Source organism: Alloyangia mangrovi (assembly GCF_002300555.2).
Classification (GTDB): domain Bacteria; phylum Pseudomonadota; class Alphaproteobacteria; order Rhodobacterales; family Rhodobacteraceae; genus Salipiger; species Salipiger mangrovi.
Genome location: NZ_NTHN02000045.1, coordinates 1 through 45,516, shown reverse-complemented (window position 1 = coordinate 45,516; position 45,516 = coordinate 1). Strand labels below are relative to the sequence as shown.

Annotated in this window: 38 protein-coding genes and 4 pseudogenes; 19 read left to right on the top strand and 23 right to left on the bottom strand. The window is 66.6% G+C overall.

Going from position 1 to position 45,516, the window contains the following annotated elements:
• The 5 genes and pseudogenes from CLG85_RS20175 to CLG85_RS20155 form a co-directional block, all read right to left on the bottom strand.
• Positions 1-251 (bottom strand): annotated as a pseudogene (locus tag CLG85_RS20175) (carboxypeptidase M32); the annotation flags it as partial.
• Positions 248-2,233, bottom strand: a complete 1,986-nt coding sequence (locus tag CLG85_RS20170; RefSeq protein ID WP_260349912.1) for a dipeptide ABC transporter ATP-binding protein — start codon at positions 2,231-2,233, stop codon at positions 248-250. The gene CLG85_RS20170 and the pseudogene CLG85_RS20175, both read right to left, overlap by 4 nt.
• Complete coding sequence (locus CLG85_RS20165) at positions 2,230-3,168, bottom strand: ABC transporter permease (protein WP_095882631.1); 939 nt, start codon at positions 3,166-3,168, stop codon at positions 2,230-2,232. The genes CLG85_RS20170 and CLG85_RS20165 overlap by 4 nt, the downstream gene beginning before the upstream one ends.
• Positions 3,168-4,142 carry an ABC transporter permease gene (locus CLG85_RS20160; protein ID WP_095882630.1) on the bottom strand — a complete coding sequence of 325 codons (975 nt, stop codon included), beginning with the start codon at positions 4,140-4,142 and terminating at the stop codon, positions 3,168-3,170. The genes CLG85_RS20165 and CLG85_RS20160 overlap by 1 nt, the downstream gene beginning before the upstream one ends.
• 104 nt (positions 4,143-4,246) lie before the next feature.
• A complete protein-coding gene (locus CLG85_RS20155) occupies positions 4,247-5,818 on the bottom strand; it encodes an ABC transporter substrate-binding protein (protein ID WP_095882629.1) in 1,572 nt (523 codons plus the stop codon).
• 168 nt (positions 5,819-5,986) lie between these two features.
• Between CLG85_RS20155 and CLG85_RS20150 the strand changes: the two genes are divergently transcribed.
• From CLG85_RS20150 to CLG85_RS20115, 8 genes and pseudogenes are all read left to right on the top strand, one after another.
• Positions 5,987-6,982, top strand: a complete 996-nt coding sequence (locus tag CLG85_RS20150) for a GntR family transcriptional regulator (protein ID WP_095882628.1) — start codon at positions 5,987-5,989, stop codon at positions 6,980-6,982.
• Position 6,983: 1 nt separating this feature from the next.
• Positions 6,984-7,685, top strand: coding sequence for a creatininase family protein (locus tag CLG85_RS20145; RefSeq protein ID WP_095882627.1), 702 nt, complete (start codon positions 6,984-6,986; stop codon positions 7,683-7,685).
• On the top strand, positions 7,682-8,701 hold the full coding sequence (locus CLG85_RS20140; protein ID WP_095882626.1) for a ketopantoate reductase family protein: 1,020 nt from the start codon (positions 7,682-7,684) through the stop codon (positions 8,699-8,701). Before CLG85_RS20145 ends, CLG85_RS20140 begins: the two co-directional genes overlap by 4 nt.
• Positions 8,692-8,763, top strand: a pseudogene (locus CLG85_RS20135) (hypothetical protein); the annotation flags it as partial. The gene CLG85_RS20140 and the pseudogene CLG85_RS20135, both read left to right, overlap by 10 nt.
• A 58-nt stretch (positions 8,764-8,821) precedes the next feature.
• Positions 8,822-9,031 (top strand): annotated as a pseudogene (locus tag CLG85_RS20130) (SDR family NAD(P)-dependent oxidoreductase); the annotation flags it as partial.
• A 64-nt stretch (positions 9,032-9,095) separates the two neighbouring features.
• On the top strand, positions 9,096-9,446 hold the full coding sequence (locus CLG85_RS20125; RefSeq protein ID WP_311735015.1) for an SDR family NAD(P)-dependent oxidoreductase: 351 nt from the start codon (positions 9,096-9,098) through the stop codon (positions 9,444-9,446).
• Positions 9,443-10,342 (top strand): polysaccharide deacetylase family protein, encoded by a 900-nt coding sequence (locus CLG85_RS20120; protein ID WP_095884083.1) that lies wholly within the window; start codon positions 9,443-9,445, stop codon positions 10,340-10,342. The genes CLG85_RS20125 and CLG85_RS20120 overlap by 4 nt, the downstream gene beginning before the upstream one ends.
• Positions 10,339-11,271 carry an isoaspartyl peptidase/L-asparaginase family protein gene (locus tag CLG85_RS20115; protein WP_260349911.1) on the top strand — a complete coding sequence of 311 codons (933 nt, stop codon included), beginning with the start codon at positions 10,339-10,341 and terminating at the stop codon, positions 11,269-11,271. The genes CLG85_RS20120 and CLG85_RS20115 overlap by 4 nt, the downstream gene beginning before the upstream one ends.
• Before the next feature lie 183 nt (positions 11,272-11,454).
• Here the strand turns inward: CLG85_RS20115 and CLG85_RS20110 are convergent, their stop codons facing one another.
• The 12 genes from CLG85_RS20110 to CLG85_RS20055 all read right to left on the bottom strand — a co-directional run bounded on the left by CLG85_RS20110 (position 11,455) and on the right by CLG85_RS20055 (position 27,363).
• Positions 11,455-13,536, bottom strand: coding sequence for a TRAP transporter permease (locus tag CLG85_RS20110; protein ID WP_095881053.1), 2,082 nt, complete (start codon positions 13,534-13,536; stop codon positions 11,455-11,457).
• Between the two features lie 120 nt (positions 13,537-13,656).
• Positions 13,657-14,664, bottom strand: coding sequence for a TAXI family TRAP transporter solute-binding subunit (locus tag CLG85_RS20105; RefSeq protein ID WP_095881052.1), 1,008 nt, complete (start codon positions 14,662-14,664; stop codon positions 13,657-13,659).
• Between the two features lie 265 nt (positions 14,665-14,929).
• Positions 14,930-16,540 carry a GMC family oxidoreductase gene (locus CLG85_RS20100; protein ID WP_095881051.1) on the bottom strand — a complete coding sequence of 537 codons (1,611 nt, stop codon included), beginning with the start codon at positions 16,538-16,540 and terminating at the stop codon, positions 14,930-14,932.
• Between the two features lie 19 nt (positions 16,541-16,559).
• Positions 16,560-18,056 carry an FGGY-family carbohydrate kinase gene (locus CLG85_RS20095; protein WP_095881050.1) on the bottom strand — a complete coding sequence of 499 codons (1,497 nt, stop codon included), beginning with the start codon at positions 18,054-18,056 and terminating at the stop codon, positions 16,560-16,562.
• Positions 18,049-18,891 (bottom strand): class I fructose-bisphosphate aldolase, encoded by an 843-nt coding sequence (locus tag CLG85_RS20090; protein ID WP_095881049.1) that lies wholly within the window; start codon positions 18,889-18,891, stop codon positions 18,049-18,051. Before CLG85_RS20090 ends, CLG85_RS20095 begins: the two co-directional genes overlap by 8 nt.
• Positions 18,864-20,552, bottom strand: a complete 1,689-nt coding sequence (locus CLG85_RS20085) for a glycerol-3-phosphate dehydrogenase/oxidase (protein ID WP_235865309.1) — start codon at positions 20,550-20,552, stop codon at positions 18,864-18,866. Before CLG85_RS20085 ends, CLG85_RS20090 begins: the two co-directional genes overlap by 28 nt.
• A 117-nt stretch (positions 20,553-20,669) precedes the next feature.
• Entirely contained in the window at positions 20,670-21,653 is a 984-nt protein-coding gene (locus CLG85_RS20080; RefSeq protein WP_235865308.1) for an aldo/keto reductase, read from the bottom strand.
• A gap of 1 nt (position 21,654) precedes the next feature.
• A complete protein-coding gene (locus CLG85_RS20075) occupies positions 21,655-22,635 on the bottom strand; it encodes a sugar-binding transcriptional regulator (protein ID WP_095881046.1) in 981 nt (326 codons plus the stop codon).
• Positions 22,632-23,639 carry an ABC transporter permease gene (locus CLG85_RS20070; RefSeq protein ID WP_095881045.1) on the bottom strand — a complete coding sequence of 336 codons (1,008 nt, stop codon included), beginning with the start codon at positions 23,637-23,639 and terminating at the stop codon, positions 22,632-22,634. Before CLG85_RS20070 ends, CLG85_RS20075 begins: the two co-directional genes overlap by 4 nt.
• 12 nt (positions 23,640-23,651) lie before the next feature.
• A complete protein-coding gene (locus CLG85_RS20065; RefSeq protein WP_095881044.1) occupies positions 23,652-25,181 on the bottom strand; it encodes a sugar ABC transporter ATP-binding protein in 1,530 nt (509 codons plus the stop codon).
• 54 nt (positions 25,182-25,235) lie between these two features.
• Positions 25,236-26,255 (bottom strand): substrate-binding domain-containing protein, encoded by a 1,020-nt coding sequence (locus CLG85_RS20060; RefSeq protein WP_095881043.1) that lies wholly within the window; start codon positions 26,253-26,255, stop codon positions 25,236-25,238.
• A gap of 349 nt (positions 26,256-26,604) precedes the next feature.
• Complete coding sequence (locus CLG85_RS20055; protein ID WP_235865307.1) at positions 26,605-27,363, bottom strand: DeoR/GlpR family DNA-binding transcription regulator; 759 nt, start codon at positions 27,361-27,363, stop codon at positions 26,605-26,607.
• 187 nt (positions 27,364-27,550) lie between these two features.
• On the opposite strand from CLG85_RS20055, the gene phnD reads away from it, so the two are divergent.
• The 7 genes and pseudogenes from phnD (at position 27,551) to CLG85_RS20025 (ending at position 34,230) form a co-directional block, all read left to right on the top strand.
• The gene (gene phnD / locus CLG85_RS20050) at positions 27,551-28,516 is read left to right on the top strand and encodes a phosphate/phosphite/phosphonate ABC transporter substrate-binding protein (protein WP_095881041.1); all 966 of its coding nucleotides are present in this window, start codon (positions 27,551-27,553) and stop codon (positions 28,514-28,516) included.
• Between the two features lie 54 nt (positions 28,517-28,570).
• A complete protein-coding gene (gene phnC / locus CLG85_RS20045) occupies positions 28,571-29,347 on the top strand; it encodes a phosphonate ABC transporter ATP-binding protein (protein ID WP_095881040.1) in 777 nt (258 codons plus the stop codon).
• Complete coding sequence (gene phnE, locus CLG85_RS20040) at positions 29,344-30,138, top strand: phosphonate ABC transporter, permease protein PhnE (protein ID WP_095881039.1); 795 nt, start codon at positions 29,344-29,346, stop codon at positions 30,136-30,138. Before phnC ends, phnE (CLG85_RS20040) begins: the two co-directional genes overlap by 4 nt.
• Positions 30,135-30,944: a phosphonate ABC transporter, permease protein PhnE gene (gene phnE, locus CLG85_RS20035; protein ID WP_095881038.1), complete on the top strand. Its 810-nt coding sequence runs from the start codon at positions 30,135-30,137 to the stop codon at positions 30,942-30,944. Before phnE (CLG85_RS20040) ends, phnE (CLG85_RS20035) begins: the two co-directional genes overlap by 4 nt.
• Positions 30,941-31,249: pseudogene (locus CLG85_RS27485) on the top strand (TIGR01459 family HAD-type hydrolase); the annotation flags it as partial. The gene phnE (CLG85_RS20035) and the pseudogene CLG85_RS27485, both read left to right, overlap by 4 nt.
• A gap of 85 nt (positions 31,250-31,334) precedes the next feature.
• A complete protein-coding gene (locus CLG85_RS27480) occupies positions 31,335-31,877 on the top strand; it encodes an HAD hydrolase-like protein (protein ID WP_311735014.1) in 543 nt (180 codons plus the stop codon).
• Positions 31,878-32,370: 493 nt separating this feature from the next.
• Positions 32,371-34,230, top strand: coding sequence for a SulP family inorganic anion transporter (locus tag CLG85_RS20025; protein ID WP_095881036.1), 1,860 nt, complete (start codon positions 32,371-32,373; stop codon positions 34,228-34,230).
• 61 nt (positions 34,231-34,291) lie between these two features.
• Here CLG85_RS20025 and CLG85_RS20020 read toward each other — a convergent pair whose 3' ends face one another.
• Positions 34,292-35,278: a formylglycine-generating enzyme family protein gene (locus tag CLG85_RS20020; RefSeq protein WP_260349910.1), complete on the bottom strand. Its 987-nt coding sequence runs from the start codon at positions 35,276-35,278 to the stop codon at positions 34,292-34,294.
• 290 nt (positions 35,279-35,568) lie between these two features.
• On the opposite strand from CLG85_RS20020, the gene CLG85_RS20015 reads away from it, so the two are divergent.
• Positions 35,569-37,317, top strand: coding sequence for a sulfatase family protein (locus tag CLG85_RS20015; RefSeq protein WP_260349909.1), 1,749 nt, complete (start codon positions 35,569-35,571; stop codon positions 37,315-37,317).
• A 159-nt stretch (positions 37,318-37,476) separates the two neighbouring features.
• Here the strand turns inward: CLG85_RS20015 and CLG85_RS20010 are convergent, their stop codons facing one another.
• From CLG85_RS20010 to CLG85_RS19990, 5 genes are all read right to left on the bottom strand, one after another.
• Entirely contained in the window at positions 37,477-38,976 is a 1,500-nt protein-coding gene (locus CLG85_RS20010; protein WP_224847977.1) for a tripartite tricarboxylate transporter permease, read from the bottom strand.
• A 14-nt stretch (positions 38,977-38,990) separates the two neighbouring features.
• Positions 38,991-39,446, bottom strand: a complete 456-nt coding sequence (locus CLG85_RS20005; protein WP_176476761.1) for a tripartite tricarboxylate transporter TctB family protein — start codon at positions 39,444-39,446, stop codon at positions 38,991-38,993.
• Between the two features lie 7 nt (positions 39,447-39,453).
• The gene (locus CLG85_RS20000; RefSeq protein ID WP_260349908.1) at positions 39,454-40,932 is read right to left on the bottom strand and encodes a sulfatase family protein; all 1,479 of its coding nucleotides are present in this window, start codon (positions 40,930-40,932) and stop codon (positions 39,454-39,456) included.
• A gap of 117 nt (positions 40,933-41,049) precedes the next feature.
• Entirely contained in the window at positions 41,050-42,021 is a 972-nt protein-coding gene (locus tag CLG85_RS19995; RefSeq protein WP_095884303.1) for a Bug family tripartite tricarboxylate transporter substrate binding protein, read from the bottom strand.
• Between the two features lie 119 nt (positions 42,022-42,140).
• On the bottom strand, positions 42,141-43,091 hold the full coding sequence (locus tag CLG85_RS19990) for a LysR family transcriptional regulator (protein WP_224847983.1): 951 nt from the start codon (positions 43,089-43,091) through the stop codon (positions 42,141-42,143).
• Between the two features lie 117 nt (positions 43,092-43,208).
• Here CLG85_RS19990 and CLG85_RS19985 point away from each other — a divergent pair, with 117 nt between their 5' ends.
• The 3 genes from CLG85_RS19985 to CLG85_RS19975 all read left to right on the top strand — a co-directional run.
• Complete coding sequence (locus CLG85_RS19985) at positions 43,209-43,673, top strand: sulfatase-like hydrolase/transferase (protein WP_095884302.1); 465 nt, start codon at positions 43,209-43,211, stop codon at positions 43,671-43,673.
• A 5-nt stretch (positions 43,674-43,678) separates the two neighbouring features.
• Entirely contained in the window at positions 43,679-44,737 is a 1,059-nt protein-coding gene (locus CLG85_RS19980) for a sulfatase-like hydrolase/transferase (protein ID WP_260349907.1), read from the top strand.
• A partial coding sequence (locus CLG85_RS19975; RefSeq protein ID WP_260349906.1) for a DUF4432 family protein occupies positions 44,734-45,516 on the top strand: 783 nt, incomplete at its 3' end. The genes CLG85_RS19980 and CLG85_RS19975, both read left to right, overlap by 4 nt.

Below are 45,516 nucleotides of genomic sequence, written 5' to 3'. Positions count from 1 at the left end.
TGCCAGCGGCGCGCGGCCAGAACCGCCTGCGCCGCGGCATCCTCGCCGGTGCCGAGCGCCGCCTCTGCCGCGGCTTCCATTGCCGGATCGAGGATCATCTCGCGGGCGATGCCCTTGAGCGTGGCAAGCTGGTGGCCGCGGGTTTCCGCCCCGCCGCGCGGCATCATCACCCGTGCGTCCCATTGCAGCGCGTTGACGCTGCAGAGGACGTCGTTGAGTCGGGCGACACGGGTCGAGAGCTCGCTGGTCATGCTGCCGCCTCCGCCGCGCCGGTGCCGCCATCATGCAGGTGGCAGGCGACGGAATGGCCGGTCTCGGGGGCCGCGAGCCGGGGAACCTCGATGCGGCAGCGCGGGCCGGCGAGGGGGCAGCGCGGATGGAAGGCGCAGCCCTTGGGCGGGTTCAGCGGCGAGGGGATCTCGCCCTTGATCGGGTGGAAGGCGGCGCGGCCGGTGCCGAGCGTGGGCACCGAGGCGAAGAGCGCCTCGGTATAGGGGTGCATCGGCCGCGCGTAGAGCCGCGCGGCACTGGTCAGCTCGACCACCCGGCCAAGGTACATGATCGCCACCCGGTCGCAGACGTGGCGCACCACGGAAAGGTCGTGGCTGATGAACAGCGCGGTGAGGTCCAGCTCGCGCCGCAGGTCGATGAAGAGGTTGAGCACCTGCGCCTGGATCGACACGTCGAGCGAGGCGACGGCCTCGTCGAGCACCAGAAGTTCGGGCTCCATGGCGAGGGCACGGGCGATGGCGATGCGCTGGCGCTGGCCGCCCGAGAATTGGTGCGGCAGGCGGTCTGCATAGGCGCCCTCGAGCCCGACCTGCTCCAGCAATTCCGCGACCCGGGCGCGCAGGCGGGCGGGCTCGACGATGCGGTGCACGCGCGGTCCCTCGGCGATGGTCTCGCCGACCTTCATGCGCGGGTTGAGACTGGCGAAGGGATCCTGGTGGATCATCTGCACACGGGTGGTCAGCTTCTCGATGCCGTGGTCCGAACCGCGGGCCACCGGAGTGCCGTCCAGCGTGACCGCGCCCTCGGTCGGGGCGTAGATGCCCGCGACGATCCGCCCGAGGGTGGACTTGCCACAGCCGGATTCGCCGACGATGCCCAGAACCTCGCCGCGCGTCACCTCGAGCGACACATCGGTCAGCGCGTGCACGGTGCTTTCCGAGCTGCGGCCGGTGATCCGGTCGATGCCGCGGCCCAGCAGGCCCGGCTTGCGGCTGAACCGCTTCGAGACGGTGTCGATCTTCAGCAAGGGGTCGGTCATATCGCCTCCAGCGGATGATGGCACAGGACGTGGCGCCCATGCGCCTCGTGCAGGGGAGGGGGGGCTGGCGCAGGCCTCGGTGGCGAAGGCGCAGCGCGGGCGGAACGGGCAGCCGGAGGGCAGGTTCGCCAGCTGCGGGGTCGCGCCGGGGATCTGCGGCAGCTTGGCGCCGGGTTCGTGCAGGCTTGGTACGCTGTCGATGAGCCCGCGGGTGTAGGGGTGACGCGGGCTGCCAATCACCTGCTCGGCGGTGCCGCTCTCGACGATGCGCCCGGCGTACATCACCGAGATGTCGTCGGCGAGCGAGGAGATCACGGCAAGGTCATGGGTGACCCAGACGATTGCCGTGCCGGTCTCGTCGGCTAGCCGGCGCACCTCGGCAAGGATCTGCCCTTGGATCGACACGTCGAGCGCGGTGGTCGGCTCGTCGGCGATGATCACCGCGGGACGGTGCAGCAGCGCCATGGCGATGGCGACGCGCTGGCGCATCCCTCCCGAAAGCTGGTGCGGATAGGCCTGCAGCCGCTCGGCGGGGGCGGGGATGCCCACGGTCTCGAGCGCCTGCCGGGCGCGGTCCCAGGCGGCGCGCTTGCTCATCTTCTCGTGCACCCGCACCGCCATGGCCATCTGGTCGCCGACGCGCAGCACCGGGTTCAGCGTCATCATCGGGTCCTGGAAGACCATCGAGACCTTGCTGCCGCGCATCCGGCGCAGCGCGTCGGGCGGCAGCGCGCGCAGGTCGGTCCCCTGCACCAGCACCTGCCCGCCAGTGACGCGCCCCGGCTCGTCGATCAGCCCGAGCACCGAAAAGCCGGTGACGCTCTTGCCCGAACCGCTTTCGCCGACCAGCCCCATGATGCGCCCCGGCTGCACCGAGAAGCTGACGTCGTTGACGGCGGTGACCGGGCCCTTGCGGGTCTCGAAGCGGGTGGTGAGACCGCGGACCTCGAGCGCGGCGGTCATCGTTGCCTCCGCGGGTCGAGCACGCTGCGCACCTGGTCCCCGACGAGATTGATCGCAACCACGGTGATCATCAGGAATATCCCCGGATAGATGGACAGCCAGTAGCGGTCCGAGTGGATGTACTTGAAGCCGTTCGAGATCAGCGAGCCGAGCGAGGGCTCGGTCAGCGGCAGGCCGACCCCGAGGAAGGAGAGCGTGGCCTCGAGCGCGATGGCGCTGGCGACCTGCACCGTGGCGACCACGATCAGCGGCGGCATGACGTTGGGCAGCAGGTGGCGGAACAGCACGCGGCGGGTCGGCAGCGGCGTCGAGCGCGCGGCCTCGATGTAGTCCTTGCTGCGCTCGACGGTGGCGGCGCCATGGGTGGTGCGGGCGAAATAGGCGTATTGCGCGACGACCAGCGCCAGGATGATCTGCCCGACGCCCTGTCCCAGCATCGCAACCAGCACCAGCGCCAGCAGGATCGCGGGCATCGACAGCTGCAGATCGACGATGCGCATCAGCAGGCTTTCCACCCGGCCGCCGAAATAGGCCGCGGTGAGCCCGACGCAAATGCCGGTGAAGAGCGCCAGCGCCCCGGCGGAGAGGCCGATCACGAAGCTGGTGCGCAGCCCGTAGAAGATCGCCGAGAGCATGTCGCGCCCGGCGTTGTCGGTGCCAAGAAGGTGGGTGTAGCCGCCCGAGCCGGTCTCGCCGGGGTGCAGGAAGGCGTCCATCCAGTCGAGCGCGGCCATGTCGTAGGGATCCTGCGGCGAGACCAGCGGCGCGCCGAAGGAGACGAAGGCCAGCAGCAGGATCACCACCAGCGAGGCCACGGCCACCGGCGAGCGGCGGTAGTCGGCCCAGAAGTTGCGCAACCGCTGCGCGCGGGTTTCGGTCTCGGGCGTGGGTGGCAGGGGCAGGGTGGCCTGCGCCATGGAAGCGGTGTCGGACATCAGGCTTTCCCCTTGAGGCGCACGCGCGGGTCGAGCCGAGCGTAGACAAGATCGACCACGAGGTTGATCAGCACGAAGAGGATCACCACCAGCACCAGGTAGGTGACCATCACCGGCCGGTCGAGCTGCAGGATCGAGTCGATGATCAGCTTGCCGACGCCGGGCCAGGTAAAGACGCTCTCGGTGACCACGGCGAAGGCGAGGGTCGAGCCGAGCTCGAGGCCAAAGACCGTGACGATCGGGATCGAGATATTGCGCAGCACGTGGTTGAACACGATCTGCCGGTCGGGCAGCCCCTGCGCGCGGGCGAATTTCACGTAGTCGGTCTGCATCGCCTCGACCATGCCGGCGCGGGTCAGGCGGATCAGCAGGCCCATCTTGAACAGCGACAGGTTCAGTGCGGGCATGATCACGTGGCTCCAGCCGTCGGCGGTGGCCAGCGAGGTGGGGATGCCGAAGAGACTGCCGACATCGCCGCGCCCGCCCGAGGGCAGCCAGCCGAGGTTCACCGCGAAGGCCATGATCAGCAGCATGCCGATCCAGAAGGTCGGCACCGAAAAGCCCAGCACCGAAAGCGCCATGATCGCGCGGGCGGCGAGGCTGCCCGGCTTGTAGCCGGCGTAGAGCCCAGCCGGTATGCCGATGAAGGTCGCGATGCAGACAGACACGAAGACCAGCTCCAGCGTCGCGGGAAGGCGCGAGAAGACCAGGTCGACCACCGGGATGTTGTAGACCATCGAGGTGCCGAGATCGCCCTGCGCGACATTGGCGAGGAAGGTGAAATACTGCCGCCAGAGCGGTTGGTCGAGCCCGTACTGGGCGATCAGCTTGGCGCGGATCTCCTGTGTCGCGCCGGGGTCGATCAGCACGTCGATCGGGTTGCCGATGGCGTAGACGCCGACGAAGACGATGATCGACATGGCAAAGACCACGACCACGGCCTGGGCGAGACGCCTGGCGAGATATCCTAGCATTGGGGCCCCTTGTCGGTGACGGCGCGCGGCGGAAGCGGCCCGCCGCGCGGTTGCAGGCAGGGGCGCCCGGGTGGGCGCCCCCCTTTATCAGTGGTGCGTCCGGATCACTTGGCCGGCCAGATCTCGTAGGCGCGGGTCTCCTGGTCGACGCGCGGCGCGAAGGTCAGCGAGGCGGCGTCCGCCGCCCAGACCGTCTGCAGGATGACCGTCGGGATCAGAGCCCGGTCTTCCATCGCGATATAGGAGGCTTCTTCATAGAGCTTGCGGCGCGCCTCGGGGTCGAGCGTCTGCGCGCCCTCGTCGAAGACCTTGTCGAACTCGGGGTTCGAATAGCCGGTGCGGTTGAAGTTGCCGAAGCCCTTTTCCTCGTCCGGGCTGTGGGCGAGCGCGCCGTAAGTGTAGGCCGCCTCGCCGGTCAGCGTGCCCCAGGCGGACATGGCCATGGTGTATTCCTTCCGCGCCGCGGCCGGGAAGAAAACGGTGCCATTGAGCGCCTGCGCCTTCACCTTCAGCCCGAGGCGCGACCACATCTGGGCCAGGGCCTCGCAGACCACGGCGTCACCGGGAACCCGGTTGTTGGTGCAGGTGAAGTCGATCTCGAACCCGTCGGGATAGCCGGCTTCGGCCAGCAGGGCCTTGGCCTGCTCGATGTCGTACTCGCGGGCGCCGATCTTGTCGGAGTAGCCGAAGAAGCCCTCGGGCATCAGCTGGTTGGCGGGGGTGCCGAGGCCTTCGAGGACGACATTGACCAGCACGTCGCGGTTGATCGCGAGGTCCAGCGCCTTGCGCACGCGCACATCCTGCAGCGGGTTGCCGTCGACCGGCTCGCCGTTGAGCGTGATCGGCTGCGGCTCTTCATCGACGACCGAGGGCTGCACGTTGAGGATGTAGACCGAGTCCGAGATGAAGGTCTCGAGACCGGAATCGTTCTTCATTGCCAGGTAGTCGGAGGCGGGCACGTAGTTGATCATGTCGACCTCGCCCGAGCGCAGCGCGGCGACGCGGGCGGCATCGTCGGGGATCTCCTTGCGGATGACCTTGTCCCATTCCGGCGTCTCGGCCCAGTAGCCGTCGAATTTCTCGAGCACGAGATCGCCCTTGGGCTGCCAGGAGACAAAGGTGTAGGGGCCGGTGCCGATCGCCTTGGCGCCAGAGTTGAACTCCTCGTTGCGCGCTTCCATGCCGGTCTCGGAGGGCACGACGAACAGGCGGGTGAAGTCGTTCGGCAGGGCCGGGGCGATGCCCTTGGTGTGAATTCGCAGCGTGTAGTCGTCCACCACTTCGACGCTGTCGACGTATTTGGTGTAGAGCGTCATCGACATCGGGCCGGTGACTTCGGGGATGCGCTCGATCGAGAATTTCACGTCCTCGGCGGTGAAGTCGCTGCCGTCGTGGAATTTCACGCCTTCGCGCAGCTTGAAGTCCCAGGTCGTGTCATCCACGGCTTCCCAGGACAGGGCGAGACCCGGCTTTAGCTGCAGGTTGTCATCCACGTCGACCAGCGTGTCGTAGATGTGGCGCAGGGCTTCGGCCTGGCTGCCGAGGGTGGACCAATGCGGGTCAATGGAATCGGGGCCGGCGCGCAGGCCGATCACCAGATCGTCCGCCATGGCCGTCGATGCTGTCCCCAGCAGGGCCAAAGCCGCGACGGCGGACTTGAGTGTCGCTCGTGTCATCTTGAAACTCCCTTATTGTGTTATTTGATGTTGTTACACTGTGGTCAGATATTGATACGGTCAAGGAAATGTTGATACGAGTGATTGGGTGAGGATGGTATGCACGAATAATGTGCAGGGAAAAACATAACACTTGGCAGTTAAAGTGTTTAAATGCATTGTGACGAAATGAGCAGGAAACAGGCCCAACTCGATCAATCCCTGAACCGCATCGCCGAGGCGATCGACCGCGATTCGTCGGTGCAGGTCTCTGTGCAGCTGCGCGGGGCGCTGGAATTCGGCATCGCCTCGGGCGAGCTTCCCGCCGGCGCGCGGCTTCCGTCTGTGCGGGTGATGGCGGCGCGGCTCGGCATTTCGCCGGTCACCGTCAGCACGGTTTACGCAACGCTGCAGGAGGCGGGGCACATCGAGGGGCGCGTCGGCTCGGGCACCTTCGTCGCCGCCGGGGCGGGGGTCACCTGCGCCTCGCAGTTGCGCAGACTCGACGAGTTGATCGCCGAGCTGATCCGGGTGGGGCAGCACTGCGGCTTCAGCGCCGACGATCTGGCCACGCGCGTCTCTACCGCGCAGTCCCGCAAGCGCCGGTCGCTGCGATTGCTGATGCTCGGCAATTTCCACGATGCGACCGAGGCCTATGCCGCCGCGCTGCGCCCGCGTCTGGCGGACGGCGATGAGATGATCTCGGGCGTGCTGTCGGAGCTGCGCGGCGCGCCGCCGCAGGGGATCGACGTCGTGGTCGCGCCCCGCACGCTGCTCGGCGCGGCGCGCGAGCTGTTTCCCGAGGCGGCGGTCTACGGTCTGACGCTGATCCCGGACGAGGCGACGCGGGTGGCGCTGGCTTCGCTGCCCACCGATGCGAGGGTCGTCGGCTATTCCTATTTCCCCGAGTTCGTCACCATCATGAAGGCGGGCATCCGGCGCTTTGCGCCGCATGTCTCCGATGTCTCCATGGCGGTGCGCGGCGAGCCGGGCGCCGAGGCGCTGATCGCCGAGGGTGACGTGCTCGTCTATGCCACCGGGACCGACTACCTGCGCGAAGGGCTGCGGCCCGGTCAGACCGCCTTTGAGTATCGCCACACCCCCGACAACAAGTCCGTCCGGTCCGAGCTTCTGCCGGCCATCGAGGACCATCGCCTGCGACTGACCAGCAAGAAGGAAGACTGACTTGAGGATTTCGGAAAGCAACTGGTTCGAGATCGAGACATACCTCGAGACCGACGACCGCTGCGTGCTGCCGCTCGGCAGCACCGAGCAACACGCCTACCTGAGCCTCTCGGTCGACTCGATCCTGTCGGAAAAGGTCGCTGCCGATGCCGCCGAGCCGCTCGGCGTGCCGGTCTTCCCAGCGCTGGCCTACGGGCTGACTCCCTACTTCATGGCATTCCCCGGCAGCGTGACGCTGAAGCTCGCGACCTATGCCGCCGTGGTGCGGGATATTCTCGACAGCCTTTACGCCACCGGCTTCCGCCGCATCCTCATCGTCAACGGTCACGGCGGCAACAGCCCGGTGCAGCCGGTCACCATGGAATGGATGCAAGCCAACCCGGGCGCCCGCTGCCGCTTCCATGACTGGTGGCGCGCGCCGAAGACCTGGGCCTGCGTGCAGGAGATCGACCCGGTGGCCAGCCACGCGAGCTGGATGGAGAACTTCCCCTGGACGCGGCTGCCGGGGCGGGAGCTGCCCGAGATGCAGAAGCCTTTCGTGCCCTTCGAGCGGCTGCGCGACCGCGACGCCGCCGGGGTGCGCGCGCTGATCGGCGATGGCAACTACGGCGGGGTCTACCAGAAACCCGACGCCGAGACCGACCGGCTCTGGACCGTGGCCGTGGAAGAGACCCGCGCGCTGCTCGATGGGGACTGGGCATGAGCGCGCGGCCGGTCCTGATTTGGGGCGCGGGGGCGATCGGGGGTATTCTCGGCGCCTATCTCGCCCGCGCCGGGCGGGCGGTGCACATGGTCGACATCGTGCCCGAGCACGTCAAGGCCATGCGCACCAGCGGGCTGCGCATCGAAGGGCCGGTCGAGGAGTTCACCCAGGTGCTGCCCGCCAGCACCCCGGAGGAGCTGACCGGCACTTATGAGATCATCATCCTTGCGGTGAAGGCGCATGTGACCGAGGCGGCGCTGGAGATGCTGCTGCCGCATCTGGCGCCGGGCGGGTACGTGGTCTCGGCGCAGAACGGGCTCAACGAGCGGGTCATCGCGGCGCGGATCGGTGCGGAAAATACCGTCGGCTGCTTCGTCAACTACGGCGCCGACTGGCTGGAGCCGGGGCGAATTCTCTTCGGCAACCGGGCCGCGGTGGCGGTGGGCGAGCTTGACGGGCAGATCACCGACCGCGCCCGAGAGGTCCACGCGCTGCTGTCGGTCCTCGAGCCCGAGGCGGTGCTGACCGACAACATCTGGGGCTATCTCTGGGGCAAGATGGGCTATGGCGCGCTGCTCTTCTGCACCGCGCTGACGCCCGACAGCATGTCCGACGCCATGGCCCGGCCCGAGCACCGCGAGGTCTACGCGCGGCTCGGCCACGAGGTGATGTCGCTGGCTGCCGCCGAGGGCGTCACGCCGCTCGGCTTCAACGGCTTCGACCCCGATGCCTTTCGTGCCGGGGACCGCGCCGCCATCGACGCTTCGATGGACAAGATGGTCGCGCACAACCGCAAGACCGCGAAGACCCATTCCGGCATCTGGCGCGACCTTGCGGTGCGCAAGCGCCGAACTGAGGTCGACGCGCAGATCGGGGTGATGGTCGGGCTGGGCCACACGCATGGCATCGAGGTGCCGGCGCTGGCGCGGATGGTCGAGCTGATCCATGACATCGAGGAAGGCCGGCGCACGCAGTCCGCCAATCTGGTGACGGAGATGCTGCCGCTATGCACCTGAGTTTCGAAGGCAAGGTCGTCGCCGTCACCGGCGCGGCGCAGGGCATCGGCGCCGCCATCGCACGGCGCTTCGCCGCCTCGGGCGCGCAGGTCGCGGCGCTCGACATCGATCTGGGGGGGCATGGCGCCGCTCGGCGCCGAGGGCATGAGCCTGCACGCCGCCGATTTGGGCAGCCGCGACAGTGCAGGGGCGGCGATCGCCGAGGTGCTGGCGCGGCATGGGCGGATCGACGTGCTGGTCACCTCGGCTGGCGGGGTGCGCGGCCAGGTGGGGCGCCCGATCGAGGAGATCGCCGAGGAGGATTGGCACGCCATCTTCCGTGCCAATGTCGACGCCGCCATGTGGTGCGCGCAGGCGGTGGCGCCGGGGATGAAGGCGCGGGGGGGCGGGGCGGATCGTCACCATCTCGTCGGGCGCCGGGCTGCGACCCAGCCTGACGGGCATCCAGGCCTATGCCTCGGCGAAACATGCGCTGGTCGGGCTGACCCGGCAGCTTGCGCTGGAACTGGGGCCGCAGGGGATCACCGTCAACTCGGTTGCGCCGGGCTTCGTGCTGTCGAACCCCTCGACCGAGAAACAGTGGGAGGCCTTTGGCCCCGAACGCCAGAAAGCCGTGCTGAACGGCATTCACACGCGGCGGCTTGGCCGGCCCGAGGATATCGCCGGTGCCGTGGCCTTCCTGGCCTCGGAGGCGGCGGAGTGGATCAGCGGGCAGGTGTTGTCCGTGGACGGAGGACACGCATGAGCGAGCCGCACGAATGGGACGAGGCGCAGTGGCGCGGGCTGGTGGGGCAGGTGCGCGCAGGGCGCAGCCTGCTGCCGGAGCGCTGGCCGGGCGGCGCGCGCTGCGCCGTGGCGCTCAGCTTCGACAGCGACCATGAAACCAACGAGCTGCGCGACGGCGGCACCTCGATCGCCCGGCTCGGCTGGGGCGAATACGGCGCGCGGCGCGGCATCCCGCGGATCAAGCAGGTGCTCGACCGGTTTGACGTGAAGGCGAGCTTCTTCGTTCCCGCCGTCGCGGCGCTGCTGCATCCCGAGGAACAGCGGATGCTGGCGCAGGAGGGCCACGAGATCGGCCTGCACGGCTGGATCCACGAGCGCAACACGCAGGTGCCGCCCGAGGTTGAGCGCGAGCTGATGCTGCGCTCCGCCGACACGCTGGAAAAGATCACCGGGACGCGCCCGGTTGGGATGCGCACGCCGTCCTGGGACTACTCGCAGGTCACGCTGAAGATCGCGCGTGAGCTGGGGCTGCTCTACGACAGTTCGCTCTTCAACGACGACGATCCCTTCGAGATCCTCGACGCGGGCGAGCCGACGGGCATCGTCGAGTTGCCGGTGGAGTGGATCCGCGACGACGCCGTCTATTTCATGATGAACCGCTTCGGCGCGCAGCGGCCCTATACGCCGCCCGCCGATGTGCTCGACATCTTCCGCCGCGAGTTCGACGGGGCGCGGGCCGAGGGCGGGCTGTTCCTGCTCACCATGCACCCCCATATCACCGGCTACCGCTCGCGCATCTTCATCCTCGAGGCGCTGCTCGAGCACATCACCGCCACGGGCGACTGCTGGGTCGCCACCCATGCCGAGATTGCCCGCTATTGCGCCGAAGAGGCCGGGCTGAAAGGACCGAAATGACCACATATTCGCTGGCGATCCACGGCGGGGCCGGGACCATCCTCAAGTCGCGGATGACCCCCGAAAAGGAAGCCGCCTATGAGGCCGGGCTGGCCCGCGCGCTCGAGGCGGGCGAGGCGGTGCTGCGGAGCGGCGGAAGCGCGATGGACGCGGTGACCGCCGCGGTCTGCGCGCTGGAGGATGAGCCGCTGTTCAACGCCGGGCGCGGCGCGGTCTTCACCACCGAAGGCGTGCAGGAGATGGACGCCTGCGTGATGGACGGGCGCGACCGCAGCGCCGGGGCCGTCGCGGGCATCTGCGGCCCGCGCAACCCGGTGCGCGCCGCTCGTGCGGTGATGGAACGCACGCCGCATGTGCTGCTCATCGGCCCGAACGCGCTGCAAGTGGCGCGCGACGCCGGGCTGCCCTTCGAGGACCGCGACTACTTCTTCACCCAGGCGCGGTGGGACGCGCTGCAGGAGACGCTGGAGATGCGCCGCAAGGGCGAGGAGAGCGACGATCCCGCACGCCGTCACGGCACGGTGGGGGCGGTGGCGCGCGATCGCGCGGGCAACCTCGCGGCCGCGACCTCGACCGGGGGCATGACCGCCAAGCTGCCCGGGCGGGTCGGCGACACGCCGCTGCCGGGAGCGGGAACCTTCGCCGAGAACGCCACCTGCGCGGTCTCGGGCACCGGCCATGGCGAGATTTTCATCCGCTACACGGCGGGCAGCGAAATTGCCGCGCGGATGAGGTTCCTTGGCGAAACGCTGGAGGACGCCGCGACACATGTGGTGATGAATGACCTGCACGACCACGACGGCTCGGGCGGGGTGGTTGCCGTGGCGCATGACGGCAGCATCGCGATGCCCTTCAACTGCGAGGGCATGTACCGCGCCAGTGTGCGCGAGGGAGAGTTGCCTGTCCTGGCCATCTACCGCGAAGATTGACGCGATGGGCCGGCCGTGCATCGACGCGTGATCGAAACATTTCGGCCCGGCGGCGGGCGCCTGCATCGCTCCTGGGACGACGCAATGGTCGCAAAGGCGTGGTCCGTGCAGAAATCCGCCGCGGCACAAAGAAAAGCCACGTGATTTCCCACGTGGCTTCTCTGCTCTTGGTGGCCCTGAGGGTCAGGCCGTCTGTCGCCGGTTTGCGGCCAACTGCCGGAACGCGGTGGGCAGGATCAGTACGATTCCGATGATCGTCGCCGTAATATTGGGAGCGACCAGCAGGATCGCGGCAAAGGCCAGTACGGCTCGTTCCAGCCAGTGGAGCGGCGCGAACAACCAATTGGAGACCGCGGCCGACAGCGCCCAGATGCCCAGGACCGCGCCGCTGAAGGCGAGGAAGAAGGCAGACCAGGTGAACCCGTCGGTGACGAGCAGCAACGCAGGCTGGAAGACGAAGATGAACGGCACCAGTGCCTTGCCCATGGACAGGCGGAAGGCTGTGTTCCCCGCCTTGAAGGCGTTGGCTCCCGCGATGCCCGCCCCTGCGTAGGCCGCCATTGCCACGGGCGGTGTCACATCCGCCAGCACCCCGTAGTAGAACACGAAGAAGTGGGCGACCAGCGGCTCCACCTGTAGCAGACCCAGCACGGGGGCGGCGACGGCGACCATGATGATGTAGTTCGCCGTGGTCGGGATGCCGCAGCCCATCAGGATGCAGACGATTGCCGTCAGGATCAGGGTGAAGAGCAGCGTCAGGGTCTGCACGCCCATGATCTCGACCGGCAGAACAGACAGCCAGCCCGAGACTTCCGTGGCCCAGCCGGAGGCGACGCCGGTCACCATGTAGGCGATCTTGAAGCCGACGCCGGTCAGGGTCACGACGCCGATCACCACGCCGACCAGGGCGGCGGCGGCGGTCACCGCGAGCGACTGGCGGGCGCCGAGGATGAAGCCTTCCCAGACACCGCGGACGGTGCCCTTGATGCCTTCGGCAAGACCGCCGGCCATGATCTGCTGGATCGCCAAGACGATTATGCAGGCGGTGATAGAGTAGAAGGCCGCGGCGAAGGGCGTGCGGCCGGACAGCAGCACGGCCACGAGGATCACCAGCGGCACGACCGACAGCCAGCCGGCCTTGAGCACCTTCCATGCGTTCGGCAGCTCGGAGGCCGACAGTCCGCGCAGGCCGAGGCGGCGTGCCTCCAGGTGAACCTGCACGAGAACCCCGAAGAAGTGCATGAAGGCCGGGACCAGCGCAGCGGTCAGGATCGTGGTGAGCGGCACGCCGAGGTATTCGATCATCAGGAAGGCGACCGCCCCCATCACCGGCGGCGTGATCTGCCCGCCGGTGGACGAGGCGGCCTCGACGGCGGCCGCGAAGTGGCGCGGATAGCCGATGCGGATCATCGCCGGGATCGTCAGCGAGCCGGTGGTGACGGTGTTCGCGATCGACGAGCCGGAAATCGAGCCGAGCAGCGCCGAGGACACGACCGAGACCTTGGCCGGACCGCCAGCATAGCGACCGGCCAGTGCCGAGGCGATATCGATGAAGAGCTGTCCCAGACCGATCCGCGTCGCCATCACCCCGAACAACACGAAGTGGAACACATAGGTCGCGATCACCCCGAGCGCGGTGCCGTAGATGCCCTGCGAGGTCAGGTAGAGGTGATTGACGATGTTCGACCAACTCGCGCCGGGGTGCACGAGGATGCCCGGCATGTACTGGCCGAAATAGGCGTAGGCGATAAAGAGCAGCGCGATCACCGGCAGCGGCCACCCCATGGAGCGGCGCACCGCCTCGAGCAGGACCACGATCAGGATCGTGCCCATGGCGACATCGATGGGCAGCGGGTTGCCGACGCGGAACGCCAGGTCTGCGTAGATCCATGGCACGTAGAGCGCGGCTGTCGCCCCGGCCAGCATCAGGATCCAATCCGTGATCGGCAGCCCGCCAGGCGCGAGCACCGAGGGGCGGATTTCCTTCCGTCCGAAGGCGGAGAAGCTGAGGAACACCAGCAGCAGCGTCGCGCCCAAGTGCAGGCCGCGGTGCGTGGTGGCCTGCGGAATGCCGAAACCGGCGGTGTAATAGTGATAACACGACAGGGCGAAGAGGATCACCCCGGCCGCGATGGCCAGCGGTTTCGCCAGCACCCGGAACCGCAGCTCGGGGTCGAATTTTTCTTCCAGCGCCTGAAGCTCTTCGGCGCTGAGGCTGCGGATGTCGTCACCATCCGTCAGCGGTTGAGGTCGGTCCTGGGTCATCGGGGCTCCGGGATGTCAGGTGGTCGGGGCAGGGGCCGCGGCGGGGGCGCGGATTCCCAAAGCAAGCCGGGGCCACGACGATGCGCGGCCCCGGACGTGACGGTGGTCAGCTGTGTCCGATCACTCGGTCAGCAGGCCGGCCTCCTTGTAGAAGCGCTCGGCGCCGGGGTGCAGCGGGATGCCGATACCGTTGAGGGCGGTGTCCTTGGTGATCGCTTTGCCCTTGGCGTGGCCGGCATCCAGTTGCTTGCGCGTGTTGTCGTTCCACAGCGCCTTGGTGATGCCGTAGATCAGCTCTTCGGGCTGGTCGGCCGAGGTGATCCATTGCGCACCAACGGACAGCGTGTTCACGTCGTCGGCGGTGCCTTCGTAGGTGCCGCCCGGGATCGTGTCGGAAGCAAAGAAGCCGTAGGTTTCGCAGATCGAGGGGGCCTCGTCGCAGCTGATCGGGACGATGGTCACGTCGTGCTGGCTGGACAGCTCGGCGATTGCGCCCGCCGGGTAGCCGCCGACGAAGAAGAACGCGTCCATGGCACCGTCGCGCATGCGGTCTGCAGCCTGGTCGGGCTTGAGGAACTCGGCCTTAACGTCGGACTCGGAGAGGCCGTAACCCTCGAGGATGATGCGGGCGTCAACCAGAGTGCCGGAGCCCGGCTCGTCCATCGAGACGCGCTTGCCCTTCAGGTCCGCGACCGAGGCAATGCCGGAGTCGGCGCTGGCCACGAGGTGGATCGATTCCGGGTAGAGGTTGGCGATGGCGCGCAGCGATTCGACCGGCTCCTTGCCGTCCCAGATGCCTGTGCCGGTGAAGGCCCAGGTTGCGACGTCCGACTGCGAGAAGCCGGATTCCAGCGTGCCGCCGGCGATCGCGTTGATGTTGGCCACCGAGCCGTTCGCGGAGAGTGCCGAGGCAACGAGCCCCGGAACGCCGCAGGAGCCGCCCTCTTCACAGGCGCGCGAGCCCGGAGGCGAGGAGATCGCGTTCGCGAGCAGGCCGCCGATCGGGTAGTAGGTGCCGGCGGTGCCGCCGGTACCGATGCGGAAGAAGGACATTTCCTGCGCGGAGACGGAGCCTGCAGTCATAGCGGCAGAAACCGCCAGCGCAGCCCAAAGCGTCTGGTTTTTCATAGAGTTCTCTCCAAAGTCACTGAGGTACCTAAGACCTCCGCAATCTATCGGCCCTTCCCCTGTCCACACAAGCGCATTCGTGTAAGCATAGATGACACGACTTGCGCGCTTAGGAGTGCCTTCAGTGTATTGGTCTCCGAGTGCGAAAGGTCTTGGACGGTAAATCTCGGATCGATGCGATTCATAGGGCCGCGCCATCCGGCCCGGACCACGCGCGGGGGCAGATCCGCAGTGGCAGTCCTGTCGCTCGCGTGACACCGCCCTTCTAGGACTGCTGGATCATATCAGCGGCTTTCTCGGCGATCATCACCACTGGCGAGGCCGTGTTGCCGGATACAATCCGCGGCATGATCGAGGCATCGACCACACGCAGGCCGTTCACCCCCCTGACGCGCAGCTTGGGGTCGACCACCGCTGCCGGGTCACTTCCCATCCGGCAGGTGCCGACCGGGTGAAAGATGGTTGTCGCGATGTTGCCCGCCGCCTCCAGCAGGTCCGGGTCGCCCACGACGGCCGGGCCGGGCAGGATCTCCTGCGGTGCATAGGGGGCCAGCGCACGGGCCGTCATGATCTGCCGCGCCTGTCGGATGGAGGCCAGCGCGATGCGCCGGTCGGCGTCGGCGCTGAGATAGTTGAGGCGGATCTCCGGCTGCCGGTCCGCCGCAGCGCTGGTGATATGGCTCGAACCGACGCTCTCCGGCCGCAGGTTGCAGACCGATACGGTGATGGCCGGGAAGCGGTGCAGCGGATCGCCCAGCTTGTCGGTGGAGAGCGGTTGGACATGATACTCGAGATCGGGCATGTCGAGCGAGGGGTCAGAGCGGGTGAACATGCCGAACTGGCTTGGGGCCATGGACATCGGACCGCTCCGGCGAAGCGCGTATTCGGCCGCGATGCGCAGCTTGCCGCGCAGCGAATTCGCCACCTCGTTCAGCGTCACCGTGTTGCTGACGCGGAAGACGGTGCGGATCTGGAGATGGTCCTGAAGGTTCGCGCCGACCCCGGGCTGGGCATGGCGGACGTCGATCCCGAGTTCCCCAAGAAGACGCGGATCGCCGATTCCCGAAAGCTCCAGCAGCTTGGGCGAATTGATCGTCCCCGCCGCCAAGAGGACTTCGGCTTTCGCGCACGCTTCATGCACGCGCCCCTTGTGGCGAAAACGGACGCCGGTCACCTGCCGTCCCTCGATGAGCACCCTCTCGGTTTCCGCATGGGTCATCACGCGAAGGTTCGGGCGCCTCATCGCCGGTCTCAGGAAGCCCTTGGCGGTGTTCCAACGCACGCCGTTGCGCTGGTTCACCTCGAAGAAGCCCGAGCCTTCATTGCTGCCATCATTGAAGTCAGCGCGGGGCTCGATGCCGAATTCCTTCGCCCCTTCCTGCACGGCGCGCAGGATTTCCCACTCCAGCTTCTGCCGCGACACCTTCCATTCGCCGCCCGCCCCGTGCAGGGGGCTCGCCCCGGCGTGGTGGTCCTGCGACTTGATGAAATAGGGCAGCACGTCGTCCCATGCCCAGCCAGGATTGCCGAGCTGACGCCAGCGATCGTAGTCGGCGGCATGGCCGCGCATGTAGATCATGCCGTTGACCGAACTGCATCCTCCCAGAAGCTTGCCGCGCGGGTAGGCGAGACGGCGGCCGTTGAGCCCGGGCTCGGCGGCGGTGGTCATCATCCAGTCGGTGCGGGGATTGCCGATGCAATAGAGATACCCGACGGGAATATGCACCCAGTGATAATTGTCCGACCCGCCCGCTTCGAGCAGGAGCACACGACATTTCGGGTCGGCGCTCAGCCGGTTGGCAAGAACGCAGCCCGCAGTTCCTGCCCCGACGATGATGTAGTCGTAATCGCCTTCAAGAGGCTGTGGCCTTGTCATGATATCTGCCTCCGCTCGCTCAGCCGCGGGCCCAGAACGGACGCATGGCATCGCGCAGGTCGAGATAGCGGCGGTAGCGGGCCTCGTAATGGGCCGCCATGGCAGGGTCCGGCTTGTAGCTCGCGCTGACACGGGTCATGGCCGCGATGCCGCTCTCGTAGGTATCGAAAATCCCCGCCCCGACGCCCGCCCCGATGGCGGCGCCAAGTGCACCGGTCTCCTGCGCCTCCGCGACGCACACCGGAACCTGGATGCCGTCCGCGAACATCTGCGGCCACACCGGGCTGCGCGAGCCGCCGCCTGAGAGCGCAGCGTGATCAAAGCACACACCTGCGCGCTTCAGGGTCTCGATGTGGCGTCGATGCTCGAACATCACACCCTCCATCAGCGCGCGCAGCAGATGCCCTTCCGTGTGCCATCCGGCGATCCCGTAGAAGCCGGCACGGAATTCCGCGCCCTCGCCCGATCCGTAGAGGAAGGGGTGAAACAGCGGGTCATCCTCGGCCGGCACCACCTCGGCGACCCGGGCATTGCAGTGGCCGAACGGATCGGGGTGATGCCCGCCACGCTCGACGAATTCCCGCACGTACCATTCGAGGTTGGCGGCGGAGGTGGCGCTGGAGTCGATGTTCACGAAGCGCTCGGGGCCGAAGCCGGCAGCCATGAAGACGCTGTCATTCACCACCGGGGCCGAAGAGAACACCTGGTTGATGCTCCAGGTCCCGACGATAATTGAGGCCTCGCCGGGGGCGACCACCCCGGACCCCATGGCGCTGGAGACCACGTCGAAGAACCCGCCGATGACCGGTGTGCCCTCGGCGAGACCGGTCTGGTCGGCGGCCCCGGCGCTCACCCGTCCGGCGATCTCGCTGGGGTCGACGAGGCGCGGCAGAAGCGGGCGCGCGTCCGAGAGTCCGTAGAGGTCCAGCAGCGTGTCGTCATAGGCGCAGTCCGGCATCCGCAGCAGCCCGCAGCCCGACATGTCCGAGCTGTCGCTGGTCAACTCGCCCGTCAGGCGGAAGTTGATGAAGTCCTTGCACAGCAGCAACGTCCCGGCCTCGGCATAAAGTTCGGGCAGGTTCTGCCTGACCCAGGCAAGAAGGGTGGGGGTCTGAGCGGACCATGGTTTCTGCAGGCATAGCGCGTGCAGGGCATCGCCCGACGCGTCGCCAAGCTCCGCGGCGACGCGTTGTCCGCGGGTGTCCAGGGACTGGATCCCGATGAGCGGCGCGCCGGAGCCGTCCAGAAGATAGAGCCCGTTGCCATGGCCCGCGCAGCCGATCGCCGCGATCTGCGACGGCTCTATGCCAGCGCTCTCGATGCAGGTGCGGATCGCCACACAGGCATTCGCCCAGAGCTCATTGAGGTCGCGTTCGACATGGCCGGGCTGCGGCGTCGAGGACCGCCCGTCCAGCGCGTGCATGGCGATCTGCCGGCCCTCCAGGTCGAAGAGCACGGCCTTGATCACGGTGTTGCCGGCGTCGAGCCCCAGCAGATATGTCCTGTTGTCAGCCACGGTTGTAGATGTCCCACGCTTCTTCGCCGCCCGCGCCCTGATGGATCATTGCCATCAGCGCCGAGACCACGGCCTTCGGATTGTCATGCTGATAGATGTTGCGGCCATAGACCATGCCCTTGGCGCCCTGCGCCATGAGCGCGGCGGATTTCTCCAGCACCTGGCGCAGGTCCTCCCTGCCGCCGCCGCGCACGAGCACCGGCACCCGCGCGGCCTCGACCACCCGGTGGAAATCCTCGGGATTTGCAGTCGGGTCCGCCTTGATGATGTCGGCCCCCATTTCCGAGGCAAGCCGGACAAGCGTCACGATCTTTTCCGCATCGCCATCCACCTGATAGCCGCCGCGCACATCGTTGGGCAGCATCACCAGCGGCTCGATCATCAGCGGCATGCCGTACTTGTGGCAGGCCGCGCGTACGCGCGAGATATTCTCGACGCATTGGCGGAACAGCTCGGGTTCATCGGGCAGCATGAACAGATTGACCACCACGGCTGCGGCATCCATCTCGAGCGCACCGATGATCGGCTCGTCGGCATTCTGCAGCATCGACCACATCACCCGATGCCGCTGGTCGTTGTAGGGGTTGCCCATGTCGATCCGCATGACCAGCGCGGGCTTGTCCTTCTCCGGACGGCTCTGCAGCAGATCCGCCTGGCCATAGGCGCATTGGATCGCGTCGGGCCGCGCGCCGATCAGCGTGTCCATCACCGCGGCCATGTCCTCGAGACCGACCATGAAGCTCGGCTCGTTGCAAACGCCGTGATCTATCGCCACGTCGAGGCACCCGCCATTCGTGAACATCCGGTTCATGCGGGCCTTGCTGCTAACGCGCATTCGGTTCTCCTTTGCGTTGATCTTTGGTCCAGCACCTGCGGGGAGACCCCGTGGTAGCGGTGAAGTTCTTGCCTGAGCGCCTCGATCTCTGCGGCGCGTTGCTGCGCCGTCCATTCGAGCGCCCGGCCCATGGCGTCGGCGATGCCGTCGATCAACTCGGTGCTGATCTGTCCGGTGATTGCCAGATCGCTGCGCCGAAGCACGACGTCCGACAGGTGCAGGGCGCGCTCTTGCGCGGTCATCCAGGCAATCTCGGCGGCCGTCAGGGTTCCGCTGCTTGCGAGGAGCTGGTCGTCGGCGCGGGCGGCGCAGAACGCCAGGACATCATTCGCGAGGCTCCCGTAGGTCTCGGCCATGCGCCGGGCGCGCTCTTCCGAAATGTCGAAGCGTTGCCGAAGCTCCTGCGCGAGCGCGGCACTGCCGGGAAAATTCCGCCCGCCGCCGATCGGCAACGTTCCGGTATGTGCCACGCGTTTGTGCCCCAGCTCGGCAAGCACGACGTCGGTCGTTTGCTCGGCAAATGCCCGGAAAGTCGTCCACTTGCCGCCGACCATGCAAATTTGCGGCACCACGCCGTCGATCCGGTGGGTGAAATGCCCACGCGAGATGCGCCCGGTGAAGGCGTGGTTGCTTTGGGGCAGGGGACGAATGCCGCTGTAGCTGAAGACGATGTCCTGCTCTGCGAGCGGGAGATCGGGAAAGACTCGCCCCACGGCCTCCAGGATATAGCGGCGCTCGGGCTCGGTGCAGGCGGTCCGCGTCGGCGTCTCGACGCGGATGTCGGTGGAGCCGGCAAGCACCTTGCCCAGGTAGGGAAAGATGATGCAGACCCGTCCGTCAGAGTTCTCGAAGAAGATCATGTGCCCGCCGAGCGCAGCGTGCAGCGCGGGATTGTCGAGGATGAGATGCGATCCCTTCGTCCCCGACACCATTGGGGTGTCGTTCTGCGCGGCGTCCCCGAGATCGCGCCGCACCTCGTCGAGCCATGCCCCGGCGGCATTGACCACCAACCGCGCCGCCACGGGCAGGGTGTCCCCGGTTTCGCGATCGGTGAGCCTGAATTGATCGCCGTCGCGGGTGATCTCGGCGTAGTTCAGGGCAAGGGACTCCGGTGCCATCCGCGCGGTGTCGAGCACAAGCTCCAGGCCAAGTCGCTCGGGATAGGAAATCCAGGCGTCGTGATAGGAGGCTGAGCACCGCACCTCAGCTGACAGGGCCGGCCACTTGGCGTGCGTGGCCCTGCCCTTGCGGAACTTGTGCGGGGGCAGGGCGCGTCGCCTGCGGGTGACCAGATCATAGAGCGTCAGCCCGATCTTCACCGGAAGGGCGCCGCGCCGCGCGGGCTTTCCGGACTGACCAAGGAATCCCGCCGCCGCATTGAGCATGCCCGAAAACACCGAGCTGAGGGGAATGGTGGTGGGCAGCGGCCGCACAAGATGGGGCGCGTTGCGCAGCAGGGCGTCGCGCTCGGCGAGCGACTCCTTCACCAGCCCGAATTCGCCGTTCTCGAGATAGCGCAGGCCGCCGTGGATCATCCTGGAAGGCGCGGCGCTGCACCCCGAGCAGAAGTCGTTCCGCTCCACCAGCAATACCCGCAGGCCCTGCAGCGCGAGCTCGCGATAGACACCAAGCCCGTTGATCCCGCCGCCGACGACCAACACGTCGAAGCGGGCGTTCTCGCGGATCTTGTCGAAGCTGTCGTGTCGTTCCAAAGGTATAACTCCTCCGTTCGCCGGAGAAGCTCTCCGGCGCTGGATGGTTCGGCAGGCTCTGGGCGATTAGCCGTCGAGGTCGATGAGATGGCGCTCCGCGGCGGTGGAGATCGCGGTGATATCCGCCTGCTCCAGCCGCATGCGGCCCGCTGCCGCGTTCTCGCGGGCCTGTTGCGCGGTGCGCGCGCCGCAAAGCGAGAAGGTGATACCGGGCTGTTGCACCGTCCAGGCGATCACCGTCTGCGCCAGAGTCGCGCCATGCGTTTCGGCGATCAGCGCGATCTCGTCCATGAAGGCCGCGATTTTGCGCCGGTTGTCCTGCGAGAACCGCGGGTTATCACGGCGCTGGTCGTCTCCGGAAAAGACCCGGTCCGGCCCGACCTTGCCGCTGAGCAGCCCGAGCGCGAGCGACGAGTAGCTCAGCACCGAAACCCCATGCTCGCGACAGAGCGGAAGGAGCGATTGCTCGAGATCGCGCTTGAGCATGCTGTACTCTTCCTGCACCGCGTCGAGCTGACCCGCGGCAAGATAGGCCGTGACATCGGACGGCGTGGTGTTGCTGGCACCGATGGAGCGGATCTTGCCCTGCGCCTTCAGGATCTCCAGCGCCTCCATCGTTTCTTCGATTGGGGTGGTCGGGTCCTGCCAATGGGTGATGTAATGGTCGATGCGGTCGGTCCTGAGCCGCTTCAGGCTCTGTTCTACTTCGTAGATGATCGCGCTCCTGCCCAAGTAGCGATGCACCGGCTGGCCGTCGTAGTCGAAGAAGTGGTTGCCCTTGGTCGTGTGCCACACCAGCCCGCATTTCGTTGCCAGAACCACCTTGTCGCGCCGACCGACAAGGGCCTTGCCGACGATCTCCTCGGCCAGACCCTGCCCGTAGGCGGGCGCCGTGTCGATGAGGCTCACGCCCTCGTCGACCGAGGCCTGGATGGCTGCGATGGAGGCGGCCTCTTCGGTTCCGCCCCACATCCAACCGCCGATCGCCCATGTCCCGAGCCCGATCACCGAAGCCTCGATCCCCGATCTTCCGATTTGGCGCGTCATCATTTTATGCGGCATGTTCAGACCCTTTCATCTGTGCGAGGACAGCCGCGGCAGTCTCCTCGTCAACGACAAGTGAATTCAGTAGTTTTCCGTTCAGCACGGCCTGGAGCGGGCGTGCCTTGTGCGCACCCGCCGCGACCCCGATCACAGTGCGGCAGGTCGCCGTGTCATGTGGATGCAGCGCCACGAGGCGCTGGTTGCGCTCGTAGTCCGCCACCTGCCCGTTGATGCCGATCAGATGCGCCATGAACTCGGCGGCGATCCCCATGCCCACGAGCATCTTGCGATCGGCCTCGGGGACTGGGTTGAGATCGTAATAACTCGAGGCACGCGGCTCGACCGAGCCGATGCCGGTGAGCGCGACATTGGCGGTGCGGGCAAGGTCGAAGACCTGCTTGATCGGCGCCATGCCGGTCAGCATGTCCCGCTGCGCCCGGTTCTCGGCAAACAGCGGCGCGTGGATCAGGATCGGCTTGCCGCCGAGCCGTTCGGCCATGCGCGTCACCAGATGGTTCACATCCGTGTAGAACTTGCCCTGAACCCCGCCGGTGAGCGGCACGACGGTGACGTCGAGCGGGTGTTCGGGCGACAGGTTCTCGACGACCGCGCTCACCGCCTTGCCACCCGTGATCGCGATGACATCGCCGTCGCGCAGGGTCTCGAGCAGGAGGTTGGCTGCGGCGCGGCCGACCTGGTGAAGCGTGGTGTCGGCATTGCCCGAGACCGTGGGTGTCACTCTTGCCGACTCGAGGGCGGTCGACGCCACCAGGTTCTGTTCGATGTCCGAGAGGCGCTGGAACGGGCTCTTGATGTCGATCTGCACCATGCCGAGCCTGCGGCCCTGTGCGATCAGCCGGTTCACCTTCGAGGTCGACAGGTTGAGCTTCGCGGCGATCTCGGACTGCTTCAGCCCCTCCAAGAAGTGCAGAACGAGCACTGTATGAATTTGGCGGATGAGATCGAAGTCGGGAGACGGTTCGGTCATGCCTTGCCCCCCGCGTCGCGCTTCTTGTTCAGGTAGTGATCGATGGAAACCGCGGTGAGAAGGATCGACCCGCGGATGATGTCCTGCCAGTAGACCGAGACATCGAGCAGCGCGAGCGAGCTCGACACGACCGAGAGCAAAGCCGCGCCAAGGATTGCGCCGAAGATCGTGCCGGAACCCCCGTTGAGGCTGGCCCCGCCGATCACCGCCGCGGCGATCACGTTCAGCTCCATGCCCAGTCCGAAGGTGGGTTGGGCCGAGCCGAAGCGGGCCATGTAGATGATCCCGGCGATGCCGCAAAGTGCAGAGCAGAGCGTCGTGGTTAGGAAGATCACCCGCTTGGTCCGGATCCCGGAATAGGCCGCGGCCTTCTCGTTGCTGCCGGTGTAGAACACCTTGCGGAAGGCGGTGCTGCGCCGGAGCATGAAGTCGAAGCACAGGACCACCACCAGGAAAACGATGATCACCAGCGGCACCGGCCCGATCGAGCCCTGGCCGATGAACTTGAATTCCGGCGGCAGCGAGAACAACCCGAGCGGACGACCGCCGGTGAAGAGAAGGCAGGCCCCGCGCGCGATCACCATCACCGCCAGCGAGACGATGAAATGGTGCAGCCCGATCCGGGTCACGAAAAACCCCATGAAAGCTCCGATCCCGGTGCAGGCGGCGATGGCCACCAGCGAGGCCAGCCAGGGGTCGACACCCGCGAGGAAGAGCGATCCGGCGATGACCATCGCAAGCGCGGTGACCGACCCGACCGAGAGGTCGATGCCGCCCGAGATCAGCAGGATCGTCATGCCGACCACCACGATACCTTCGACGGCAAAGGCCATGACCATCGCGCGCATGTTCACCCAGGTCAGGAAGTAGGGCGATGCAAAGGACATGGCGACGAAGAGCGCCAGGATGATCAGGATCAGCCCTGTCTCGCGTATCCTGAGAAACTTCTTCACCGGGTTGGATCCCTGCTTGGCAGCTGCGGTCAGTTCGATTGAGTTTTCCACGATCGGTCTTCCTCAGGCGTTCAATGTGGGTTGCGGGGCGGCCTCGAGGCCCGAGGCCAAGCGCATGATGTTTTCTTCGGTCATCCGGTCCCCGGCCACTTCGCCCGCGATGCGGCCCTCGCGCACGACGAGCACGCGGTCGCAGAGGCCGATCAGCTCGGGCAGCTCGGAGGAGATGACCACGGTGCCGACACCCTCGGAGGCCAGCTCCCTCAGGATCCGGTGAATCTCGGACTTGGCACCGACATCTACGCCGCGGGTCGGCTCATCCAGGAAGATCAGCCGCGGGTTCACCGAGAGCATCTTGCCGATCGCCACCTTCTGCTGGTTGCCGCCCGACAGGGAAGACACCGGATCCGAGAGCCGCCCGTACTTCAGATTGAGTTTCGCCCCGAGGCTTCGGGCCAGTTCGATTTCCCTGTCGGTCTCGATCAGCCCGGCGGCAGAAGAGACGTGCCGGAGATCCAGCGCCGAGACATTCTCCGCGATGGAGCGCTCGAGAAACAGGCCGTCGCCCTTTCGGTCTTCTGAAAGATAGACGAGGCCAGCCGCGATGCTGTCGCCGTAGTGACGAAGCTGCAGCGGCTTGCCATCGAGCAGGACCTCGCCCGAGACGTCGCCCTCGAGCCGGCAGATGCCCTTGACGATTTCGCTCCGCCCCGAGCCGATGAGACCCGCAATGCCGAGGATTTCCCCTCTGCGAAGCGCGAAGGACACGTCCTTGAATCGCGTGGTCTCGGTCAGGTTCCTGACCTCGAAGATCACCTCTTCAGTTCGAGTATCTGCCGCCTGCTTGGGCGGATAGAGCGTGCCGATCTCCCTGCCGACCATAGCGTTGACGACGCCCGAGGGCGTGATCTCGGAGATCGGCGCGGTGGTGATGTACTGACCGTCCCGAAAGACGGAGACGCGGTCGCAATTGTCAAAGATCTCCACCATCCGGTGCGAGATGTAGATGATCGAAATACCCTGCGCCGACAGCCTGCGCATGATCCCGAAGAGGGTCTGCGCCTCGCGCTCGGTCAGTGCGGCGGTCGGCTCGTCGAGGATCAGGACCTTGCAGTCGAGCGTCAGCGCCTTCGCGATCTCGACCAGCTGCTGGTGCGAGATCGGCAGGTCCCGAACGATCGCGCCCGGATCGATGTCGCACAGCTGCCCCAGAACGGCGCGGGCCCTCTGCTTGAGCGAGCCGACATCCATGAGGAACCGTCGGCTCCGGTTGGTCACCGCCATGAACATGTTCTCGGCCACCGAAATGTCGGGGCAGAGCGCGATTTCCTGATGCACCAGCCCGATCCCCAGCTCCTGCGCGGCGTTTGGTGAGGCGATGCGGACCGGCTGACCCTCCCAGAGGATCTCGCCGCCGTCGGGCTGGAGGATACCGTCGATGATGTTCATCAGCGTGGACTTGCCCGCGCCGTTCTCTCCGGCGAGCGCATGGATCTCGCCGCGACGCAGCTCGAAGTCGACGCCTCGCAGCGCGCGCACCGGGCCAAAGGACTTGCTGACATTGGAGATTTTCAGGATCACGTCGTCGTGCATGAGAGGGTCTCGGATAGGGGCGGTGAGGCGGGCCCGAACGGCCCGCCGCATGGGTCATGCCGGGTCGCGGCCCTGCATGTAGGTGTTCAGATCGAAGCTGTCGGCGTTGTCCTTCGTGATCACGGCAAAACCGTTGTCGATGAAGGGGATCTGCACCGGGTTGTAGCCCGAGGTCCGGTAGTCGTTGAACGGATCGAACACCTCGGAATGCGCCGCCATGAAGGTCGCCATGAACCCCATGAAGCCCTGCATGCCCTGGTTGGGATTTAGCGCCATGTGGATGTTGCCGGCCTTGATATGCTCGAGCGTGGCCGGGGTGATATCCGCATGCATGACCAGCACGTCCGACTTGGCTTCGAGGATCGCCGCAACGGCACCCTCGGCAGAGCCCGCCTCGGGGATCCAGATCGCGCCCAACTCGGGATTGGCCTGCAGGATCGAGGCGGTCGCGCGATAGGCGGCGGTGCTGTCCTGGTTGGTGGCCTGGCGACCGACGAGTTCCATGCCGGGATAGTGCTGTTGCATGTAGTCGATCAGGGCGGTCACCCGCAGGTCATGGTTGGATTGGCCCGGATTCTCCAGGACTGCGTATTGGCCGGTCTCGCCGATTTGCTTGACGATTTCCTCGGCCGCGAATTTCGCCTCGGCCAGGTTGTCGGAGGTGATATAGGCGCTGCGGTTGGATTTCGGAGAATCTGCCGCAAAGGTTACCACCTGCGTCCCGTCGCTAATGGCGCGGTTGATTGGCTCGATGAACGGGTCCGACTGCATCGGGTGCACCAGAATGCCCGCGGGCTGTTTCACCATGTCCTGCTCGAATGAGGCGATCTGCTTGGTGATGTCGTAATCGGGTGTGCCAGAAAATACCGTGGTGCAGCCAAAGGCTTCGGCCGCCTGCTTGAAACCCTGGTAGACAGGCACCCAATAGGGATGGCCAGACACCATGACGTTCATGATGTAGGTTTCGCCCGAAGCGCAGTGCAGGCCTTCCTGGGCCGTCGCGGGACTCGGGTTTGCAAGCGATAGGGTAGCGAGTGCCGGGGCCAGAGCCACGGCAATAGCAAATTGTCTCATGTTGTCCTCCCAAAAAACCCTGGCAGGGTGCCAGGGGGTTCGGTGCGTGAGCACTTGCCTCCCCGCAAGTAATTTCACGACCCGCAATTTCTTGCGTAGGCTGACCCTATGAGGGCTCTCGGGCACCCGTCAACGCGCTTAGGGATTTTTCTTGTTTGGTGAAATTTATTTCAGGAAGAGCCCGGGCGCATTGGCAATTGCACCCCGCTCATGCGACTTCTCGGCTCATTGCCGGACTCATTGTCAGGCTAGGCGTTTTGGAACGCCCGGCCAACATGCGGAATATTAAGACGATAGCATCGATTTCTTCACCGGGCGATCTCGCCTCAAGGCACGCAGCGGGGCCTACCTATGGGGCGAAAGTGCGGACCCCGTTTTCCGAGAGATGAGTGGCAAGCGCACCGTCTGGGGCCCGGTCGCTGACCAGCGTATCCATCTCGTCAAATCGCGCCACAACGTCGAGCTGGGTGAGTCCGAACTTGCTCGCGTCGATGAGGAAACGGCAGGTGGCCGACTGACGCATCATCGCGCGCTTGACGGCGGCAAAACCCTCGACGGCTTCGGTCACTCCCGCCGTGCTGAGGCCCGCCGCCCCGAGAAAGCAGGCATCCACATGGAAGCCGGCCAGATAGTCACAGGTGTCGACGCCGACTACGGCGGCCTCCTGAGGAAGGTAATGGCCCGGGGCGAGGATCACGCGGGCGTTGGCGCTCTGGCCGAGGATCATGCCGATCTGCAGGCTGTTCGTGATGGCCGTAACACGCGTCTCGGCAAAGGCGAGCAGCCGGGCGAGGACCATGGTCGTTGAGCCCGCATCAACCATGATTGTGTCTCCGTCGCGCACCAGAGATGCGGCAAGGCCGGCCAGACGCTCGCGTTCCACGACACGCTCCTGCCGGCGTTCGTCAAGATCGCGGTGGGCGCCGGGCGCTGTCGGTGAGGCTCCGCCGTGGGCGCGTTCCAGCAATCCCTGGCGCTCGAGATCGCCCATGTCACGGCGAACAGTTTCGGTGGTTACGCCGAAGAGTGCCGCCAGCTCGGCAACCCGGACATGCGGGCGGAGCTTGAGCTGTAGCAGGATCTGCTCGTGCCGCTCGGGTTTCTTCATGCGATGCTGTGTGCTCGGCTGCTCCACCCCTGTCACGCTCCGATTGTTGCATCCGGGAGTTTGAATATCGCAGATAACTACGACACATTTGTTGCATAACCAACATAAAGGTGATGTGATCCGTTCGGACTGGCCGGAGGATACAGGGCCAGACGCACATAATGCCCTTTGGGAGGAGGACATCACCATGCTTAGGCACACCACGAGTCTGCTCGTGTCGCTGGCCCTGTCGGCCGGTGCGGCATTTGCACAGGAGGAAACCGCGGCCCTCGACAGCCAGTATTCCGATGCCGACGGCGACCTCGTCGCCGACGCCCCGGCCGACGCGGGCGATCTGAAGGATCCGGGCACGCTGGTCTTCGCCTATACGCCGGTCGAGGACCCGGCCATCTACGAGGACATCTGGGAGCCGTTCATCGCCCATCTCGAAGAGGTCACCGGCAAGGACGTGCAGTTCTTCGCGGTGCAGTCGAACTCGGCCGAGGTCGAGGCGATGCGCTCGGGCCGCCTGCATATTGCCGGCTTCTCGACCGGACCCACGCCCTTCGCGGTGAACCTCGCCGGGGCGGTGCCCTTCGCGATCATGGGGGCCGACGACGGGCAGTTCGGCTACAAGCTGCAGATCTACACACAGGCCGACAGCGATATCAAAGAGGTGCCCGATCTTGCCGGCAAGCGCGTCGCGCATACCTCGCCGACCTCGAATTCGGGCAACCTCGCGCCGCGTGCATTGTTCCCCGATCTGGGCGTGGTGCCCGACGAGGATTATGAGGTGGTCTACTCGGGCAGCCACGACCAGTCGATGCTGGGGGTTGTGGCGGGTGACTACGACGCAGCGCCCGTCGCCTCGGAAGTGGTCGATCGCATGGCCGAGCGCGGGCTCTACGATCCCGCCGAGGTGCGCGTCGTCTGGGAAAGCGATCCCTTCCCGACGACCTCCTACGCCTATGCCCATGACCTGACGCCCGAGCTGAAGGAGAAGATCGAGGAGGCCTTCTTCAGCTTCGACTTCGCCGGCACCGCGCTTGGCGAGGAATTCAGCGGCGTCAGCAAGTTCATCCCGATCACCTACAAGGAACAGTGGAAGGTCATCCGCCAGATCCAGAAGGCGAACGGCGTCGAATACACTCCTGCGGGCCTTGCCGCCGAGTGACCTGACAAGACCGGAGCCGGCGCCCAGTGCCCGGCTCCGGCATGGAGTCCCCACATGTTGAAGATCACCGATCTGGTCAAAAGCTACGGCAGCGGCGCGCCGGTGCTGAAGAACCTCGACCTGACCATCGAGGGAGAAAGCGTGGTGTCGATCATCGGCTCCTCAGGGGCCGGCAAATCCACCCTGCTGCGCTGCATCAACCGGCTGGTCGAGCCGACCTCGGGCAGCATCGTGCTGAACGGGACCGAGCTCACCGCCCTCCGGGGCCGCCAACTGCGCGCCGCGCGGCGCAAGATCGGTATGGTCTTCCAGGGGTTCAACCTCGTCGACCGGCTGACCGTGATGGAGAACGTCCAGTCCGGGCGGCTGGGATATATCTCGACATGGGCGGCGATCATGCGGCGCTACCCCAAGGAGGACATCCGCCGCGCCTACGAGCTGATGGAGCGCGTCGGGATCGCGCAATACGCCAACACCCGCGCCGACCAGCTGTCGGGCGGCGAACGCCAGCGCGTTGGTGTGGTCCGGGCGCTGATGCAGGATCCCGAGATCCTGCTCGCCGACGAGCCGACCGCCTCGCTCGATCCCAAGACCTCCGAGCAGATCATGGGGCTGCTGCGCGACCTCGCGGGCGAGCTGAAGCTGCCGGTTCTGATCAACATCCACAATGTGACCGAAGCCAAGGAATATACCGACCGTATCGTCGGCATGCGGTTCGGCCGGATCATCTTCGATGACCTGCCCAGTGCGCTCGACGAGGAAGCGATGGAACGGATCTACTCCGGCAGCCCCCATGCCGACCGTGGCGGCGACCTGCGGGAGGCGTCATGAGCCAGCATCCCGACACCTGGCGCAAGCCGCCCTTCATCGCCAACCCGCTGCTTCGCTGGGCGGTGTATCTTGGTGCACTTGCCTATTTCGGCTGGGTCGCGGCCACCATGCCGATCGACTGGGCGCGTGTCGCCCAGGGGATCGAGCGGGCCGGGCGCATCTTCGGCGGGGCCTTTCCCCCGAGCTTCGAACGCAGCGGCCTGCTGATCGACGGCTTTCTGGAGAGCCTGAAGATCGCCATCCTCGCCACCGTCGGCGGCGTCGCCCTGTCGATCCCCATCGCCTTCATGGCCGCGCGCAATGTCGCACCGCTGCCGGTCTTCTATTTCGGCCGTGCGATCATCATCATCGCCCGCAGCTTCCACCCGGTCATCGTCGCGATCATCTTCGTCAAGGCGGTCGGCTTCGGCCCCTTTGCCGGGGTGCTGACACTGGTGGTTTACTCCATCGGCTTCGTCGCCAAGATGCTGGCCGAACGGATCGAGGAAATCGACTTCGGGCAGGTCGAGGCGATGCGCGCCGCGGGTGCGCCGTACCTCTCGACGCTGGTCTACGCGATCTTCCCGCAGATCATGCCCCGGCAGATCGGCCTGACCATCTATCAGCTCGACTCCAACCTGCGGGCCTCGGCGGTGGTGGGCATCGTCGGTGCGGGCGGCATCGGCGCGACGCTGGCCAATGCCTTCGGGCGCTACGATTATGATTTCGCGCTGGCCATCACCATCGTCATCGTCGGCGTGATCCTCGTCTCCGAGGCGATCAGCGGCCAGATCAGGAAGCGCATCGCATGACCAGCATCTCCCAGCAATTCGGGCGCGAGGACTGGTCGCGCCATACGCCCAAGGAAAAAGCCCGACGCTTCGGCATCTTCGCCCTCTGCGCGTTGGCGGTCTTCTGGGCGCTCGGCTCGATCGAGATCATCTGGGCCTGGGTCTGGGACTCGCCAAGCCAGATGGCCGATCTCTTCGGGCGCATGTACCCGCTCGACACCAGCAATCTCGGCTCCATCCTGCGCGTGTTGTGGGAGACAGTGAACATCGCCACCTTCGCCACCGCGCTGGCGGTGATCGTCTCTCTGCCCGTTGCCTATATCGCGGCGCAGAACACCACGCCCAACCGCGGCACGCTCTGGCTCGGGCGGCTCATCCTCGTCAGCTCGCGGTCGGTCAACACGATTATCTGGGCGCTGCTCTTCGTGGCGATCTTCGGCCCCGGCATCGTCGCCGGCGTCGTCGCGATCATGTTCCGGTCCATCGGCTTCATCGGCAAGCTGCTCGGCGAGGCGATCGAGGAAATCGACACGCGCCCGGTCGAGGCGCTGGAGGCCACCGGCGCATCGCGCTTCAAGGTCATCGTCTATGCCATCGTGCCGCAGGTGATGCCGACCTTCTGGGCCGTGGCGATCCTGCGCTGGGACATCAACCTGCGTGAGTCGACGGTGCTCGGGCTTGTCGGGGCGGGCGGCATCGGGATCATCCTGCAGGGCGCCATCGACACGTTCAACTGGCCCGAGGCCGCGACCGTGCTGCTTGCCATTCTGGCGCTTGTCGTGCTCGGCGAGATCGTCTCGGCCTTCCTGCGTCGCCGCATCCTGTGAGCGGGCCGCACTGCAACGAGGCGGCCGCTGCCTTTGAAGCCTATCTCGGCGTGCGCTCGCGTCTGCCGGCGGTGGACTTCTACGGAAGCTGGAAGACCGCCGACACCCTGGCCGAGATTGCCGGGCCCTTCGATCTGGTGCTGCTCGACGCCTACGGGGTGCTCAACGTCGGTGAATCCCCGATCCCGGGCGCGGCAGAGGCCATCGCCGCGCTCCGGGCGGCGGGCAAGGCGGTGGCGGTGGTCTCCAATTCCGCCGCCTATCCCAAGCGGGTGATGATGCAGCGCTATGCCCGGCTTGGCTTTGACTTCGCGCCCGAAGAAGTGGTGACCAGCCGCGAAGCGCTGCTGGCGCATCTGGCGCGCGCACCGCGGCTGCGATGGGGGGGCGATGCTGAACCCGGAGAATGGTCCGCAAGACTTCGAAGACATCGATCTGACCTTCCTCGACGACGATCCCGCGGCCTACGCGGCTGCCGAGGGGTTCCTGCTGATCGGCTCGGACGGGTGGACCGAGACGCGCCAGAGGTTGCTCGAGGCCGCGCTGCGCGCGCAGCCGCGCCCGGTCGTGGTCGGCAATCCCGATATCGTCGCCCCGCGCGAGGCCGGCCTGTCGCGCGAGCCGGGATATTTCGCCCATCGCCTCGCCGATGCCGCGGGGATTGCGCCGGTCTTCCTCGGCAAGCCCTTCGCGGAGATTTTCATGCTTGCTCTCACCAAGATCGCACCGCGGCTTGCGCCCGAGCGTATCCTGATGGTGGGGGACACCTTGCACACCGACATTCTCGGCGGTCGCCAGATGGGATTCGCAACCGCACTGGTCACAGCACACGGCGCGCTTGTCGGGCTCGATCCGGCAGAGGCGATCCGGCGATCGGGCATCGTTCCCGATTTCGTGATTGGCAGCATCGGATCAACGACCCGCCGCGCGTGAGCTCAAGAGTCGTTGCGACAAAACCCGCCCTCTCGTCTTCTCAGAAGCCTGCCGTTGGCATGACCGATCCGGGTCGTTTCCGGCGAAGAGCCGATGTTCTGGTAGGGAATTTGTCCTGCGCACCACGCGGCGGTCGTGCCCGTGCGCCCTGCCACGTCGATAACCCGCAGTTATTTCTAAGGTGGCGATTACTATTTCCCTTCGCCCCCCATTTTGCTTAGGACCGCGCTGGCAGACAGGTCCCCGTCGCATCAGGTGAGAGACGCACAGAATGCCGCGAAGCCAGGCGCAGATTGTCCCTTGTGCCCGCGGGCCGTTTCACGGCCCCGTGGCGCGGCGTCGCGGCCTCCGAAGATGGGGCTGAGCGCCCCCAACCTGCTCTACAGTCCTGTCCGCGCCCCCGCAGGAGATTGCGGATTCCCGAGGGTCGCTCTCGCCCCGGCGGCGCCAGCTTGAGGCAGCCTCCCTGCCGCTCTACACATTGGAAATCCAGATGGAACATTGGTATGCGACCGGCTCGACGATTGATTCCGCGAGCGCTGCCGAGGCGGGTGAATCCGCACCCACCCCGAAGCAGCAGTTGCGCCGCTTCCTGCGCCACCTGCGCCATGACCTGACCACCCGCCCGGACTGGATCCCGCTGGTCAGCGGCGCCACGCTGCGTGCCGACCTGCTGGCCGGGCTGACCGGCGCATCGCTGGTGCTGCCGCAGGGGGTGGCCTTTGCCGCCATTGCCGGGCTGCCGCCGGAATACGGGTTCTATGCCTCGATCATCCCGACGATCATCGCGGCGCTGCTGGGCTCGAGCTGGCACGCCGTCTCGGGGGCGACGACGGCGCTTTCGGCGCTGGTCTTCGGCGCGCTTTCCGGCACCTTCGTGCCCGGCTCGTCCGAGTTCATCGCCGCCGCCATCTCGATGGCCTTCCTCGTCGGGCTGTTCCAGTTGCTGCTGGGGCTGCTCCGGCTCGGCACGCTGGTGGATTTCGTGTCGCATTCGGTGATGACCGGCTTCGTGACCGGTGCCGCGCTGCTGATCGCCACGAGCCAGATATCGCATCTGCTGAACCTCGAGCTTCCAAGGCCGGACGAGCCGCTGGCCTTTGTCTCGGGGCTTGTTCAGCATATCGGCGAGACCGATCTCGCCTCGCTGGGGGTCGGGCTTTCGGCCATCACCGTCGGGCTGCTGGTCAAGCGGTTCGCCCCGAGGCTGCCGCATTACCTCATCGCGCTGCTGGTCGCGACGCTGGTCTCGGCCGGACTGACCTACGAGGGTGCCGCGCTCGACACGGTGGGCGCGATCGACAGCGTCCTTCCGGTCTTCGTCGTGCCCGATTTCTCGCCCGAGCTGCTGCGCGAGATCGTCTCCGGCTCGCTCGCCGTGGCCTTCGTCGGGTTGCTCGAGGCGGTGTCGATCGCGCGGGCCATGGCCGCCAAGTCGGGGCAGATGCTCGACGGCAACCGCGAGTTCATCGGGCAGGGGGCGTCGAACCTGGTGGGGGCCTTCTTCCAGGCCTATCCCTGTTCGGCCTCCTTCACCCGCTCGGCGGTCAACTACGAGAGCGGCGCGCGCACGCCGCTCGCGGCGATCTTCTCGGCGGTGCTCCTGGTGGCGATCCTGCTGCTGGTCGCTCCGCTGTTTTCCTACGTGCCGATCGCCGGGCTTGCCGGGGTCATCCTGCTGGTCGCCTGGCGGCTGGTGAACTTCAAGGAGCTGCGGCACATCTTCTCCAGCTCCTTCGCCGAGACGCTGATCGCCGGGGTGACCTTCCTGTGCACGGTGTTCATCAGCCTCGAGGCGGCCATCTATGCCGGGGTCATCCTGTCGCTGGTGCTGTTCCTGATGCGCATCGCGCAGCCGGTCATCGCGGTGGTCGCCCCCGATCCCAAGGCGCCCAGCCGGCACCTGCGCAGCGCGCGGATCTTCGATCTCGAGGAGTGCCCGCAACTGATGGTCACCGCCATGCACGGACCGCTCTATTTCGGCACGGTCGAGGCGACGCGGCGCGACTTCCACCGGTTCCGCACCGAGCGGCCGTCGCAGAAGCACATCCTGTTCATGACCCCCTCGAGCAGCGAGGTGGACCTGCCCGCCGCCGAGTTGCTGCTCGAAGAGGCGCGGCGGCGGCGCGAGCAGGGCGGGTCGCTGCACCTCAAGATCGGCAGCCTGCGCGCGCTCAACAAACTGGCGCGGTTCCGCGTGGTACGGGCGCTGGGGCGCGAATACATCCACCTGTCGAAGCGGGATGCCATTGCCCAGATCGTCCCCACGCTCGATCCGGACGTCTGCGCCAATTGCACCGCGCGGATTTTCCGAGAATGCGAGGGGCAGCCGAAACCGGAAGACCGCGACTGACCGTGCCGCAGCGGCGGGGGGGGCCTGGACGGGCTTCCCGCCGCCGCGGGCGCCGGTACGCTCAGGCGCCGGAGGCCACCCGGAAGCCGCAATTCGAGGTTGAGCTGTCGGGATCGTTTCGGGTGCGGGAATGCACGTGGTAGCGGTCGCAATAGCTCACATGACACAGGAATGACCCGCCGCGCTGGATGCGCGCGTAGCCCGTGTCGGGCCCGGTCGGGTCGCGCAGGGGCAGCGGGCCGGCGGGCGCGCGCGGCCCGTAGCGGTCCTGCACCCATTCCCAGACATTGCCCGTCATATTGTACATGCCGTAGCCGTTCGGCGCGTAGGCATCGACCGGGGCGGTGCCGACAAAGCCGTCCTCGGCGCTGTTGTGATGCGGGAAATCACCTTGCCAGGTGTTCATCGCGAAGCCGCTTTCGGGAACCAGCCGGTTGCCCCAGGGGAACTTCATGTTGACCAGCCCGCCGCGCGCCGCGCGCTCCCATTCCGCCTCGCGCGGGAGACGGAGGCCAGCCCAGGTGACATAGGCCAGCGCGTCGTACCAGGAGATGTGCACCACCGGGTGGTCCGCCCGGTCGCGCCAGTCGCTGCCCGGCCCCTCGGGACTGTGCCAGCAGGCGCCCTCGACCTGCCGCCACCAGGTCAGTCCCGGCGGGTGCACCGGCCAGGCGTCGACATCCGCGAGCAGCAGGTGGAAGACGTAGCTCCAGCCCTCGACCTCCGCCAGCGTGCGGTAGCCGGTCGCCTCGGTGAAGCGGGCGTATTGCGCGTTGGTCACGGCAATCGAAGACATGCGGAAGGGCGAGACCCTCACCTTGCGGCGGGGGCTGTCGAGGTCGTCGGGAAAGCGCGACTTGCGGGCCCCCATCTCGAAGATGCCGCCGGGGATCGGGGTCAGCGCCTCGCGCAGATCGCGCTGAACCTCGGGCCCGGCCCGGGGGACCGCGAGGGCGGCCTCGAGGAAGGCGGCATCGCCGCCGACCGTACCGCCGCCGCCGGTATGGCAGCAGCCCGTGGATGGGGAGTCGTTTACGCCATCGTGCATCTGGGAGCCTCCGTATCGCCCCCGTACTTACGCCCTTGTGACGGGATCGCAAGGCGGCAGCGGGGGCAAATCGCCGCGTCCCGCGCAAACGAAGGCGGCGGCGCGCACCGAAGCCTCCCGGAAAGCGGATTGATAGCCGCCAGTTATACCACTCGGCGGATTTGGCATTATTTCCCTTGGCTTGGCGCTGCTATTTCTGCCAGCCACAAGAGGAGATTTCATGGCCGACACGCAGCGTCCGAACATTCTTTGCCTCGTCTCCGAGGACTGCCCGCCCCGGCTTGGCGCCTATGGCGACCCGGTGGCGCGGACCCCCCCATCTCGACAGGCTCGCCGCCGAGGGGGTGCGCTGGGAAAACGCCAACTGCACCTCGCCGATCTGCGCACCGTCGCGCTTCGCCATCCTGACCGGCCGCCATGCCGAAACCTTGCCGCGGGCGCAGCACATGCGTTCGGGAGTGCACCTGCCTGCCGAGTTCGACACCTACAGCCAGCTCATGCGGGACGCCGGCTACTACTGCACCAACAACTTCAAGACCGACTATTGCTGCGACGTCGATCCGCAGTCGATCTGGGACGATTGCTCGAAGTCCGGCCATTGGCGCAACCGCCCCGAGGGCGCACCCTTCCTTGCGGTTTTCAACCCGATGACGACGCATGAGTCCTCGGCCTTCGACCCGCAGGAGGGACCGACGCGGCCCGGCGACGTGCGGGTGCCGGGCTACCTGCCCGACACGCCGGGGATGCGTGAGGGGCTGGTGCGCCAGTACAATGCGATCCACCGCATGGATGCGCAGATGGGTGAAATCCTCGCCCAGCTCGAGGCCGACGGGCTGGCCGATGACACCATCGTCTTCTACTTCTCGGACCATGGCTCGGTGCTGCCGCGCTCGAAGCGATACCTCTACGACGAGGGGGTGCGGGTGCCGATGATCCTTCGGGTGCCGCCGAAATGGCGCCACCTGCTGCCATACCCGCCCGGCAGCTGCGTCGAGGCGCCGCTGTCGCTGGTCGACCTGCTGCCGAGCTTCCTGACCATCGCCGGGGCGCCGGTGCCGCCCGAGGCGCAGGGCCGGTCCTTCGTCGGGCCCGGAGCCATCCCGCGCCGCTTTGCCTTTGCCGGCCGGCACCGTCAGGGCGAGCGCTACGACCTGTCGCGCACCGCGCGTTCGGCGCGCTACCGCTACATTCGCAACTACCAGCCGCACCGCATCCTCGGCCAATACGTGGCCTATGAATGGATCGGCCCCTACTATCAGGACTACGAGCAGGCCTATCTGGACGGCACGCTGACCGAGGCGCAGGCGCGATTTTTCCGGGCCAAGCCCTTCGAGGAATTCTACGACATGCAGGCCGACCCGGACGCGCTGACCAACCTTGCCGGGGATCCGCGCCACGCCGAGGCGCTGCAGGCCCACCGCGCGGCGCTCGACGCGCACATGCGGGCGATCCGCGACACCGGTTTCATTCCCGAGAAGTCGCCGCTCGAGGACTGGCAGGCGTCGCGGGATGAAGAGGCTTATCCGCTGGAGCGGCTCATGGCGCTCGCGGCGCGCGCGGCACAGGCGGGGCCGGCGGATCTCGACGACATGCTCGCTGCGCTCGGCGACGGCAACCCGGTGATCCGCTACTGGGCGGCGCAGGGGCTTCTGAACATCGCCGACAAGGGGCATGCGCTGCCAGAGGCGGTGGCCGACCGGGCGCGCGCCGAAACGGATGTTCACGCGCGGATCGCGCTCTGCGAGGCTCTGGCGCGGCAGTCGCTGCGCGGCTTGGCCGTGCCGGAGGCCGCGCGCGAGTGGGCGGCGATGCTGACCGGCATCGTGGCGCAGGAGAGCGATCCCCGCATCCGCCTGCAGGCGATGGAAGGGCTGACCTATGCGCCGCACTTTCCCGAACTGAGCCTGCCCGTGCTCGACGCGCTGCAGGGCAATGCCGACCAGTACCTCAACTCGAACTCGAAGTACCTCGCGCAGGTGATGCGCGGGACCTATCGGCCGCAGAACGACATCTTCGACTGGGCCAGTTCCAACGGCTAGGCGCCTCGCGCGCTGCATGGGCAGACCGAAAAGACCCCCGCCGGTGTGAACCGGCGGGGGTTTTTCTTGCCTGGTTTCTGCGATCGGCCTTCCCGGAAAAGCAATACGCGCAGCCCTTTCGGGCTGCGCGCAAGTCGTCGGGGCTGCGGCTGGAGTGGCTCAGCCCGCCCTCTGCTCCAAACGCCGCTTGCGCAGGCGGTGGCTGACGAAAGGCCAGAGCATCACCAGTACGCAGCACAGGATCAGCAAAGCGGAGACTGGCCGGGTGACCAGCGGCAGGATGTCCCCGCCGGAACTCATCAGCGCCGAGCGCAGCCGGCCCTCGGCCAGCGGGCCGAGCACGAAACCGATGACGAAGGGGGCGAGCGGGATGCGCATCGAGGCCATGAAGAACCCGAGCAGGCCGAAGCCGAACATCACCCAGGCGTCGTCGATCCGGTTGTGCGCCGAGATCACGCCGACAACGCAGAACAGCAGCACCACCGGGGCGAGGATGGAGGGCGGGGTCTTGATGACCTTGGCCATGATGTTGAGCGAGAGCACCATGACGAGGAACATGAAGATGTTCGCCACGGCATAGGACGTGATGACCCCGTAGAAGATGTCGGGGTGCTCGTTGACCAGCAGCGGGCCGGGGGTGATCGCGTGCAGGATCAGCGCCGCCATCAGGATGACGTCCTGCGCCGAGCCGGGGATTCCCAGAGCGATCATCGGGATCAGCGCGCCGCCCACGGTGGCGTTGTTGCCGGCCTCGGAGGCCACGATGGCCTCTTCCGAGCCGCTGCCGAACTCCTCGGGGCGTTTCGCCGTCGCCTGCGCGGCGGTGTAGGACATGACCGCGCCGATGTTCGAGCCGATCCCCGGCAACAGCCCGATGAACGAGCCCACCAGCGACGAGCGCAGCAGATTGCCGGGATACTTGAAGGCGCGGCCCATCTCCGAGAGCACCTCGCGGATGGTGACGCTTGCCTGGCTCTGCATCTTCGAGGGGTTGGCGAGGTCGGTCATCACCGAACGCATTGCGAAGGCGCCGAGCAGCACCGGCAGGATGTCGAAGCCCGACGACAGGAACGACGAGCCGAAGGTGAAGCGCTCCGAGGCCGAGATGTCGTCAAAGCCCACGGTCGAGATGAAGATGCCGAAGAAGCCCGCCATCAGCGCCTTGATCGGATTGCTCGCCGCAAGAAAGGCGATGAGCACGATGCCGAGCATGACAAAGGTGAAATAGTCGAAATTCTGCAACTTGGTCGCCACCGAGGCCAGCGGGATGGCCAGGGCCACGAGCACCAGCCAAGACAGCAGGCCGCCCACCAGCGAGGCCATGATGCCGATCGACAATGCCCGGGCGGCCAAGCCCTTGCGCGCCATGGCGCTGCCGTCGATCGTGGTCATGATCGCCGAGGGCGCGCCGGGCACCCCGAGCAGGATGCCCGAGATCAACCCGCCGGAGACCCCGCCGACGTAGATGCCGATGAGAAAGCCCTGTGCCAGCACGTCGGGCATGGCGAAGGTCGCGGGCAGCATCAGGGCCATGAGCATGCCGCCGCCGAGGCCGGGGATGGCCCCGAAGACCACGCCGAGCGCGACACCCAGCAGGACCCATGCGAGGACCATCGGCTGCAGCACGGCGGCGAATGAATCGAAAAGAGGTGCGAGCATGGCTCAGGTCTCCGTCAGGGCAGGGCGACGTGCAGGTAGGTCTTGAAGACGTACCCCACGAGGATGGGCAGAAGGATCGCGACCAGGACCAGCGCGGCCAGAAGGCGCCGATCCCGGAACCCCATGAGCGTCACGCCCGCCACGAGGATGAACAGCGCGCTGCTGATCTCGAAGAGCACGGCACGGCTGGTCAGGGCCCAGATATAGGCCCCGAGCTCGACGATCAGCAGCGCCGGCGCGCGGGCGGTCTGCCAGAAGTCGGGCTCGGGGAACTCCTCGGGCTCGGCCTTCAGTTTCAGGCTGCCGTTGACGATCAGGGCCACCGAAAGCAGCAACAGGGGCACCAGCACGAAGCGGGGCAGGAACTTCGGCCCGAGCGGATCGAAGCCGAGGTCGCGGATGTCTTGCGAGAAGTACAGCATCGCGGCCGAGAAGACGGCGAAGACGATGCCGGTGATGATATCTTTCATGGGCGTCTCAGAGCGTTGCAGCGTCCGCAAGGCGGCGCCGGAGTGAGGGTAGGGTGGGGCCGTATTCTTCGCGCAGCGCCGCGAGCAGCCTGTCGCGGACCCCGGGAAGCGCGGCCCGGAGGTTGCGCGTCTCTTCCGGGTCTTCGTGCAGATCGTGAAGCAGGCCGTCGTCGAAGCTCTCGGGATCGAAGGGCTCGAACTGTTGCGCCTCCTGGAACAGATCGTCGCGGAAGCCGCAGACCAGCTTGTAGCGCCCGTCGCAGATCGCGCGCCACGGACCCAGGCCCGCGCAGGTGGTTTCTCGCGGGTAGCTGCCGCCGCCAAGCCAGCCCGACAGATCGAAACCGGCGTAGTCGGCGGGCACCTCGGCCCCGGCCAGCGCAAGGAAGGTCGGCGGCAGGTCGAGCAGATTGGCCGGCAGGCCCGCCAGGTGCCCCCGGGACGGCACGCCGGGACCCGCGAGCACCATGGGAACATGCACCGAGGGCTCGAAGGGCACCTGCTTTTTCCACAGGTTGCGGTCGCCCAGCATCTCTCCGTGGTCCGAGGCGAAGACGACAAGCGTGTTGCCGAGCTGCCCGCTCTCTTCCAGATGCGCAAGATAGCGGCCGATCCAGCGGTCGATGTTCTCGATCATCGCGGCATAGCGGCGGCGGATCCGCTGCTGCCGCTCGGGGTCGGTGGTCTCGCGCAGTCTCGGCAGAGGAAAGGTCACCTCGTCCCAGCCGTCGAGCATCGAGGCGGTCACGTCCATCGGGTCGTGCGGGCCGGGGAAGTTCACCATCAGGAACCAGGGCTGGCCCTTGTCGAAGCCTTGCAGCGTATCGAGCGCGACCCGGCCGACGAAATTGTCATTGTAGGCCTCGTCGGGGAGCGGCGCGGGCTCGGTATAGGCAAACGCGCCGGGAGGGGTCGCGATGCGGCCGCTGATCCAGTCGGCCATCGGCGGGCGGTCCGGTGTGGAAACCGGCCGACGGGCGTAATCTTCGAGAAAGGCGGCTTCCAGTCCGCGCGCCTTCAGCATCTGGGTGTAGGGCTCCACGGCGCCGGATTTGAGGATCTTCTCCGCCGCCTTCTTGCCGCAGGAGTCCATGCCGTGGGTGAAGCCCAGCCCGGCCAGCTGGTCGGTGCCGTCGATCACGTGCCGCCCTGTTGCGCCCCAGCTGTCGCCGCCCTTTAGCAGATCGGACTTGCCGGCGTTGCCGGTCTGGTAGCCGACATCCCGCAACCGGGTGTAGAAAGTATCGGTCCCGAAGGGGTTGTCCATCTGGTTGTGCAGCACCGGCGCCTCGCCGTAGCGCTTGCCGGTGGCCAGGCACGAGCGCGCCGGGGCGCAGAGCGGTGACGGGGTCCAGGCCCGGCCGAGGGACGTGCCGCGTGCGATCAGCGCGTCGATGTTGGGGGTGCGCAGGGGCAGATCGCCAAGCGCGGCGATCCAGTCGCCCCGCCACTGGTCTGGAAACAGCATGAGAATGTTGGGCTGCATGGTGTCCTCTTCCGAACCGCGCCCCGCGCCGGGCTTGTGCTGGAAAGGCGGCGCCGGCGGCGGGGCCGCGGTGCCCGCGACGGGCCTGCCCGAACGCGCGGGCAGGCCGGATCTGTCTTATTCGCGCAGAAGGCCCAGCTCTTTGAGCGAGGCCGCGCGCTGGTCGCGCGAGGTCTCGAGCATCTGCATCATCTCGTCGCCGGTGGTGAACTTGAGCTTGTTCTTGAGCTCTTTCTCCATCTCGGCGCGCGTCTCATCGTCCGCCAGAAGCGCCTGGATCTGGTCGCGCCAGTAGTCCTTGATCTCCTGCGGCGTGTCGCGGCGCATCCAGAAGATGCCGGTCGAGGTCAGCGTGATCGGCGTGGTGTAGCCCTGCTCTTCCATCGTCGGCACATCGGGCAGAAGCGGGTCGCGCTCGCCGATGGTGGTGTTGGCGATGGCCTTGACCTGCCAGGTCTTGACCATGTCGGCCAGGATCATCGGGTTCATCTGCACCACGTTCACGTCGCCGGAAAGCAGGGCGGCCTGGAAGGCGGGGCCGCCGCCCGCGGCGTGCACCAGGCGCACGTCGTCGAAGATGCCCATTTCCTTGGTCATGTCGGCCATGGCCACATGCGCCGAAGAGCCGGTGTTGATCGCGATCTTGACCGCGCCGGGGTTGGCCTTGGCGTAATCGGCCATCTCCTTGAGGCTCGAGAAGGGCGCGTCACCCTGGGTGAAGATGCCCGGCGTCAGCGTCATGACCGTGGCGATCGGCTCGAACTTCTCGAAGATGTCGAAGCCGGTCATGCCCAGAAGCGAAGCCTGGATGGCGCCCTCGTGGATGAATTCGACGGTGTAGCCGTCGGCGGGCTGCTCGGCGACGAAACGGGTGCCCGTCGCGGTGGCCGCGCCGGGCATCGGCGAGACCGTGACCGGCTGGCCCATGGTTTCCTCGAGGCGCTTCGAGATCGACAGCGCGGCGTTGTAGAAGATGCCACCCGCAGAGTTGGGAACGACGACGGTGATCGGCTTTTCGGGATAGTCGGCAAGCGCTGCCACCGGTGCCATCATCAGACCCATCGCTGCGGCGATCAGTGTTTTTTTCATGAATTCCTCCCTAATTCTGCGCTACCCACCCGAAAACGGAGGCGGACAGTCGGAGCGGAAACTAGCGATCCGGGAAAACTGTGACCAATACCAACGTTGACCGCTTTGATAGATGACGGTTATCGCGGGTCCTGTTTGAACGGGGTTCCCTCGGGCTGGAGGGTGAAGGGCCTGGTCAGCGCCTCGAGCGACTTGACCATCAGCGCGATGGGACCGAAGCGCAGCGAGGCCTGGTGGTAGGTCACCCCCGTGGCGATCGACCAGCGGAAGCCGGGCAGGGGGATCTCGCGCAGCCGCGCTTCCGGAAAGGCCGCGGCGAGCGGCAGCGGCATGCAGGCGATGAAGTTGTGCTCTGTCACCATCTTCAGGGCGATCTGGATCGAGTGGGCCTCGAGCGCGAGCTGCGGCTCCGGAAGGTCGAAGCGCTCGAAATAGGCGGCGATTCGGTTGTTGGCCTCCTGCCCGCTGAACAGGCTCAGCATCGGGTAATTGAGCGTGGTGGCGGGATCACCGAGATCGGCGGCCGCAAAGACCGGGTGATCCTCGGAGGCAAAGAGCGCGTTGGACTGCTTGTAGAGATGCTTCGCGCGGAATTCCGGCCCGAGGTTCTGCGCCGCGTCGGGAAGTCCGCCGGCGTAGATCCGCAGCTCTCCCGTCTTCAGCTTGGGCAAGAGCGCCGCGCCCACGTCGGTGCTGACCGTGACCTTGAGGTTCGGGTAGGCGCCGCGCATCTCGGCCAGCATGTGCGGAAAGAAAATCGCCGAAAAGACCGGCCCGCCGCCGATCTTGAGATAGCCGCCGAGCCCGGTCGCCTGCGCCCCGACCTCGACGATCGCGGCGTTCCAGGCCCCCTCGATGTCGCGAGCATGTGCCAGTAGAAGCTCGCCCGCCTCGGTCAGGCGCACCCCGCGCGGCAGCCGGTGAAACAGCTCGGTGGCAAAGGATCGCTCCAGCATCCGGATCGACTTGGTCAAGGCGGGCTGGCTGACGTTGAGCTTGCGGGCCGCACCGTGGAAAGTGCCTGCCTCGGCGACTCCGATGAAGTGCTGCAAGCGCCAAATATCGTGCATGGGGGGCCTTTCGCGGGATGTGTGATAGCCGTGAGCAATCAATCCGATCCCAATCGGCATTATCACGCCTCGGCGCGCAGGGCTACAACCGGCGCCGACCGAAAAGTGGAAGCCGAAATGAAAACCGTTTTTGTCCTGTTCGACAGCCTCAATCGCCTTGCGATCTCACCCTATTGCAAGGATGTGGAGACGCCGAATTTCGACAGGTTCATGCAAAAGGCGGTGACTTTCGACCGCCATTACACCGGCTCGCTGCCCTGCATGCCGGCGCGCCGCGACATCCAGACCGGGCGGCCGAGCTTCATGCACCGCTCGTGGGGGCCGCTCGAGCCCTACGACGTGTCGCTGCCGCAAGAGCTGAGCCGGGCCGGGGTGCACACCCATCTGATCACCGACCATTTCCACTACTTCGAGGACGGAGGCGCGCATTATCACACGCGCTTCGACACCTATGAGTTCTTCCGCGGCCAGGAGCACGACCAGTGGCACGCGCAGGTGGAGCCGCCCTTCGAGAAATACGCCGGGCTCTACGCGGCCGAGCACTACGATCCGAAAACCCGGCCGGCCACGTCCAGCACATGATCAACATGGACTGGATCGAGGAGGAGGCGCAGCTTCCCGGCCCGGCCTGCTTCAACGCCGCCTTCCGGTTCCTCGACGAGAATGCCGCCGCCGACAACTGGTTCCTGCAACTCGAGCTTTTCGATCCGCACGAGCCCTTCCAGGTCCCGGACCGTTTCCGCCGCGAGGGCGACAGCGCCTGGACCGGCGGCGCGCTCAACTGGCCCGGATACGGCAAGGTCGAGGAAAGCGCCGAGGGCGTGGCCGAGATCCGCGCGACCTATGCCGCATTGGTGCGCATGTGCGACGAGTATTTCGGCCGACTGCTGGACCATTTCGACCGGCACGACCTGTGGAAGGACACGATGCTCGTCGTCTCCACCGACCACGGCTTCCTGCTCTCGGAGCACGAGTGGTGGGGCAAGTGCCGGATGCCCTCCTACGAGGAGGTGACGCATATCCCGCTGATGGCCTATCACCCGGCGCAGGCGGGCAAGGGCGGCGAGCGGCGGCAGGCGCTGACCTGGACGCCCGACATCATGCCAAGCGTGCTCGAGGCGCATGGCGTGGCAATCCCCGGCGCGGTGCGTGGCCGTTCGTTCCTGCCCGCGCTCGAGACCGATATCGACGATGGCCGTGTCGTCGCCACCGCGATCTTCGGCGGGCCGATCGGGGTGACCGACGGCCGCTACGTGCTGCACCACGTGGTGGAGGATTTCCTCGCGCCGGGTCTCTACGAGTACACGCTCTGCCCGCAGCACATGCGGGGTCCGTTCTCGGCCAAGGAACTGGCCAGCGCGGAGATGCACCCGGGCTTCGATTTCACGCAGGGAATGCCGCTGATGAAGATCGAGGCGCAGCCCGACGCCAAGCGGGTGCCCAATCACGACGGCTTTACCTTCCTCGACGCCGAGTTCCGGCTCTACGATCTCGAGGCCGACCCGCAACAGCAATCCCCGATCCGCGACGCGGGCATCGAGGCGCGGCTCTATCGCGGGCTGGCCGGGCTCTTGGGCACGCTCGACGTGCCCGAGCAGACGATGCGCTGGTACGGCTTCGACCGGATCGAGGCGTTCGGCGCATGAAGCTCTTCGGCTCGACCATCCGCCCGGAGGACGTCGACCGGCTGGTGCCGGACCTGCACAAGCTGGCGGGCATCCGGCAGTTCCGCGAAGAGAACGGCGCCGGTGCTGGGATGCGGGTGATCCGGGTGGAAAGCGGCGGCGGGCTCTCGGTCGAGATTCTGCCGGACCGGGCGCTCGACATCGGTCAGGCCTGGTGCGACGGGGTGCCCTTCGGCTGGACCGGTCCCATCGGCGCGGCGCGCCCCGCCCATCTCAACGGCAACCAGCCGCTGTCGGGGCTGATGAGCATCTGCGGCTTCGACCACATCCGCCAGCCCGAAGAAGACGGCCGCCCCTTTCCCAAGCACGGCAACATCACCCTGCAGCCCGCTGAGCTGCGGCTCGCCGCGCCGGTCGAGACGGAGCGCGGCACGGTGCTGCGGGTCGAGGCCGACATGCGGCTCTTCGATCTGCGCCACGGCGGGATGAAGATACGCCGCAGGATCGACATCCCGCTCGGTGGACAGAGCCTGCATCAGCACGACGAGGTCGAGGTCTTTGGCCATCCGCAGCCGGTCATGGCCATGTACCACATCAATTTCGGCTGGCCGCTGGCCGGTCCCGACAGCGTGCTGACCCTCGACGGCGCGGACATCTCGGGCGCGGCGCTGGCGCGCGACGGCGTCACCTGCCGCGACGCGGGGCAGGGCGTGGCCCGGCTCGCGGGGCACGCCGGGGCGGAGGCACCGCAGGTCGAGCTGCGCTTCGACAGCGGCGCGCTGCCTGCCTTCCAGACGCTG

What these genes read in the sequence shown, in the direction of transcription:
- CLG85_RS20140 (WP_095882626.1), top strand. Translation starts at nt 7,682, where the DNA reads ATGAGCGCGCGGCCGGTCCTGATTTGGGGCGCGGGGGCGATCGGGGGT.
- CLG85_RS20105 (WP_095881052.1), bottom strand. Translation starts at nt 14,664, where the DNA reads ATGAAAAACCAGACGCTTTGGGCTGCGCTGGCGGTTTCTGCCGCTATG.
- CLG85_RS20120 (WP_095884083.1), top strand. Translation starts at nt 9,443, where the DNA reads ATGAGCGAGCCGCACGAATGGGACGAGGCGCAGTGGCGCGGGCTGGTG.
- CLG85_RS20015 (WP_260349909.1), top strand. Translation starts at nt 35,569, where the DNA reads ATGGCGACCCGGTGGCGCGGACCCCCCCATCTCGACAGGCTCGCCGCC.
- CLG85_RS20100 (WP_095881051.1), bottom strand. Translation starts at nt 16,540, where the DNA reads ATGACAAGGCCACAGCCTCTTGAAGGCGATTACGACTACATCATCGTC.
- CLG85_RS19980 (WP_260349907.1), top strand. Translation starts at nt 43,679, where the DNA reads ATGGACTGGATCGAGGAGGAGGCGCAGCTTCCCGGCCCGGCCTGCTTC.
- CLG85_RS20065 (WP_095881044.1), bottom strand. Translation starts at nt 25,181, where the DNA reads ATGCACGACGACGTGATCCTGAAAATCTCCAATGTCAGCAAGTCCTTT.
- CLG85_RS20170 (WP_260349912.1), bottom strand. Translation starts at nt 2,233, where the DNA reads ATGACCGCCGCGCTCGAGGTCCGCGGTCTCACCACCCGCTTCGAGACC.
- CLG85_RS19985 (WP_095884302.1), top strand. Translation starts at nt 43,209, where the DNA reads ATGAAAACCGTTTTTGTCCTGTTCGACAGCCTCAATCGCCTTGCGATC.
- CLG85_RS19990 (WP_224847983.1), bottom strand. Translation starts at nt 43,091, where the DNA reads ATGCACGATATTTGGCGCTTGCAGCACTTCATCGGAGTCGCCGAGGCA.
- CLG85_RS20090 (WP_095881049.1), bottom strand. Translation starts at nt 18,891, where the DNA reads ATGCGCGTTAGCAGCAAGGCCCGCATGAACCGGATGTTCACGAATGGC.
- CLG85_RS20110 (WP_095881053.1), bottom strand. Translation starts at nt 13,536, where the DNA reads ATGACCCAGGACCGACCTCAACCGCTGACGGATGGTGACGACATCCGC.
- phnC (WP_095881040.1), top strand. Translation starts at nt 28,571, where the DNA reads ATGTTGAAGATCACCGATCTGGTCAAAAGCTACGGCAGCGGCGCGCCG.
- CLG85_RS20025 (WP_095881036.1), top strand. Translation starts at nt 32,371, where the DNA reads ATGGAACATTGGTATGCGACCGGCTCGACGATTGATTCCGCGAGCGCT.
- CLG85_RS20055 (WP_235865307.1), bottom strand. Translation starts at nt 27,363, where the DNA reads ATGAAGAAACCCGAGCGGCACGAGCAGATCCTGCTACAGCTCAAGCTC.
- CLG85_RS20115 (WP_260349911.1), top strand. Translation starts at nt 10,339, where the DNA reads ATGACCACATATTCGCTGGCGATCCACGGCGGGGCCGGGACCATCCTC.
- CLG85_RS20005 (WP_176476761.1), bottom strand. Translation starts at nt 39,446, where the DNA reads ATGAAAGATATCATCACCGGCATCGTCTTCGCCGTCTTCTCGGCCGCG.
- CLG85_RS20165 (WP_095882631.1), bottom strand. Translation starts at nt 3,168, where the DNA reads ATGTCCGACACCGCTTCCATGGCGCAGGCCACCCTGCCCCTGCCACCC.
- CLG85_RS20000 (WP_260349908.1), bottom strand. Translation starts at nt 40,932, where the DNA reads ATGCAGCCCAACATTCTCATGCTGTTTCCAGACCAGTGGCGGGGCGAC.
- CLG85_RS27480 (WP_311735014.1), top strand. Translation starts at nt 31,335, where the DNA reads ATGCTGAACCCGGAGAATGGTCCGCAAGACTTCGAAGACATCGATCTG.
- CLG85_RS20155 (WP_095882629.1), bottom strand. Translation starts at nt 5,818, where the DNA reads ATGACACGAGCGACACTCAAGTCCGCCGTCGCGGCTTTGGCCCTGCTG.
- CLG85_RS20020 (WP_260349910.1), bottom strand. Translation starts at nt 35,278, where the DNA reads ATGCACGATGGCGTAAACGACTCCCCATCCACGGGCTGCTGCCATACC.
- CLG85_RS20060 (WP_095881043.1), bottom strand. Translation starts at nt 26,255, where the DNA reads ATGAGACAATTTGCTATTGCCGTGGCTCTGGCCCCGGCACTCGCTACC.
- CLG85_RS20010 (WP_224847977.1), bottom strand. Translation starts at nt 38,976, where the DNA reads ATGCTCGCACCTCTTTTCGATTCATTCGCCGCCGTGCTGCAGCCGATG.
- CLG85_RS20150 (WP_095882628.1), top strand. Translation starts at nt 5,987, where the DNA reads ATGAGCAGGAAACAGGCCCAACTCGATCAATCCCTGAACCGCATCGCC.
- phnE (WP_095881039.1), top strand. Translation starts at nt 29,344, where the DNA reads ATGAGCCAGCATCCCGACACCTGGCGCAAGCCGCCCTTCATCGCCAAC.
- CLG85_RS19995 (WP_095884303.1), bottom strand. Translation starts at nt 42,021, where the DNA reads ATGAAAAAAACACTGATCGCCGCAGCGATGGGTCTGATGATGGCACCG.
- CLG85_RS20075 (WP_095881046.1), bottom strand. Translation starts at nt 22,635, where the DNA reads ATGACCGAACCGTCTCCCGACTTCGATCTCATCCGCCAAATTCATACA.
- CLG85_RS20160 (WP_095882630.1), bottom strand. Translation starts at nt 4,142, where the DNA reads ATGCTAGGATATCTCGCCAGGCGTCTCGCCCAGGCCGTGGTCGTGGTC.
- CLG85_RS20080 (WP_235865308.1), bottom strand. Translation starts at nt 21,653, where the DNA reads ATGATGACGCGCCAAATCGGAAGATCGGGGATCGAGGCTTCGGTGATC.
- phnD (WP_095881041.1), top strand. Translation starts at nt 27,551, where the DNA reads ATGCTTAGGCACACCACGAGTCTGCTCGTGTCGCTGGCCCTGTCGGCC.
- phnE (WP_095881038.1), top strand. Translation starts at nt 30,135, where the DNA reads ATGACCAGCATCTCCCAGCAATTCGGGCGCGAGGACTGGTCGCGCCAT.